This is a genomic window from Streptomyces sp. NPDC058683 (assembly GCF_042716195.1).
Taxonomy (GTDB): Bacteria; Actinomycetota; Actinomycetes; order Streptomycetales; family Streptomycetaceae; genus Streptomyces.
On sequence record NZ_JBHXSK010000024.1, the window covers coordinates 112,134 to 168,607 of the forward strand.

The window sequence follows — 56,474 nt, forward strand, 5'->3', positions numbered from 1 at the left end:
GTTCCGGTCCCGTGCGTATCCGCCGATCAGCGTGCGCAGGGCGGTGTACGCCTCGACCGCGCCGTCGTCGGCGAGGTCGCCGGTGACGACGACCGCGTCGAAGCCGGAGAGACCGCGGAGTTCGTCGAGCATCAGCCGCAGGGACGCGGTGGCGTTGACGCCGCGTTTGTTGGGGGTGTCGGTGCGGTCCAGGTGGGTGTCCGAGAGATGGAGTATCCGCATGCTCGGACGGTACCGGCGAATTCCCGGGTGAGCACCGGGCCGCGTGCCATGAAGGTGCCGCTCGTGCCGTACGCGGGTGCCGCTCGTGCCGTACGGGTATGCGTTCGCCCCCGGGCCGGCCGGCTGGTCGCGGGCCGGCCCGAGGGCGGACGGGGTGGTTCGGCTCAGGCTCTCGGCTCAGGCGCTCAGCTGAGGCTCTTGAGCGCCGCCGCGTCGTACGACTTCAGCTCCTGCGTGCGGCCGGCCAGCACCTTCGCCGCCCACTCCGGGTCCTGGAGGATGGCGCGGCCGACGGCGACCATGTCGTACTCCTCGCGCTCCAGGCTGTCGAGGAGGTCCTCGATGCCCCGGACCGGGGAGCCCTCGCCCGCGAAGCCCTTGATGAAGTCGCCGTCGAGGCCGACCGAGCCGACGGTGATGGTCGGCTTCCCGGTGAGCTTCTTGGTCCAGCCGGCCAGGTTCAGGTCGGAGCCCTCGAACTCGGGCAGCCAGTAGCGCCGGGTGGAGGCGTGGAAGACGTCGACACCGGCCGCCGCCAGCGGGGTGAGGATCGCCTCCAGCTCCTCCGGGGTCTCGGCGAGGCGGGCGTCGTAGTTGTCCGACTTCCACTGCGAGTAGCGGAAGATCACCGGGAACTCCGGGGAGACCGCCGCGCGTACGGCCGCCACGAGCTCGGCCGCGTACTGGGTACGGGCGACCGGGTCACCGCCGTAGGCGTCGGTACGGCGGTTGGTGCCCGCCCACAGGAACTGGTCGAGGAGGTAGCCGTGGGCGCCGTGCAGCTCGACCCCGTCGAAGCCGATGCGCTCGGCGTCGGCCGCGGCCTCGGCGAACGCGCGGATGACGTCGTCCAGGTCCTCGCGGCTCATCGCCTTGCCCTCGCCCTCGGTGCCGTCCAGGCGGATGCCGGAGGGGCCGACCGCGGGGGCGTCCGCGAACGGGGGCTGGCCCTGCTTGCGGACCATGCCGATGTGCCACAGCTGCGGGACGATGGTGCCGCCGGCCGCGTGCACCCCCTCGGCGACCTTCGCCCAGCCCGCCAGCTGCTCCTCGCCGTGGAACCGCGGGATGCGGCTGCTCTGCCCGGCCGAGTCGTGACCGACGTACGTGCCCTCGGTGACGATCAGACCGACACCGGCGGCGGCCCGGCGGGCGTAGTACGAGATCACGTCCTCGCCGGGGACACCGCCCGGGCTGAACTGCCGGGTCATCGGCGCCATCACGATCCGGTTGGGGACCGTGAGCCCGTTCAGGGTGATCGGACGGGAGAGGATCTCGGCCGCGCGGGAGGCGGGGGGCGTGGTGACGGTCACGTGGGGGGCTCCTCGTGGGTAGGTCGTAGACCGGACGGTATGTGCACGCGCATCGAGTGCACGCACGTGCACAACGACCTGCCCGTACGCACCCATTCCCGTCCCCGCCCGAAAGCCGTGTGACACCGGACACGGCCCCCACGGCCGCCCCGGCCGGCCGACGGGCAACTCCCGCTTCAGTGCCCGCGGTTCCCCGCCGTCGACGCCCGGGCCCCGGTCATCGAGGCAAAAACGCCCGAGGGCGGCACCCCCTGTCGAACAGGGAGTGCCGCCCTCGGTCAGGACAGGCGATCGACCAGGGGTCGATCAGAAGTCCATGTCACCGCCCGGCATGCCGCCCGGAGCGGCCGCGGCGGCCTTCTCCGGCTTGTCGGCGATGACGGCCTCGGTGGTGAGGAACAGCGCGGCGATGGAGGCGGCGTTCTGCAGGGCAGAGCGCGTCACCTTCGCCGGGTCGATGATGCCCTCGGCGATCAGGTCGACGTACTCACCGGTCGCGGCGTTCAGGCCGTGACCCGGGGTGAGGTTGCGGACCTTCTCCACCACGACGCCGCCCTCGAGGCCGGCGTTGACGGCGATCTGCTTCAGCGGGGCCTCGAGGGCGAGCTTCACGATCGCGGCGCCCGTCGCCTCGTCACCCTCCAGCTCCAGCTTCTCGAAGACCGAGGAGGCCTGCAGCAGGGCCACGCCACCACCGGCGACGATGCCCTCCTCGACGGCCGCCTTCGCGTTGCGCACGGCGTCCTCGATGCGGTGCTTGCGCTCCTTGAGCTCGACCTCGGTCGCGGCACCGGCCTTGATGACGGCGACGCCACCGGCGAGCTTGGCCAGGCGCTCCTGGAGCTTCTCGCGGTCGTAGTCCGAGTCGGACTGCTCGATCTCGGCGCGGATCTGGTTGACCCGGCCGGCGACCTGGTCGGACGAGCCGGCACCGTCGACGATGGTGGTCTCGTCCTTGGTGATGACCACCTTGCGGGCCTTGCCCAGCAGGTCGAGGGTCGTGTTCTCGAGCTTGAGACCGACCTCCTCGGAGATGACCTCGCCACCGGTGAGGATGGCGATGTCGTTCAGCATCGCCTTGCGGCGGTCGCCGAAGCCCGGGGCCTTGACCGCGACGGACTTGAAGGTGCCGCGGATCTTGTTGACGACCAGGGTCGACAGGGCCTCGCCCTCGACGTCCTCGGCGATGATCAGCAGCGGCTTGCCCGACTGCATGACCTTCTCCAGGAGCGGGAGCAGGTCCTTGACGGAGCCGATCTTCGAGTTGGCGATCAGGATGTACGGGTCGTCGAGGGACGCCTCCATACGCTCCATGTCGGTGGCGAAGTACGCCGAGATGTAGCCCTTGTCGAAGCGCATACCCTCGGTGAGCTCCAGCTCCAGACCGAAGGTCTGGGACTCCTCGACGGTGATGACGCCTTCCTTGCCGACCTTGTCCATGGCCTCGGCGATGAGCTCGCCGATCTGGGTGTCGGCGGCGGAGATGGAGGCCGTGGAGGCGATCTGCTCCTTGGTCTCGACATCCTTCGCCTGCTCCAGCAGGGCACCGGAGACAGCCTCGACGGCCTTCTCGATACCGCGCTTCAGAGCCATCGGGTTGGCGCCGGCCGCGACGTTGCGCAGGCCTTCCTTGACCAGGGCCTGGGCGAGCACGGTCGCGGTGGTCGTACCGTCACCGGCGACGTCGTCCGTCTTCTTGGCGACTTCCTTGACCAGCTCGGCGCCGATCTTCTCGTACGGGTCCTCCAGCTCGATCTCCTTGGCGATGGACACACCATCGTTGGTGATCGTGGGGGCGCCCCACTTCTTCTCAAGGACGACGTTGCGGCCCTTGGGGCCGAGGGTGACCTTGACGGCGTCGGCGAGCTGGTTCATACCGCGCTCAAGGCCGCGCCGCGCCTCCTCGTCGAACGCGATGATCTTGGCCATGTGAAGTGGTCCCTCCAGGACTGGGGGTGAGTCTTCGGACCGCGCCCGCGCCCGCGACGGACGGCTCGCCGACCCGTGGGTTCCTTGCCCCACCCGGCCTGCGGGCCTCACCGACCCGGTCCATTTTTGTCACTCTCACCTTCAGAGTGCTAACGCCAATGATTAGCACTCGCCCATGCCGAGTGCAAGCGCCTCCGGGAGACTGGGCCGCGCCCCGGCCCCGTACCGGGCCGCCCCCGCGGGGCGCACCGGCCCGCTCGTCCCGGGCATGCCAAAGGGCTCGTAACCCATGACTCCCCATGGGATACGAGCCCTCCGACAAAGAAAGAAGAACGACGCTGTCAGTCGGCGCGTGCTTCAGCTGGTCGCGAGCCGGACCATGTCCGCCTGCGGCCCCTTCTGGCCCTGCGAGATCTCGAAATCGACCCGCTGACCTTCCTCCAGGGTGCGGTAGCCGTCCATCTGAATCGCACTGTAGTGGACGAAAACATCCGCACCACCGTCGACCGCGATGAAGCCGTACCCCTTCTCCGCGTTGAACCACTTGACGGTGCCCTGAGCCATGCCTAACTCCCCTATTACTGGCCCTTGCACAGATCCACACTTCGCGGATCCGGGTCAGACCTCACCCCCCACAGGTTTGGGGGCGTGCGCCGGAACGCGTCGACCGCGGCTGAATGTATCTGTCCAACTGCCGTCTGCAACAGGTCAATCGGACGAGAATTCTGGACGGGAAGGGTCCGGAATGTAGCAAGAATTCGGCCGAATTCAGGGCAAGTCGGGCCCCATAAAGGCCGCAAAAGCCGCATATAACCCGCGCACTTTGGCTACTTCTTATCGGGTCAGCGGTATCGAATACGGGGCCCCCGACCTGGAGATCGGGACCGCGTTCCCCAACTCTACCGCGCTCAACCACACAGAATTGCCCCCTCCGCTTCTCTCACGGAGGGGGCAATCAAATGAACACTCGGTGATGGCTGTTACCGAAGGTAATGTTCGGTCATACGGCCATCACGACAGCCAGGTCAGCGGGCTCGCCGGGCGGTCGCCGGGGTCAGCCGCCGGCGACGGCCGGGATGATGGAGACGCCGGCGCCGTCCGGAGTGGCCGTCGCCAGGCCCTGCTCGAAGCGCACGTCGTCATCATTGACGTACACATTCACGAACCGGCGCAGCTTGCCCTCGTCGTCGAGAACGCGGCCGGCGATCCCGGTGTGGTTCTTGTCCAGATCGGAGATGACCTCGCCGAGGGTGGCCCCTTCGGCACTGACTTCGGCCTGACCACCGGTGTAGGTGCGCAGGATGGTGGGGATGCGAACGGTGACGCTCACGTTTAAACCTCCGGTTAGAGCAACGCCCTGGTTTTCTGCGGCTGACTTAGGCGAGCCCGGCCTCACGGAACGAATCGAGAGTGGGCCGAATAGTCGCCGTAAGCCCGGTCCCCGCCACGGCGTCCAGTGTCTTCAGTCCATCACCCGTGTTGAGCACGACAACCGACTTCGCCGGGTCGATCAGCCCATTCTCAATGAGCTTCTTGGTGACTCCGACCGTCACCCCGCCGGCGGTCTCCGCGAAGATTCCCTCGGTCCGCGCGAGCAGCTTGATCGCGTCGACGACCTGCTCGTCGGTCACGTCCTCCACCGCACCGCCGGTACGGCGCGCGATGTCCAGGACGTACGGCCCGTCGGCCGGGTTGCCGATGGCGAGGGACTTGGCGATGGTGTTCGGCTTCTGCGGCCGCACCACGTCGTGGCCCGCCTTGTAGGCCACCGACACCGGCGAGCACCCCTCGGCCTGCGCACCGAAGATCTTGTACGGCTTGTCCTCGACGAGCCCGAGCTTGATCAGCTCCTGCAGCCCCTTGTCGATCTTCGTGAGCTGCGAGCCGGAGGCGATCGGGACGACCAGCTGGTCGGGGATCCGCCAGCCGAGCTGCTCGCAGATCTCGTACGCCAGGGTCTTGGAGCCCTCCGCGTAGTACGGCCGCAGGTTGACGTTGACGAAGCCCCAGCCCTCGCCGGCCGAGTCACCGATCAGTTCGGAGCAGAAACGGTTCACGTCGTCGTAGTTGCCCTCGATGCCGACGAGCTCGCCGCCGTAGATCGCGGCCATGACGATCTTGCCCTGCTCCAGGTCGTGCGGGATGAACACGCAGGAGCGGAAACCGGCCCGGGCGGCGGCGGCACCGACCGCGCCGGCGAGGTTGCCGGTGGAGGAGCAGGAGAGCGTGGTGTAGCCGAAGGCGCGCGCGGCCTCGACGGCCTGGGCGACGACCCGGTCCTTGAAGGAGTGCGTCGGGTTGCCGGAGTCGTCCTTGACGTACAGGCCGCCGGTGACGCCCAGCTCCTTCGCCAGGTTGTCGGCCTGGACGAGCTTGGTCCAGCCCGGGTTGATGTTCGGCTTGGTCGCCACGTCCGCGGGGACGGGCAGCAGCGGCGCGTAGCGCCAGATGTTCGCGGGACCCGCTTCGATCCGCCTCCGCAGCTCCTCGGTGTCGTAGGCCGAGAAGTCATACGCGATCTCGAGCGGGCCGAAACACTCCTCGCAGGCGAACACCGGGCCGAGCGGCACACGGTGGCCGCACTCGCGGCAGCTCAGGGCGGTGGCCGGACCGAGGTCGACGGTCGTGGAGTCGGTGGTGGTCGCAGCAGTCTGCACAGCCATGTGAGGCGAGGCCCTTTCTCCTCATCTTCCCCACGACGCATTTCGCCGTGAGACGGATTTGGCACCTTCCCTAGCCGGGAGCCTCGCGAGTGATCGACATTGATCAGCGATCCACGAGTAACCGACTGGAGGGTTGCCGGGGCTTCATCGGGCCGTTTCCCTCTGCCCCTCTGGATGAGCGGTATGCGGTTGTCAACGCTCGGTGACCTCAGGACATGCGATGGTCATCGGCGTTGTTCAAGACTGTAACCGAAGGCCAGGACAGTTGAGATAGTCGTCCGAACCGCGAGATGGATCACACCTCGCAGTGTGACCGTGACAGTGAGGAGCCGCTGACTGTGCTGGAAGAAGTCGAGCGCTGGCTGGCCACCCGCTCCTGGTCCATGAACGACCGTCCGCTGCACCGGATACTCGCCGCCAAGCAGCGCACCGGTCAGTCCGTCTCCGTCGTGCTGCCCGCGCTCAACGAGGAGGAGACGGTCGGCGACATCGTCGCGATCATCCGTCACGACCTCATGCGGCAGGTGCCGCTCGTCGACGAGATCGTGGTCGTCGACTCCGGTTCCACCGACCGTACGGCGGCGGTGGCCGCGGCGGCCGGCGCCCGGGTCGTCCACCGCGACACGATCCTGCCGCGCATCCCCGCCGTCCCCGGCAAGGGCGAGGTCCTCTGGCGCTCCCTCCTGGTCACCACCGGCGACATCGTCTGCTTCATCGACGCCGACCTGCGTGACTTCTCCTCCGACTTCGTCACCGGGATCGTCGGCCCGCTGCTGACCGACCCGGACGTCGACCTGGTCAAGGCGATGTACGACCGCCCGCTCGCCGGCTCGGCCGGACAGGGCGGCCGGGTCACCGAACTGATGGCCCGCCCGCTGCTCAACATGCACTGGCCGCAGCTGGCCGGGTTCGTCCAGCCGCTCGGCGGCGAGTACGCCGCCCGCCGCTCCCTCCTCGAACAGCTCCCCTTCCCGGTCGGCTACGGCGTGGAGCTGGGCATGCTGGTCGACGCCCTGCACCTGGTGGGGCTCAACGCGTTGGCGCAGGTCGACGTGGGGGTCCGCAAACACCGCCACCAGGACGGCCAGGCCCTCGGCCGGATGTCCGCCGCGATCTACCGCACCGCGCAGCTGCGGCTGGCCCGCGGGCACCTGATCCGCCCTTCCCTCACCCAGTTCGAACGGGGCGAGGACGGCTTCGAGCCGCGCACCTACTCCGTGGACACCGAGGAACGGCCGCCGATGGCGGAGATCGCCGAGTACGCCGAGCGCCGGGTGGCGTGACTTCTACGTACGGCCGTATACGGCGGCGCGTCGGGCACGGCCGTACGTTTGAGCGTTTCCGGGCCGGGCTAGGTTGTGGCGTATGGCTTCCACCAGCGGTGCTGAGGTGCTGGTCGCGTCCAACCGCGGCCCGGTTTCGTATGAAGTGGGCGACGGCGGTGCCCTGCACGCCAAGCGGGGTGGCGGCGGGCTGGTCTCGGGGCTGTCGGCCATCGGGCCGGACGCGAACGCGGTGTGGGTGTGCGCGGCGCTGAGCGACGGCGACCGGGAGGCGGTACGGCGGGCCGAGGGCGGCCGGCTGCCGGCCGGGGACACCGGCGGGCAGCAGGTCCGGATGCTCGACATCGACCCGGACGTGTTCTCGGACGCGTACAACGGCATCGCGAACTCGGTGCTCTGGTTCGTCCACCACATGCTCTACCAGACCCCGCTGGAACCGGTCTTCGACGCGGAGTTCCGGCGGCGGTGGGCCTCGTACCAGGCCTACAACCAGGCGTTCGCCGAGGCGCTGGCGCAGGAGGCGGGCGAGGGTGCGGTGGTCGTCATCCAGGACTACCACCTGGCGCTGGCCCCGCGGATGCTGCGCCGGCTGCGGCCGGATCTCCGTATCGGCCATTTCTCCCACACCCCGTGGGCGCCGCCGGACTACTTCCGGCTGCTCCCCGACGACATCGCGGCGGAGCTGCTCGGCGGGATCCTGGGCGCCGATCACGCGGCGTTCCTGACCCGGCGGTGGGCGGACGCGTTCGTGGCCTGCTGTCATGCGGTGCTGGGCCCGGGGATCCCGGCGGCCGGGGAGACCCGGATCGGGGTGCACGGGCTGGGGGCCGACGCGGACTTCCTGCGGAAGCGGTCGCACGAGCCGGACGTGGACGAGCGGATGCGGGCGCTGCGGGAGGAGATCGGCGAGGGCCGCAGGACGATCGTCCGGGTGGACCGGACCGAGCTGTCGAAGAACATCGTGCGGGGGCTGCTCGCGTACCGGCAGCTGCTCGACGACCACCCCGAGTGGCGGGAGCGGGTGGTGCATGTCGCGTTCGCGTATCCGTCGCGGCAGGACCTCGCGGTGTACCGCGACTACACGGCCGAGGTGCAGCGGGTCGCGGACGAGATCAACTCGGCGTACGGGACGGCGGGTTGGACGCCGGTGGTGCTGCATGTGAAGGACGACTTCGCGAGGTCGCTTGCGGCCTACCGGCTGGCCGACGTGGCGTTGGTGAACCCGATCCGGGACGGCATGAACCTGGTCGCCAAGGAGATGCCGGTGGTGTCGGACGAGGGGTGCGTGCTGGTGCTCTCGCGGGAGGCGGGGGCGTACGAGGAACTGGGCGAGGATGCGGTGGTCGTGAACCCGTACGACATCGGGGGGACGGCCGTGGCTTTGCAGCAGGCGTTGACCATGGGGGTGGAGGAACGGGCGGAGCGGACGAAGCGGCTCGCTGCGGCGGCTACGGCGTTGCCGCCTGCGGCTTGGTTTCTTGAGCAGTTGCAGGCGTTGGAGGGGTAGCGCCGTTCGGGGTAGCGCCGTTCGATGTCGGGTGCGGGTGCGTGGGGGCTGGTCGCGCCCACGCGGCGGAGCCGCATATCGAACACAGCCCCGCGCCCCTTACGGGGCGCTTGCTTACGGGGCGCTTTGATCAGCCACGTCTTTCAGCAGCCGTACTACTCCCTCCGGGCCGTCCACCACCAGGTCGGCTCGGTCTGCCAGGTCTGTTACTTCTGTGCTGCCGCTGCATACGAGGAGGCCGGGGGTGCCTTCCGCCCGTAGTTTCTCCACGGCTGCGAAGGCCGGGATGTCGCCCAGGTCGTCGCCGGCGTAGAGGATCGCGCCCGCGCCGATCTCCCTCGCGTACTCGCGCAGTGCCACGCCCTTGTCCATGCCCGGGGGGCGCAGTTCCAGGACCAGGCGGCCCGGTTCGACGATCAGGGCGTGGCGGGTGGCCAGGTCGGTCAGGGGGGCGCGGAGGGTCTCGAAGGTGGCCTGGGGGTCGTCGGCCCGGCGGGTGTGGACGGCCACGGCATGGCCCTTGTCCTCGATCCAGGTACCCCGCACCCCTGCGCCGTCGATGACGGCCGGGAGTTCGGCGCGGACGGCGGCGATCCCGGGGTGCGGCGGGGGCGCGGTGATCTCGCCCGTCGCCGCGTCCCAGCGCTCGGCGCCGTAGTGGCCGAGGACGACGAGGTGGTCCAGGCCGGGGACGCCGGCGAAACCGCCGTAGCGGACGGCGATCTCGGCGGGGCGGCCGGTGATGACGGCGACGGCGGCCACCTTCGGGGCGAGGGCGGCCAGGGCCGGTACGGCGTCCGGGTGAGCCCGGGCCTGCTCGGGGTCGGCGACGATCGGCGCGAGGGTCCCGTCGAAGTCGAGACCGATCAGCGCGGAGCGTGGCCGCGAGAGAAGAGCAGCGAGGCCGTCGCGACCGGCGGGGGTGCGAGGCGGAGGCAGAGGGTTGTCCGTCGGATGCGTACCCATACGGCGACCCTATCCGCGACGCCCAGGACAGCGCGCCCCAAAGGGGCGCGGGGAACTGCGCGACCAGCCCCCACCGGCCCGCAGATCCCCCCGGCCTACAGCCCCGTCAGCGGTCCCCCCGCCGCGCGTCCCGCACCCTCCGCAGCCTGTTCACCGTCACCGGGTCATGGGCCAGTGCCCGCTCGTCGTCGAGGAGGGCGTTGAGGAGCTGGTAGTAGCGGACCGGCGCCAGGTCCAGTTCCTCGCGGATCGCCCGTTCCTTCGCGCCGGGGCTCGGGAAGCCCCGGCGTTCCAGGGCGAGGATCGCCTGCTCGCGTGCGCCCAGTTCTTGCCGGTCCATGCCGAGAACCGTAACGCTCAGCCCGTCGTCGTACGGCTGTCCGCCGCCGCGGCCTTGGACTGGATCCGGCTGAGCACCGCGGTCGGGTCGCCCGTCGCCGTGACCGCGGTCCCTATCTGCTCCTTGACGTCGGCGCTGATCGCGGCCCAGGAGGTCTTGCCGGCCGGGTACAGCTCGGAGGTCGGCAGCTGCTCCAGGAAGGGGAGGAGCTGCTTGTCCTCGGCCTGCGGGGAGTCGGTCATCGTCTGGGACGCGGACGTGGTGACCGGCAGCAGACCGTACTCGCGGGAGAAGTCGAGGACGTTCTTCTCGCTGTAGACGTAGTCGAGGAAGTCGCCGACCTGGTCCGCGTGGCCGTTCTGCCTGAACGCCGCCATCCAGTCGGTGACGCCCATGGAGGCGGTGGTGGTGCTCTGGCCGGCGCGGGCCGGCATCGGAACCGTGCCGAACTTCACGCCCTTCTTCTCGGCCTGCTTGATGAGCGTGGGGTGGCCGTTGAGCATGCCGACCTGGCCGTCGGCGAACGCGGCGAACGCCGTCGCGCGGTTCAGCTTGCCGGGCGCCGTCGGTCCGGTCAGGCCCTTGCCCACCAGGTCGTCCTTGAGCCAGGTGAAGGTGTCGATGTTCTGCGAGGAGTCGATCGTGTACGTGCCGATGTCGTCGGTGTAGCCACTGCCGCCGCTGAGCAGCCACTGCATGGTCTCCGCCTGCGCCTCCTCGGGGCCGAGCGGCAGCGCGTACGGGTACTTCACCCCGTGCTCCTTGAGCGCCTGCGCGTCGGCCGCCAGCTCCTTCCACGTGGTGGGCGGGGTGATGCCGGCTTCGGTGAAGAGGGTCTTGTTGTAGAAGAGGACGCGCGTAGACGCGGCGAAAGGCATGCCGTACTGCGCGTGGTTCCACTGGCCCGCCTCGGCGAGCTGGGAGGGGAAGTCGGCCTGGACCGGGATGGAGAGCAGGTCCCCGGCCTCGTACAGCTTGCCGGCGGCCGCGTAGTCGGCGTACGAGCCGATCTGTGCGAGGTCGGGCGCCTTGCCGGCGGCCACCATGTCCTTGACCTTGCGGTCGACGTCGTTCCACGAGTAGACGGTGACGTCGACCTTCACGTCGGCGTGCTTGGCCTCGTACGCCCTGGCCAGCTTGTCCCAGTACTTCTGGGAACTGTTGGCGGCGGAGTCTCCGTAGTCGGCTGCGACGAGTCTGATGGTGACGTCCGAGGATCCGGTCGTCCCACAGCCACCGAGAACCGCCGTCATGCCCGTTGCGGACACCACCGCGATCATTCCTGCCCTACGCCGCCGCACGTGAACTACCCCTGTCCAACTGTCTCGCCGTTCAATATCTCGAACCACAAGGTCTACACCACGCAAGTGGACTAGACCTCTTACGGGTCGGCGGGCCACACTGTTCCCGTGAGACATGTCATCGCCCTGGACGTGGGCGGCACCGGAATGAAGGCCGCGCTGGTCGGGCCGGACGGCGAGCTGCTCCACCGGGACCGCCGGTCGACCGGCCGCGACCGCGGCCCCGAAGCCGTCGTCGCCGCCATCCTCGACTTCGCCGCCGACCTGTACGCGTACGGCGAGAAGCACTTCGGCGAGGGCGCGGCCGCGGCCGGCCTCGCCGTCCCCGGCATAGTCGACGAGCCGAACGGCATCGCCGTCTTCGCGGCCAACCTCGGCTGGCGCGACGTACCCCTGCGCGCCCTCCTCGCCGAGCGCCTCGGCATCCCGGTCGCCCTCGGCCACGACGTGCGCACCGGCGGCCTGGCGGAGGGCCGGCTCGGTGCGGGCCAGGGCGCGGACCGCTTCTTCTTCGTGGCGCTCGGCACCGGTATCGCGGGCGGCTTCGGCCTGGACGGCCGGGTGGAGTCGGGCGCGCACGGCTTCGCGGGCGAGATCGGCCACATCGTCGTACGACCGCAGGGCGCGCCGTGTCCGTGCGGGCAGCGCGGCTGTCTGGAGCGGTACGCGTCGGCGGCCGCGGTGAGCGAGGCGTGGGCGAGGGCCACCGGTGACCCGGACGCGGACGCGGCGGACTGCGCGAAGTCCGTCACGTCCGGCGACCCGAACGCCGTCCGGGTCTGGCAGGAGGCGGTGGCCGCCCTGGCCGACGGCCTCGTCACGGCCCTGACCCTGCTGGACCCCCGCGTCCTGATCATCGGCGGCGGCCTGGCGGAGGCCGGGGACGTGCTGTTCGAGCCGCTGCGGGAGGCCGTACAGAGCCGGGTGACCTTCCAGAAGCTGCCGGCGATCGTCCCGGCGGCACTGGGAGACACGGCCGGTTGTTTGGGGGCGGGCCTGCTCGCCCAGGACCTACTAGCGACGACAACTCCGGAGGTAACCCCCTGATGGCCGCCAACGAGCCGCACTACAGCGCCCCTTCAGGGGCGCGGGGCAGCGCTGAATCTGCGGCTACCGCCGCGTGGGCGCGACCAGCCCCCACGCACCCGCAGCCGGGGTCGAACGGCCTGGTCCTCGACGGCGCCCGGGTAGTCCTCCCCACAGGAGTCGTCGACAAGGGCCAAGTGGTCGTCGACGGCACGAAAATCGCCGCCACCGCCCCGGAAAACGCCCAGGTCATCGACGTCACCGGCCACTGGCTCCTGCCCGGCTTCGTAGACATCCACAACCACGGCGGCGGCGGAGCCTCCTTCACCTCGGGCACCGCGGAGGAGATCCTCACCGGCGTCCACACGCACCGCGCGCACGGCACCACCACCCTCGTCGCCTCCACCGTCACCGACGACATGGACATCCTCGCCCGTCAGGCCGGCCTGCTCTCGGAGCTGGCCGAGCAGGGGGAGATCGCCGGTATCCACTTCGAGGGCCCGTTCATCTCCCCGTGCCGCAAGGGCGCGCACTCCGAGGCGCTGCTGCGCGACCCGGACCCGGCGGCGGTCCGCAAGCTGGTCGACGCGGCGCGCGGCCACGCCAGCATGGTCACGCTCGCCACCGAACTCCCCGGCGGCATCGAGTCCGTACGGCTGCTCGCCGAGCACGGCGTGATCGCCGCCGTCGGCCACACGGACGCGTCGTACGAGCAGACGATGGAGGCGATCGACGCGGGCGCCACGGTCGCCACCCACCTCTTCAACGCGATGCCGCCGCTCGGCCACCGCGCCCCCGGCCCGATCGCCGCCCTCCTGGAGGACGAGCGGGTGACCGTCGAGCTGATCAACGACGGCACCCATCTCCACCCGGCCGCGCTCCAGTTGGCGTTCCACCACGCGGGCCCGGAGCGGGTGGCCTTCATCACGGACGCCATGGACGCGGCGGGCAGCGGTGACGGCCGCTACCTCCTCGGCCCGCTGGAGGTCGAGGTCACCGACGGGGTCGCCCGGCTGGTGGAGGGCGGTTCCATCGCCGGCTCCACGCTGACCCTGGACCGCGCGCTGCGGCGGGCGGTGACCGTCGACCGGCTGCCCGTCGAGCACGCCGTCGCCGCCCTGTCCGCCAACCCGGCCCGGCTGCTGGGCCGTTACGACCGCGTCGGCTCCCTGGAGCCCGGCAAGGACGCCGACCTGCTCGTCCTGGACGCCGACTTCACGCTGAAGGGCGTGATGCGGCAGGGCGCGTGGGTGGTCGTACCCGAACTTCCGGCGGCCGCCCTTCGCTGAACCGGCTCGGCCCCACCACCCTGTCGAGGTGGTGGGGCCGAGCTGTTGGCCGGGTCAGAGGCTGCGGGCGGTGATGTCGCCGCGGGAGGTGGTGGCGCGGATGTCGAGTTCGGCGGTGCCGTCGTTCTTGAGGGCGTTGCTGACGCGGCCGTAGTCGGTCCCGGCGTCCAGGGCGGCCGAGACGCCGGCGGCGGCGCCGACCGAGATGTCGCCGTCCTGGGTACGGAGCACGACCGCGCCGCGCACGGCCTCGGCGATCCGGATGTCGCCCCGCGCGGTGCTGATCTCCGCGGGACCGCCCAGCCGGCCGACCTCGACGTCACCGTCGAGTGCGGTGAGGCGGACGGCCGCGGCCTCGTCGATCTTGATCTGCCGGTACGCGCCCTCGAACACGACGTCACCGAGGCGTCCGACCCCGCGGAGCTCGGCACCGGCGGTTTTGGCCTCGACGCGGGAGCCGGCGGGCAGCTGGACGGTGACCTCCACCGACCCGGACGGGCCGAAGAGCTGGTTGCCGGAGGCCGCGGCGGTGATCCGCAGGACTCCGTCGGCGTAGGCGACGGCGGTCTGCTCGGCGGCCTTGACGTCCCGGCTCCGGGCGGGGTCGGCGGGCAGGACCTCGACGGTGGTGTCGGCGCGGTCCGCGGCGATGAACTGGATGCGTCCGGCGGGGATCTCCAGGACGGCCGAGATCGGGGCGGAGGTGGCGAACTTCTGCATCATGCTCTCCTGTGACTCGTCGTTTCCGATGAACGAAAAGCTACGTTGCATTTACTGATCCAGCAACAGACTCGTTGCGCGAGATTGCCATCACCGCAGGCCAGAACCGTAAAAATGTTGCATTGGCTTTCGAGATGAATGCAACGATGACCACGCGCTCGTTGCAATGGATTGGAAGTGAACGCTATGCTGGAGGCCGCAGGGACCGTCGAGGGGCACGAAGGAGACCGCGATGCCGGGAGGCAGGCTCACCCAGCAGGAACGCCAGCAGATCGCGCTGGGACTGGCCGACGGCCTCGCCTACGCCGAGATCGCCCGGCGCCTGGACCGTCCGACCTCGACGGTCACGCGTGAGGTGCTGCGCAACGGCGGCCCCACCGACTACCGCGCCGACCTGGCCCACCGCGCCACCGAGCGCCGCGCCCACCGACGCGGGCAGGCCGCGCCCCGAGGCACCGCGGCGCCGTTGCCGGCGCACGGACGCGACCCCGAGGCCGTGCGCGCGTACGAGGAGACTCTCACCACCGTCATGATGGCCTCGGGCATGACCACGATGCCCGCCCGCGTCATGGCCTCCATCACCCTCACCGACACCGGCAGCCTCACCGCGTCCGAACTCGTCGAGCGCCTGAAGGTCAGCCCGGCGTCCGTCTCCAAGGCGATCGCGTTCCTCGAGAGCCAGGGCCTCGCCCGCCGGGAGCAGGGCGAGGGCCGCCGCGAGCGCTACATCGTCGACGACGACATCTGGTACCAGTCGATGATGGCCAGCGCCCGCTCCACCGCCCAGATGGTGGAGATCGCACGGCAGGGCGTCGGCGTCCTCGTCCCCGGCACCCCGGCCGCCACCCGCCTGGAGAACGTCGCCCGCTTCCTCGACTTCGTCAGCGAGAGCATCGCCCGCGCCGCGGAGCAGGCCCGCGAGGTCCTCCACACCAGACCCGAGGCGGCCTCCCCCGAGGCAACCTCTCTCGAAGGACGGCAACTCTAGGCCGGTCGCCGTCTCTTTGGCATGATCGAGACCCCTGACGGACGGCACGGGCATGCGCGAGGGAGGTCGCCCGGTGATCCTCACGGTCACGCTGAACACCGCTCTCGACATCACCTACCGGGTCGGCGCACTGCGCCCGCACACCTCGCACCGCGTCTCGGACGTCACCGAACGGCCGGGCGGCAAGGGGGTGAACGTGGCCCGGGTGCTCGCCGCGCTCGGGCACGAGACGACGGTGACCGGTTTCGCGGGCGGTGCGACCGGGCGCACGGTACGGGAGCGGCTCGCCGGGGTGCCGGGGGTGCGGGACGCGCTGCTGGCGGTCAGCGGGCCGACCCGCCGCACGATCGCCGTCGTGGACGAACTGACCGGTGACACGACCCAGTTGAACGAGCCGGGTCCGCAGATAACTCCCGCCGAGTGGGGCGCCTTCCTCGGCCACTACGAGGAACTGCTGTCCGGCGCCGCGGCGGTGGCGCTGTGCGGGAGCCTGCCGCCGGGAGTGCCCGTGGGTGCGTATGCCGGGCTGATAAAGAGCGCGCGCTCCACGGGTGTCCCCGTCCTCCTCGACACCAGCGGGGAGCCGCTGCGGCGCGGGGTGGCCGCCCGCCCGGACCTGGTCAAACCGAACGCCGCCGAACTGGCCGAACTGACCGGCTCCCACGACCCGTTGCGCGCCACCCAGGACGCCCGGCGCCGCGGCGCCCGCACGGTGGTCGCCTCCCTGGGCCCGCAGGGCCTGCTGGCCCGCACCCCGCAGGGCCACTGGCGCGCCGCCCCACCCACCCAAGAACACGGCAACCCCACCGGCGCCGGCGACTCAGCAGCCGCCGGTTTGCTGTCCGGCCTGGTGGAACAACTCCCTTGGCCGGATTGCCTCACCCGCGCGGTCGCCCTGTCGGCTGCCACCGTACGGTCTCCGACAGCGGGCGACTTCGACCGCGCGGCCTACGAGAAGCTTCTGGCGCAAGTGTCGGTGACGGCGGCGTGACGGCTGTGCAACCCCCCGCAGGACATGCCCGCCTGGCAGTTTGGCCGAGAATCACCCTTCCCCCCATACGGGTTGGATGATCAGATGATCATCCATTCGCTACATGACCAGTAGCGAAAGATGCAGGGGGAACCTCACATGAGCATGCTCAAGAAAAGCCTGACAACGATCGCCGTGACCGGCGCATTGCTGGGCGGCGCCTTTGCCACACCGGCCGCGGCGGCCGATCCCAACACCTGCCCGAAGGGCAAGTTCTGCGGATGGTCGGGGACGAACAGGACCGGGACCAGGACGGTCTACTCCGACTCGCCCGGCTGTATCCCTCTCGACCACATCGCCCGGTCCGTCTCGAACCAGACTTCTTACACTCTGGTTTTCTGGAAGGCCACCACTGGCTGCGCCACCGGCACCAAGCTGGTCACTCTGAAGCCGGGCACCTACTCGGACAACCCCGGCAGCGCCAACTCGGTTGAGATTTACGGCTGAGGTTCGCCAAAAGCGCTTGACCTGAAGTTCACAATGTTCGACAGCCGCCGGAAATCAACACCTCCGGCGGCTGCGGCGCTTGACGGACCGTATCGGCCTCTACTTGGTGATGTAGAGCTGGTCCAGGACGGCGTTGCACTGGTTGCCGTCGTTGCAGGCGACCGCGATCGTGTTGCTGCCCTGGTTCAGGGTGACGTTGGCCCACGTGGTCTTCCAGCCCTTCTCCCAGTCGCCTGCGGGAGTGTTGCCGAAGTTCTTCATGTTCAGCGGCTGGGAATTGGCCTCGCCGTTGACCAGCAGAGCGGCGTTGGCGTCCGCGCCGGGAACGCCATAGCGCACGTACAGCCGGTAGGTGCCGGCCTTCTGGATACCGTCGACGGTCCAGGTGACCTTGGCCCCGACCTGGTTGAAGCCCGTCACGTAGATGCCGCCGTCGGCCTTGGCACCCTTGAACTCGGACGCCGTGGTGGTCCCACCCTCCAGCCGCAGCGCCTTCGCGTCGATCTTCGGCAGTTCACCCGCAGCCGAGACCGAGCTGGTGCTCGACGGCGTCGGAGAGGCGCTCTGGGACTGGGTCGGGGTGGTGGAAGCGTCGCCGTTCGCCTTGTCGTCGTCCGAGTTGCCGTTCATCATCGCGAGGCTGATGCCTATGACGACCGCGGCGACGACCGCGACCGCGCCGATGAGGAGGCCCTTGGTGTTCGGGCCCCGGCCGCGGCCGGAGGACGGCATCTGCTGGCGGGTGGTCGGCGCGCCGCCCGGGAAGGTCTCCGGCGCCTGGTAGGCCGCGGACGGCGGCTGGCCGTAGCCGCCGCCACCGGGCTGCTGCTGCGGGATGGTCTGGCCGCCGTACTGCGGCGCCTGCGCCTGGCCGCCATACGTGCGCTCACCGACCGAGCGCACCCTGCTGACCGCGTTCGGGTAGCCATAGCCACCGGAGCCGGACGGCGGCTGGGCCCCTCTGGCCTGGCCGTCGGCGTACAGGTAGCCGAACGGGTCGTCGTCCTCGGGCGTGCTCGCGCCGTTGTCGCCGGGCGTCATCCCTTGGTACTCCTCAACAGGTGCGGGCGGATGCGGTACAGGTATTGAGAGTCGAGCCTACCCGGTCTGACTGAGCCAAACGGGTGACTCGGACCGCATTAACGCGATGACCTGGGAATCATCCGGCACGACGATGTTGTTTGGGACGAGATCGTTTCTCTACGTACATCCGCTCGTCGGCGGATTTCAGGACTTCGTCCGCCGTCATGCCGCAGTGCGCCCATCCGATGCCGAAACTGGCGCCCACCCGGACGGCCCGGTCCTCGGCGCGGATCGGCTGGATGATCTCGTTGCGCAGGCGTACCGCGAGGTCCTGGGCGTCGGCCTTGCCGAGCCCGTCGGCGAGGATCACGAACTCGTCGCCGCCGAGACGCGCCACCGTGTCCCCGTCGCGCACCCCCCGGCTGAGCCGCCGGGCGACCTCGATGAGGACCGCGTCGCCCGCGTTGTGCCCGAACCGGTCGTTGATCGACTTGAAGCCGTCGAGGTCGCAGAAGAGCACCGCGAGCCCCTTGGCGCCGTCGTCGCGGCCCTCCTCGGGGGCGACGGTGTGCACATGGTGGTCGTAGCCGTCGTACGACGCCGAGCCGATCGCCGAGCCCGTGGCGCCCGCGAAGTCGAAGCCGTGGCCGTTGGCGTCGTAGGCGGGGTGGCCGTAGGCCGCGTCCAGGGACTCCAGGCCGTCGGTGTCGGCGCGCCGGCAGAGCCGGGAGGCGAGGCGGGAGCGGAGCTCGGCGGAGTTCGGCAGTCCGGTGAGGGAGTCGTGGGAGGCGCGGTGGGCGAGCTGGAGCTCGCGGCGCTTGCGCTCCTCTATGTCCTCGACGTGGGTGAGGAGGAAGCGGGGGCCGTCGGCCGCGTCGGCGACGACGGAGTTGCGGAGCGAGACCCAGACGTAGGTGCCGTCGCGGCGGCCGAGGCGGAGTTCCGCGCGGCCGCCCTCTGCCGACGTACGCAGCAGGGTGCCGATGTCCTCGGGGTGGACCAGATCGGAGAAGGAGTAGCGGCGCATCGCGGAGGCGGGGCGGCCCAGCAGGCGGCACAGGGCGTCGTTGGTGCGGAGTATTCGGCCGTGCTGGTCGCCGCCCATCTCGGCGATCGCCATGCCGGAGGGGGCGTACTCGAAGGCCTGCCGGAAGGACTCCTCGCTGGCGCGCAGGGCCTGCTGCTCGCGCTCCAGCCGGACCAGCGCCCGCTGCATGTTCGCACGTAGACGCGCGTTGCTGATCGCGATCGCGGCCTGGAAGGCGTACATCTGCAGGGCCTCGCGGCCCCAGGCGCCGGGGTGCCGGCCGTTGCGCGGGCGGTCCACGGAGATCACGCCGAGCAGTTCGCCGCAGGAGCTGCCCGAGATACCGGGCGTGTACATGGGGGCGAAGAGCCGGTCGGAGGGGTGCCACTCGTCCTCGAAGCGGGGCGCCGGGCCGTCGGTGTACCACTGCGGGACGTCGTCGTCGTCGAGGACCCAGCCCTCGGTGTGCGGTATGAAGACGAGGTCGCCCCACTTCTCGCCCATGTTCAGCCGCCGGTCCCAGGAGTCGCGGGAGCCGACCCGGCCGGTGATCAGGGCCTCGGCGGCGGAGTTGCCGGCGAGGGCCGCGACCACGAGATCGCCGTCGGGACGTACGAGGTTCACGGCGGCCATCTCGAACCCGAGGGCGGTGATCACGCCGTCGGCGACGGTCTGCAGGGTGTCCGCCAGACTGCGGGCCGTGTTCATGTCGGCCATGACCTGGTGCAGTTGTCGCAGGGACGCAAGACGGACGTAGGGTTCCGACTCGGTCTCCATGTTCGCCCTCCCCCCGAGGCCTCGCAGCGAATCAAGGGTCTGCTTCGGCGCTACTTTTCCCTGCCACTGAATCACAGCGCGCTGCCCACTCGGTACACAGGGTCAACAATAAATGCCCCTTGTGACTCAAGTCACAGGAGAACGTGAGCAATTGCGTGGAGTTTCTGCGTTTTCCCTGTGCGTTTACTGAACACAGCCTTTGTAGGTGTGTGCACATGATGCACGTTACGGCCTTTCACCCCGCCCTTGGTCCTAGGACCCGGCTCGGGCCGATGGCCGATGCGGGCGAACAGCGGCCGACATTAGCGTTTCCGGCGTGCTGAAGACTCCCTCCCTCACCGCCGCAGAAGCCACCGGGCATGCTGTGGGGGTGAGCAACGAAGCGTTCAAGGCCGCCCTGACCCGGCTGGCCGCCGGCGTGGTCCTGGTGACCGCGCAGGAGCCGTCGCTGGACCCGGACGACCCGCTGGCGCCGACCGGCGAGGACGTCGGCATGACCGCCACGGCGTTCATGTCGGTGTCGCTCGACCCGCCGTTGGTGCTGGTCAGCCTGCGTGAAGGCTCCCGGATGGACGACCTGCTCGACGAACAGCCGCGGTGGGCGGTCTCCGTGCTCACCGAGAGCCAGCGCCACATCGCCGGCCGCTTCGCGATGAAGGGCCGCATCAGCGACCGCCTGCTCTTCGAGGACATTCCGTACGTGCGCGGCGAGGCCTCGGGCGCGCCCCTGGTCGGCGGCGCCCTCGCGACCCTGGAGTGCCGCACCGAGCAGCGGGTGACGGCCGGGGACCACACCCTCGTGATCGGCCGCGTCCTCACCGCCGAACTGCCGAGCGCGGAAGGCGGACCGCTGATGTATTTCCGGGGCCGATACCGGCAGCTGGAATGAAACCGCACGGTCTGTTTTTCAATTTCCGCGGGCACGTGCCGAAAGGCCGATCCGGGACGCGGTGCGATGTGATGCGATGCGATGCCGGCGATGCGACACGATGCGGTGCGGTGCGATCGCGAACGAATGTGAAAGACGTGACCCGTGCCGGGCGACGGCCGACTGGTCGCGACCGAGAATCCCGGTGAGCTCACCGCAGGGGGAAGATCCAGCCGCAGGAAAGATCCAGCCGCGGGAAAGATCCAGCCGCGGGAAAGATCCAAAGGCGGCCGTTAAGACCAGTCGCGGCCCGAGCGGCCCCGCTTGGTGTCCGAGCGCTGCTTCTTCTGGCGCAGCCGGCGTTCGTTGATGCCGCGCGGGATGCGGGTCGGTGTGCGGGGCTTGGGCGGGGGCGCGCTGGCCTCGGCGAGGAGAGCCGCGAGGCGCACCGCGGCGGTCTCACGGTTGCGCCACTGGGAACGGTGCTCGGACGCCCGTACGACGACCACGCCGTCGACGAGCCGCCCGGCCAGCCGCGCCAGCGCCCGCTCCTTCCACACCGGCGGCAGCGCCTCGGTGTTCGCGAGGTCGAAGCGCAGCTCCACCTGCGAGTCACTGGTGTTGACGTGCTGCCCGCCCGGCCCGGAGGACCGCGAGAAACGCCAGTTGAGCTCGGCCTCGGGGAGCGAGACGGAGCCACGGATGACATACGGACCGGACATGCCCCCATGGTCGCGCGCCTGACCGGCACACGTCACGCGAATATCGCCCATCACCCGTTTGGCAAAGAAAGTAAAGCGACCTGGAACCTTCGGTACCCCTCGTCGCGTTCATACGGGTAGCTGTAGCTTCAAGCCCGTACGCCGCACGGCCGTACGCAAACCAGGGAAAGGACTCCCGACCATGGCTGTAAGCCTGTCCAAGGGTGGCAACGTCTCGCTCACCAAGGAGGCTCCGGGCCTGACCGCCGTCACCGTGGGCCTCGGCTGGGACGTCCGCACGACCACCGGCACGGACTTCGACCTCGACGCCTCGGCGATCGCGGTCAACCCGCAGGGCAAGGTCTACTCCGACGCGCACTTCGTCTTCTTCAACAACAAGCAGACCCCGGACAACACGATCGTCCACACGGGCGACAACCGCACGGGTGAAGGTGCCGGCGACGACGAGGCGATCAACGTCAACCTGGCGGGGCTCCCGGCCGACATCGAGAAGATCGTCTTCCCGGTCTCGATCTACGACGCGGAGACCCGCTCGCAGAACTTCGGCCAGGTCCGCAACGCCTACATCCGCATCCTCAACCAGGCCGGCGGCGCCGAGATCGCCCGCTACGACCTCTCCGAGGACGCCGCCACCGAGACCGCGATGGTCTTCGGCGAGCTGTACCGCAACGGCGCGGAGTGGAAGTTCCGCGCGGTGGGCCAGGGCTACGCGTCCGGCCTGGTCGGCATCGCCCAGGACTTCGGCGTCAACGTCTGACGGTCGCTGCGCTGTACGGGAGCCCCGGTGCAGCCGGGGCTCCTTTGTCGCTTCCACTACGCGACTGGACAGGCCAGTTCAGCGTTCACCCAGTTCGGGGAACAGGTCACTACTGCCAGAGACAGATACGAGGGACGTTCAAGATAGAAGCCGTACGACACATCGGCGCCCGAGCGCAGTTGTTCGGCAGTGGCGTTCACCAGTCGGGCGAGCCGGGTGGTGTCCTGGTCCCGGTCTGCTGCGAACCGGGGTGCATACTCGGCCAGCTGCTCGCCGAGCCATGACGCGGCCTCCTTCGCCTCCTCCCATGTGCCACGAACCACGGAGCGCGGCTTGATCAGCCAGTACGCCGTTTCCAGTGGCGGCAGATCCGAAACAGGGAACTCTGCGGCCACTTCGCGGTACCGCTGAATCAGTTCCGGCCTGCTTCCGGCAGGGGGCGGCTCAGGATGCGGGGGCCGTCGTAGCGCTTCCTGGTCGAAGCGGTCTTTCGGGCCGGTCCACAGGTAGCCGTGGTGGTGCACGCGTCGTACCCGTTCCGAGAGGTGCCAGCCGGGCATGGGCCCTGCACGGGGGATGGGCAGCCCGGCCGGCGGAGGGGGAGGATCAGACGTTGAGGCCGAAGCGCGCCGGGTCGATCCCGGCCGCATCCAGTTCCTCCGTGGTGAACCGCAGCGGCTGAGCGTCCGGCCGCTTGCTGTCACCGAGGGCCCAGGCGTCGTCACCGATCCGCGCCAGGGTCACGCACCCCTCGGTGCAGGGGCCGCCGCACGCCTTCACAAACGACGCCCCGTTGATGTCGAGCGCATACAGATCACTTCCGTCCAGCATCACTACACCTTCCTGCTCAACTGATCGCGGCCATGACCGACCGCCGCCGCCCATAGCGGGCGGGGGTTCAGGGATTCCACCGCCGGAGTGGATCTCTACTCGGCGCGAACCACCATCGCGAACGAGGTCCTGATGCGCCGGAAACCGGCGTGACCGGAACGGCCCGTGTGGCTCATGCACTCCACGTCGACGGGCGCCGGAGCATCGGCCGACTCGGCTTTCCAACCGCAGTGCAGACACTGGGCCTCGAACGTCACGCCGATATCGGGATGCTCGGTGATCCTGTGCATCACGTACCGCATGGCCGCTCTGACGCTCACAGCCCACCCCTACGGCTCCGCGCGTTGGCCTCAGCCACTCTGGCACTCAGCCCCTCTGACGGGCTGTTCGACGGGTGCTTGTGGTCAGGGCACTTCGGGCTCCCGCACTCGCACCGAGGCCAGTGCAAAGCCGAACTCGGCGCCAAGTCTGCGCCCTCGGGGCCAGGATCACTCTTCTGCACCATGCGCACACCGCCGACGCCGAATACTCCGGAGAGACGCGAGAGGGACCGTCGGGCCCCACTGCTGCCCGGGTGATCAGGCGCTCCGGCCCCATGTGCCCTGCTGTCGCTCACCATGGCCCGCCCTCCCCGATGACTCCGCTACGTCAAAGACGTTAGAGAGGGCCGAAGGCGTGGGACCACGAAGTTGCACGGGATTGCACGGCAGTCACCCGAGTGAGTGCATAGCCGCTGTGATCAGGGCGCGGGCGTTCGCGCCGTAAACGGCAAGGTCGGCCAACTCGGCGAACGTGTCCGCGTACATGGCTACCTCGCTGGGCTGTGTGAGCGTGAGGTATCCCGAGACCAACTCGACGTTGACTTGTGCCGCGTCGAAGATCCAGAACCCCTCTACCGGCATCCGCGAACGGTTCGCGCGCATGGGCACCACGCCCAAGCTGACGTTGGGCAGCGTGCCGACCTCAAGCAGGTGACCAAGCTGACCAATCAGCACATCGGTCCCTCCGATGCCGTTCCGTAGAACCGATTCCTCAACTAGGAAGGCGAAGCGTCGGTCTCCGTCATAAAGCACGCGCTGCCGTTCCATACGGGCCGCTACCGCTTCCGCCACGTCGTCGACTTCGACCCTGCGGCGCTGAACGGCCCGCAACACGGCCTCCGTATAGCCGTATGTCTGGATCAGCCCAGGCACCAACCACGAGGAATAGGACCGGAATCGGTGCGTGCGTTCGAACAGCGGCGAGCGCGCTTCTTGTGCCTGCTTGAGCCCAGCCCGCTCCATTCGCCGCCAGCCAACCCACATACCTTCAGCGGTCCGTAGGGAGGCGATCAGATCGGCAGTCTGATCCTCCGCACCACATGCCTGGCACCAGGCCCGGATGTCTTCTGCCGATGGGGGCGTGCGGGCGTTCATGATCCGGGATGACTTGGACGGATGCCAGCCGCAGCGCGCAGCAATGTCACGCCCGGACAAGCCGGCGTCCCGACACAACTCCGTAAGACGATCCGCTAGAACCTGCCGGGCTTGCTGGGCACTTGAAGATGAGGAAACAGCCATGGATGCGAGGGATCAGCGAGGCCGGTACTCCTCGTGAGGTATCGCGCGTTGCCACGCTGCCTCAAAGGCGTCGGTGCAGAGCTTCACCCGTGCCGGATCGTCCGTGTACTCCCGCCCGTCCTCATCCAACTGCCCGTCACCGGTGAAGTGGTGAAAGAGAGCCTGCGCGTCGTCAAACACCCAGAAATCCGTACCGGGCAACGCAAGATCGGTTGTCTTCCGCCTTGGCAGCCATCTGACTGATTCACCGGCTGCAATATTGGTGAACGTACAGTCGTACTCATACCGCACGTAATCGCTGATCGGCTCGGAGACGATACGCACACGCCGGACGGCGACGCCACGAGCGCCCGCGTCACGCACCGCGTCGTGCCAGCCGCCCCACCATGCCGACCGGTTGCCGGGGTCGAGGCGCTTCCCCTGTTGCCACGCGATGAACTCGGGGTCATCCAGCATGTAGCCATCGCGCAACTCAAGGTGCACCGCTGACCGCTGAGCATTTGCCAGGGCGTTACGCGCTGGTGGTTGCACTTGCTGTCTCTCCGTTTTCGCCGTCCGGACGGGGGACGTACTGAAGCATGACCGCAGGGAGCCTGATAATCGTCTCGTGGTCCGGGACGTCAGTGGAGTGGCCGGGGATCGAGCCAATCTCCTGGCACTCCTTCACTTCTTCCTCAGTCGCCTTGTACGACTGGATCAGGAGGTCTCCCGTCTCCTCGTGAAGCCAGATCGTCGGAGACTCATCGGTCGGCGTGTTAGGGATGATGCCGAGGAACTTTAAGGTCACGGTCACTCCCGCTGTCGAGTCGGTTGCACCAGCGTGCACGAGCCTCACGCGTCCGACTGATCAGCGCAAGACGGCGCATGGGGCAGAGCTGGTGCACGCAGTTGCTGACGCGACGGTGTGGGCCGAGATCGGTGTGTCGCCGTAGCCCGGAAACGCGGGCGTCGGTCGCGAGGGACGTCACCACCTAAGGAACGACGGGGAGAAAGAACCCCCACCAAGCCCCACCCCTCCCGCCCGTCGCGCAGAGTCACTCCCGCGAGTGAATATGCCCAACTGGGCTGGATTTGAGGCGGGTTGCGTGCCCTACGCTCAGCGCAGCAACCGCAGAAAAACTTCGGCCCTCGCCGGGACGGGCAATCCCAGTGCGAGGGCCTGACCACCTAGGAAGACGAACCCTTCCCGATGGATACGGAAAACCCTAGCGCGCCCTCGTGCGCCGAGTCCCGTGTTGCCGCCAAGAAGCACCCGAACCGGGGGTCCGGCGGCGGGCTCATTCACGAGAACACCCGCCACACCTCGCACTTCGTGGTGATCGGCAACGACCTCGCCCAGCACCCGGATCTGTCGGGGCTCGCGGTCGGGATCGGCGTGCACATCCAGTCGCTTCCGGCCGGTTCCCGGGTCGACATCAAGACGCTGGCGGAGCGCCTGAAGGAGGGCAGAACTCGTATCGCGGCCGCGCTGCGGGAGCTTGAGGCGGTCGGGTACCTGCGCCGCGAACGCGTACGCCTGCCCGACGGCCGCATCATCACCCGCACGGTCTCCTGCAACCGGCCCGGCCACAGCAGCCGCGCCCATCGGCCGGAAGCCGCAGCACGACCGAAGGCACCGCAGAAGCCCGCCCGCAAGGCCCTCCCACCCGTGCCACGCCCGGCCTGCCCCTCCCCCGCGCTGCTCCAGCAGGCCCTGGACCTGCTCGCACGCCTGCGCCGCCACGACTCCCGGCTGCTGCTGTCGGCCGCCGACACCGAGCATCTGGCCCCCGGAGTCGCCGCCTGGCTGGAACGCGACGCCGCCCCCAGCGCCGTACGGCACGCCCTGACCGCAGACCTGCCGGCCGAACCGCTCCACAGGCCCGCCGCCCTCCTGGCCCATCGCCTGACGGACCGGCTGCCCGCGCCACCGCCCTTCCGCGCACCGGCTCCGCCACCAGCCGTGCCCACCCGGATCCACAACTGCGACAGCTGCGACCGAGGGTTCCGCTCCCCGGCACCTGGACTCTGCCGTGACTGCCGAACCGATCTCCCGGAGGAGACCTAGCATGAAAGCGACGATCCTTGCCCCTGGGCACAGACGAGGAGCGAGCGCCATGACCATCGCACCGGACAACGCGCGGCAAGGCGCCTCCCACCTCTACCGGGCCATGCGGGACTTCGTGCACTCCACGGACGACACCCTTCCTGGCAAGTTCGAGATCACCAAGGAAGGGATCGTCCTCGACATGATGTCGCCCTCGAAGCCGCACGAGCTCACCGTGCTGCGCGTCCGGCAGCGCCTGGAGAAGGTGATGCCGGATGCTCTGGTGGCTCATACGGGGGAACCCGACGTCGAGGACGAACCCGAGGGGGTCATGCGCCGCCCCGATGTGATGGTGATCAGCGATGCGGAGATGGAGGGAGACGGTTCCTTCGATCCCCGCTCGCTCGTCGCCGCCGTCGAAATCGTCTCGCGCTCCAATCCGGACAACGACTGGATCTCCAAGATGCGCGACTACCCCCTGATCGGCATCCCCGTCTACGCGGTCTTCGATCCCCGCACCGGCACGGGCGCCGTCCTCACCGACATCCACCCCACCCCTGAAGGCCCCCGTTACGCCACCCGCAAGGACTTCGTCTACGGCGAGGACGTCACCATCGGCGACTGGACCATCCCGACCGATAACCTGCCGCGCTATAAGGACACGACTGGCGAGCAGCGCTGAGCGGGTGCGACTGTGACCGGCGACAGCTGGCGTGAGCGCAGGCGCGCGCTCCTTGGAGGCGACCAGGCCGCGTCCCAACGCGCTGCCCGTCTCCTGGACGCATGGGGAACCGAGGAACGGGACGACGAGGAGATCGAGGCGGAACACCGGGCGAGCCGACTGGCGGCAGCACGCGAGTACGCACCGAACGCTCTGCTCGAAGAGGAACTCCAACTGCGGCTGACCGGGCCGGACGCAGACGGCGGCGCTCTCCACTTCCGGGTCCGGTTCCGGCAGCAGCTGGACTCCATGGGTATCGCGCGGTCCACCGAGTACACCTATTTGGGACCGGCCGCGGAACAGCCCGCACTTCCGCTTGAGCCCTGATCAGAGCGTCCGGAAGGCACGATGAACGCCGAGGTCGGCCCCGGAGGCGAGCTGATCCCCCGGCCCGAGCTGACGCCGGATGCCCTGCGTGCGGCCCTTGCCGTCGTCGCGCCGGGACGTCTGGATGAGATGCAGGCCACGAAGGACGAGGCCTTCGCCAAGGCCGTCGAGTGGCAGTCCCTGAGCCCGGTGCAGAGCTGGGTGCTGATCTGGGCCAAGGAGATCGAGATCGCTCGCCGGCGAGACCTGTCCGCTCGCTACGCCCAGGCGGAGCACGATCTGGAACACGACGATCCGGTCATCGCCCGAGAGGCCCTTCGCGAACTGCGCGCGATCACTGAAGAGGCGCTGAGGGCAGTACGTACGTGAGCGGCCTGCCCCGCTACCCGCCTGCGGGCCAGTAGGGCCGGATAGGTTGCCGACATGATCCTCGCCCCTCTCCCCCTCACCCCCGACCGCGACATCCCGGCCCCGGTCCTCACCGAGCTCACCGCGCTGTACGCCTCCGACCGGGAGTTCCAGGCGCTCAGCGGTGACTTTCCGGATCCGGACGACATCCGGCCGGAGCAGGTGGCCGGCGCGCTGGCCGACGAGCTGGCGAACCCGGATGTGGAGGTGCTGCTGGCGCGTGCCGAGGGGCGGCTGGTCGGGGTGGTCGTCACGCTGGCCCGGCATCCCGACCCCGCCGACCCGGATCCGTGGATCGGGCTGCTGATGGTGGACGCGGCGGCACGGGCCAGGGGGTACGGGCGGCGGATCGCGGAGGGCGTCGAGGAGAGGTTCCGGGCGGCGGGACGGGACGCCCTCCGGCTCGCCGTGCTGGAGAACAACCCGAAGGGGCTCGCCTTCTGGACGGCCCTCGGGTACGAGGTGATCGGGCATCGCCCGGATCGTCAGCTCGGGCGTCCGTGCGCGGTGCTGCGCAAGGAGCTGGGTACGGCTCAGGGGTGACCGGGCCTACGGCCGGGGCGGCTTGCCGTCGCCGTACAGCCAGTCCTTCCAGATGAGGGAGAAGTCCTTGCCGGGGGCCTTCTTCTCGACGTACGCGGTGAACTCGGCCGTGTCCGCGTTGCCGTGGCGGTGGGTGGCGGCCCAGCCCTGGATGATGTCGTAGAACGTGTCGTCGCCGACCTTCTGGCGGATCTTCTGGAGGACCATCGCGCCCCGGTCGTACACCGGCGGTTCCGAGATGTACGCGGCGCTCGGCGGCTTGGCGGGCGGGAACCCCCAGAGGGTGGCGTCGTCCTTGGGGGTGGCGTAGGTCTTGTCGAAGGTCTGCTGGGCGCTCGGGCCGCCGTGGTCCTCGGCCCAGAGCCACTCGGCGTAGGTCGCGAAGCCCTCGTTGAGCCACATGTCCCGCCAGGTCCTCGGGGTGACGGAGTCGCCGTACCACTGGTGGGCGAGTTCGTGGACGAGGGTCTCGGTGTCCGGGGCGCCGGGGAAGACGGGCCGGGTCTGGGTCTCCAGGGCGTACCCGGCGTCGGCCGGGCGGTCGACGATCGCGCCGGTGGAGGAGAAGGGGTAGGGGCCGAAGTTGTACGCCTCCCACTCGATGATCTCGGGGAGCTTCGCCAGCACCGCCCGGCTCGCCTGCACCTGCGTCGGGTCGACGGCCGTGTACACCGGCAGGCCGTCGGAGAGGGTGGAGCGGGTGACCGTGTAGTGGCCGACGGCGACCGTGGCGACGTAGCTCGCCATCGGCTCGGCGGTGTGCCAGACGAAGGCCGTACGGCCGTTCTTCGTCGTCTCGCTCTTCAACTCCCCGTTGGAGACGGCCTGGAGGCCCTTCGGCACGGTGACCGTGATGTCGTACGACGCCTTGTCGGAGGGGTGGTGGTTGCCGGGGAACCAGGCCATGGCGCCGACCGGCTCGCCGAGGCCGAGCGCGCCGTCCGCGGTGCGCAGCCAGCCCTCCTTGGAGCCGTCGGGGTCGGTGATCGTCTCCGGGCGGCCCGAGTAGCGCACGGTCGTGGCGAAGGTCTCGCCCTTGTCCAGGTCGTCGTGCGGGCGGACGGTCAGCTCCTGGCCGGCCCGGTTCCAGCGGGCCTCCTTGCCCTCGACGGTGACCGAGTCGACGTGCAGTCCTCGGAGGTCGAGGTCGAAGGCGGACAGGTCCTGGCCGGCCCGGGCGGTGATCACGGCGGTGCCGGTGAGGCGGCGGGTGGCGGGGTCGTAGCCGATGTCCAGGGCGTAGTGGCTCACGTCGTAGCCGCCGTTGCCCGCCTTGGGGAAGTACGGGTCGCGCAGGCCCGCGCCGCCCGGGGTGCCGTGGACCCCGCCGTCGCACGCGGCCAGCGCCAGTGTTAGGCAGAGCAGGGCGGACGGGAGAACGAGCACGGATCGGGGCACGCACGTGATCGTAGGACGCCATGACACCATCGACGACGTGCTCGACATCGGCTACGCCCTCTCCAACCGGTTCCCGGACCCGCCCCAGACCGACTACCGGCGGGTGGACGTCCACGCGCTGCGCCACGACCTGTTCTGCGGGGACGTCTACCTCGCGGACACCAAGGCGGACCGGGAATTGTCCACAGCCTGGGGATGGGTGCCGGTGCTCGACTTCGCGTGGGCGCTGTGCGACATCGTGGAACGGCTCGACCGCGACCCGGCGGGGTCCCGGGCCGCCCGGCCCCAGCACGCGGAACTCGACTTCACCGAGTCCACCGACCGCATGCTCTTCGAGCGCCGCTTCGGCTGGGTGGACGTCGAGGCCGACTGGATGCCCGCCGAGGAGCCTCCGCTCACCTTCTCCCACCGCGAACTGCGCCGGGAGGCACGGGACTTCCTGCACGACCTGCTCGCCGACCTGACCGACATGCACGAGGGCCTGGCCGACAACCCGGCGATCTGGACGCTCCAGGCCCGTTTCCCGAGAGTCTCCTGACCTCCCGGGCCGCCGAACGACGCCCGGATGTACGGACGTTGACCGCCCGAAGAGCCGGGAGTGACAAGTGGGGCGGGAGTCGACGGAAGGCGTCCCGCCTGACCCGGCCGCCTTTACGTTGACTCCGTGCGGACGCAGCGACAGGCAGGCGACAGCGGAAAAGACGCCTCTCCCCCGGTACCGGTCACCGCCAAGCCCATCGGGGCCAGCACGCCCGTCGGCTCCACCGTGCCCGTCGGGCCCACCACGTCTGTCGGGCCCACGGAACAGGCGATGCTCGCCCTCATGGGGACCGCGGGGAACGCGGCCACCACGCAGGCGCTGCGGGACGCGAAGGGGAAGGGCGTCTCCCGGCCGTCGGCGGTACGCAGCCGGCCGGTGGCGGCCGTGGCCCCCGTCGAGGAGGAGCGCACCGAGCCGGGGCTCGTGCTGCCGCCGTACCTGATGGACTTCCAGGCCGCCGGGCTGTCCACGGCGTACGGGCTGACCGGGCACGAGTTCGTGACGAACGCGGTGGCCGCCGTCGTCGGGCACGGCGACGGCACGGTCGCCGACATCGGCGCCGAGCTCGCCGGGCGCCCCGAGTCGTTCTACGGGCAGGGCCGTGCCTTCGCCGTCCAGGGCAAGACCGGCAAGGAGTGGTTCGACGTCACCGTCACCGTCTCCCGCGCCCCCGACGACCGGCCGCCCGTCTTCCACCCGAAGGACCTGCTCGCGAACACCGTGCCGGACCCGGACGGAGCACCGCTCGCCGCGGTGGACGAGGCCGAGGGCAAGGACACCAAGGTCGACGTCCAGCACAACACCGCCACCACCGTCGCGACCACCGCGAGCGGCGGGTCCAGCAAGGGCCTGGGCGGCATGGCCTTCGGGCTCGCGCCCGTCGTACCGGGGCTGTGGCTGGGCGGCGCCGGCCTGGCCAACGCGCAACCCTGGCAGTCCTCGCGGGAGTCCCGCAGCCAGCGCAACGTGGCCGAACCGCGGGTGCTGCGCAGCGAGAAGGGCTCGGTCGAGGCGCCGCGCAAGGTGCGGTACGGGGTACGGATCAAGAAGCACGGCGCCCCGGCCGAGCAGGTCTTCCACGGCTCGGGCGCCCTCACCCAGCGGGTGCCCACCGAGCACCTCGTCCCGGCCGGGACCGCGGCGCCCGCCGCTCCGCAGCCCCTCCAGGCCGACACCGCCCGGCGCGTCTCGCTCGCCGACTCCATGGCCCCGGTCGCGGTGACCGACAGCGCGGCCCCGCACCAGGGCGGCGGCGGGCTCTTCGACGCGGTGGCCGCCGTCCTGCACCCCTCGCTCACCGCGGCCGGGGCCCCCGGCCGCGCCCGGCTCTACGAGGCGACCTCCACGGCGACCGTCCTGGAGGACATGCCCCGGCTGCTGCGCGACGGCGTCACCGGCGAGGACCTGGCGTCCAAGGACGGCAGCAGCGTCGGCAGCTACCGCCTGCACGCCGAGATCACCGGCATGTCGCCCGCCTGGGGCACCGGCGGAACCCAGCTGCGCACCCATCAGCAGACCCAGCACACGGTCACCGAGAGCGCGGGCAAGGGGCGCGCCGTCACCGGCGGCCTGGGCCCGGCCATCGGCGTCGGAGCGGTCGGGAACGCCGCCGTCGTACGGGCCACGGCCATGCCGGTCGCGGCGGCCCGCAAGGCGCGGTTCACGGTGGCCGAGCAGACCGTGTCGAGCCGCCAGGGTGCGGAGGTGCGCGGCGACAAGGTGCTCTACCTCGCGACCGTCCAGTTCACCGCGGAGGGCACGGGGCCGCGCTCGGCCCAGATGATCCTGCGCCCCGGGACCCGGGTCGCCCGGCACGCGATGCGGGTGTGGATGAGCCTGCGGGCCGACGAGGCACAGTCGCTCGGGCTGCCGCTGCCGCCCGGCGTGGAGGCCAAGGAATTCATCGAGAAGCCCAAGCGGACCGACGAGAACGGCAACGAGGTCGACGTCGAACGGCACCTCCCCTTCGGCGCCATGGGCTCCAGCGTCGCCCTCAGCCGGCTCGACACCGGCCCCATGGTCCGGGCCGTACAGGAGCTGTTCGCGACCGATCCCCGGCTGGCCGGCTACCTGCCCTCCTTCGGTACGGACGCGGTGGCTTCCGCGCCGGGCAAGGAGGAGGCCGCGCTCCAGCGGCGCAACCACCGCGAGCTGATGGCCGCCCTGTCCGAGACCAACCTGCGGGTCAACAAGGACCAGCTGACCTCGACCGGCATCCGGGTCAGGCTGCGCCGCAAGACCACCCTGCACGCGCACGACGTGCAGCTCCGCGTCAAAGGGCAGCTCCGCGAGACCGGCTACCTCGGCGACACCGACGACTGGCTGGTCCGCAGCCACTCCGGTGTCACCGGCAACGCGCAGAGCGGACGCAGCAGTTCACGCTCGATCGGCGGTCTCGTGCTCGGGCAGGCCAGGATCGTCCCCGGCATCCTGACCGGCTCGGCCCGCTACGAGAGGCACCGCACCGGCACCCGCCGCAACCAGGCCGGCCCCACCACCCGCACCGACGTCCTCACCAACGGCTCCGAGAAGGCCAGCACCTTCGGGGCGGCCCTGCGCCTCGACGTCGACGTCACCATGACCTCCCGGCAGCGCAAGCTCGGCCGCGCCCTCACCCCCGGCTCCCCGGGCCAGGACGCGCCAGAAGCCCGGCCGATGGCGGGGCTGCACCTGGAGGAGCAGGACGTACGGCTGGTCACCCCCACCGAGTTCACCCTCGACGAGGAGGGCAAGCGGCGGCAGGACGCGGTGGGCGACCGGCGGCGGGCGCAGACCCCGCGGCCCGACCACGCCGTCACCGCCGAGGGCATCGGCGACCTGGCCACGCTCGTGCCCCGGCCGTCCGCCGGGCAGGCGCTGCGGGACTGGCAGCTGGTGGAGACGGTCGGCGACGGACAGGCCGTCCGGGACCTCGCCTTCCAGCTGCTGTCCCGGGCCGCCGCCCGCAACAAGGGCGTACGCGAGGATCCCGCGCTCCAGGCGGAGGGGCTCGCGCCGCGGCTGGCCATCGAGGAGCGGTTCGGCCCGCAGGCCGTCACGGCGGCGCTGCGGCAGGCCGCGTCCTCCGGGTGGGTGGTGAAGAACCTGCGCTATCCGCGGCGGCTCGCCGCGCTGAACGGGGCCGTGGGCACCCGGCTCACGCTGGCCAACCCGAAGTTCCTGCACCGGGGCGCGGGTCCCGGCACGGAGACCTTCGTGCTCGGCGGCCACCAGGCCGCCGGCCAGGAGGGGCAGGGCACCACCAGCACCTGGCAGGTCGGCGCCACCGGCTCGGAGAACGGCCCCGAGTGGCGGCTGGGCCAGGGCCTGTCCGGGAGCCGCACCACAAGCGAGGGCGACGCCCGGTCCGCGGCGCTGTCCGGCACGGTCGAGCGCAACGCCCACACCCCGAAGAAGGCGCCGCTCTATCTGGTCCAGTGCGACCTGCTCGTCAGCATGGTCGCCGAGGTCAAGGTCACCGGCGGCGGCCCCTACGTGGCGACGGCCGGCCGCACCCTGCCGGCCGAGGCGGCGGTGTGGCTGACGGAGGCGCAGCTGCCGGCATCGATCCGCAGGCAGCTGAAACTCGACCCCGAACCGGCGCCGACGACGATGCCGTCGTCGTCCCGGCAGGGGCGACGACCGGCCGAGAGCTCCCGCGCGGGCGCCGAACGCGAGGCCCGGGAAGGGGCCCGGGGAGAGACCCGGGGAGGGGCCCGGGAAGAGACCCGCGCCACGGGTACGACGGACACGGCCGGATCCACCACCGCCGGATCCACCACCGCCGGGACCACCGCCGCCGGCTCCACCACGTCCGCGGCGCCGCGTGCCACCGGCCCGTCCTTCGCCCGCACGCTGCCCCTCGGCTTCGGCATGATCGAGAACCTGCCGAACTTCGTGCCGCTGCTGGCCCGGCTGCGTACCCGCCTCGCGGAGAACGGGCAGCAGAGCCTGGCCGACGACCTGCTGCCCCGGCGGCAACTGGCCGACCGCAACGACAACGTGCAACGGCTGCTGCGCGTCCTGGACCGCGACGGCAGCGCCGGACTGCTCTCCGGCGCCATGGACGGCGGGGTGACCGTCGAGCTGTTCGACGGCCGCAAGACCCCGTACTGGGCGGTGTTCAAGGTCAACCGGCTCGCCGACGGCGCCTACGACGGTGCGGCGGACGACGGCCGGGACCTGGAGTACATCACCGCGGCCGTCGCCCAGCAGGCCACCTCCCACGACGAGGGCGTGGCGACCGGCGCGGAGGGGATCTTCGCCGGCTCCGGCAAACCGGAGGGCGGCGCCGGGCAGCTGAAGAGCATGGGCGGGGCGGCGGGGCTCGGCGTCGGCTCCGGCCGCTCGCGGCGCTCCGGCACGGCCGGCCGCGGCCAGCTCGGCATGAAGACGGTCGCGGAGGCGAAGACCGCCAAGTCGTCGAAGATGCGGGTGCCCATCGAGGCGACCCTCGAACTGCACCGCGGCGACCGCCGGCTGGCGCTGGTCTCCCTGGGCCGCCAGGCACTGACCCACCGCGTGCTGGAGAAGGACCTGGCCGCCCTCGGCCGGCTGACGGCACCGCGCCACCAGCCGGTGGCACCCGCTCCCGGCCCGCAGGGCGACCGCCCGGCCGCGCTGGGCGCCTGGCGCTCCGGGGGTGTGCGGCTGCCGATGGAGGCGCAGGTGAACGGCTTCCAGGGCGCCCCGCAGATACGGGAGCTGGTCAGCTCCGCGGTCGGGGAGGCGGGCGGCGGCGACCGCTTCCGGACCAAGGGCCAGGCCGCCGCGTACACCCTGACCGAGGCCGTCTCCACCGAGTGGCTGATCGCGGCGCTGCCGCTGCTGACCTCCGCCGGGGCGGAGCTGCCGCCGGTGCACGCCACGGGAGCGGCGGGCCAGGACCTGCGGGCGTCCCTGCACGCGCGGCTGCGGGACGGGCGGGTGCTGGGCGTCGGCGACAAGATGACCTTCGAGACGGTGGGGCAGAGCCACCTGGACGCGCCCCGGCCCACCCAGACGGACGGCCAGAGCTCCGCCGAGCACGGCAGGTCGGCGCGCGGCCTGGCGGGCGCGGGGCTGCTCAACGCCGACGAGTTCCGCCTCAACCAGCTGATGGGCAACGCCGGTGGGTCCGGCGGCGCGGCCGACGCGGCGGTGAACGCGTCGGGTTCGATGCCGTTGCACAAGCCCAAGTCCGCGTCGGTCCTCGTGCAGTTCACGCTGGACGTGCGGGTGGTGGCGAGGGTGAGCAACCGGGTGCGCCCCGGCCGTACCGGCACCGCCGTGCGGGAGCTGACCCTGCCCCGGCCGGTGGTGGTCCGCATGCCGGAACCGGTGGTCCGCCGCATGCTGGCCGCCCAGCGGGACCGGCTCCAGGACCCGGACGACCACCTGGGCCTGCGGAAGGCGGCCGCGGCCACGCCCTCGGACTGAGCACCGCGGCCGGCCGGGCTCACCCCTCCACGCGGATCCCCAGCTGCACGGCCAGCACCGGTGCCAGGTCGAGCAGTTGGGACATGCTGATCACCGCCCCGGCCAGTCGCTCCACCCCTCTGGTGATCTCCAGGGACGCGGCGCCCCGCAGATCGACGTCCTTCATCGTCACCCCAGTGAAGTCGGCCCCCTTCAGGGTGCAGTCGATGAACTCCACCCGCTCCAGGACGGCGTCGCCGAAGTCCGGTTCCACCAGGACGCAGCCCTCGAAGACCACGTCTCTGAGCCTGGCCGTGCGCAGGTTGAGGTAGTCGATCTTGCCGCCGCGGATCACCACGCGCTCCAGCACGGAACCGTGCAGCTGGGTGCCGCCCAGGCGGGCGTCGACCAGCTCGACGTCGCGCAGGGTCGCGTCGGAGAGGTTGGTGCCGACGCCTCTCGCCCCGGTGACGACCGTGTCCAGCAGACGGGCGTGGCGCAGTCCCGTCTCGTCGAAGGCGCAGCCCGTCAGCGCGCAGTCCATGAACCGGGCGCCCGCGCCGTCCTGCCCGACGAAGTCCGCCTCCCGGAACTCCAGCCCGTCGTAGTCCCCGTCCGGCTCCAGCTCGCCGCCGCTCCAGGGTTCCAGCCCGGGCAGCCGCACCTCCGGCCGCCGCGCGCCCTTCACCTTGCCACCGCCGGACCCACCGGCCGCTGTCCTCGCCATGCCCCCATCTTGCAGCCCACCACTGACAACGGAAGGCGGGCCCGGGGGCGGCCGGCCCTTGACCTCAAGCGTGCTTGAGGTCGAAGAGTCGACCCGTCGGACCATCCGGTCCCGGTCATCCGGTCCCTGCCATCCCGTCCCTGCCATCCCGTCCCTGCCATCCGGTCCCTGCCATCCCGTCCCTGCCATCCCGTCCCTGCCATCCCGTCGCTGTCAGCCGGTCCCTGCATCCCGTACCTGGGGGGAGTCCCTGTGCACGCCATCGTCCTGCACGCCTTCGGGCCTGCCGAGAACCTCGTCCACGAGAAGACCGCGGACCCGGTGCCCGGTCCGGGGCAGGTGCGGATCGCGGTCGCCGCGGCCGGTGTCCATCTGCTCGACACGTCCCTGCGCGCGGGCCACCAGGGCCCGGCGCCCCGGCCGACCGTCCTGCCGACGATCCCCGGGCGGGAGGTCGCCGGGACCGTCGAGGCGCTCGGCGACGGCGTCGACGGGCTGTGGCTCGGGCGGCGCGTGGTCGCCCACCTCGGTTTCCGGCCGGGCGGCTACGCCGAGCTGGCGGTCACCGAGGTCGAACGGCTGCACGAGATCCCGGAGAACCTCGGCTTCGCCGAGGCCGTCGCCATGATCGGGACGGGGCGTACGGCGCTGGGCATCCTGCAGTTCGTCGAGCTGGGGCCGGAGTCGGTGGTCCTCGTCCCGGCGGCGGCCGGCGGTATCGGCACGCTGCTCGTCCAGTACGCCCACCACGCGGGCGCCACCGTGATCGGCCTGGCCGGCGGCCCCGAGAAGACCGCCCGGGTCCGGGCCGCCGGCGCCGACCTGGCCCTCGACTACACCGACCCCGGCTGGCCCGCCGAGGTCCGCGCCCGTTTCGGGTCCGTCACCGTCGTCTTCGACGGGGTCGGCGGCGAGGTCGCCCGGGAGGCCGTCGCCCTGCTCGGCGAGGACGGGAGGCACCTCGTCTTCGGCTGGTCGTCGGAGGGCATCCAGGGAGGCGGCGGGGGTGCCTTCGTGGAGGGGCTGTCGGAGTCCGTGCTCGGGCCCGCGATGCTCGGCCGGGCCGGCGGCCCCGACCCGCTCCGCACCCTCGAACTCCGCGCCCTCGCCGAGGCCGCCCACGGCCGGCTGCGGCCCGCGCTGACGCGCTTCCCCCTGGCCGAGGCGGCGGCCGCACACCGGGCCCTGGAGAACCGGGCGACGATCGGAAAGGTGGTCCTGGAACCCTGACCGGCTCGCCCGGCCGATGGCCGTCCCGGACGCGCCGAGACCGAGGGGCGCGGGGAACCGCGCGACCAGCCACCACAGTGGCGCAGCCGCCGGACGACGTACCCTCACGAGCCCTTACCCGCTCGGCACGCCCGGGGAGCGAGGCGACGAAGGCGCGGCCCTCCTCCCCGCCGTACCGCTCGCGCTGCGCGATCAGGCCCTCCGGAATGTCAATCATCCATATGACGTCACGGCCGTGCGTGAATCGCCTCATGCGAATTCTCCGGGAGCTCGGCGGCAAGGCGTGGGCGTATGTCCGCAGCGCCCCCGGCACATACGTCTGGCTGGCGATTCTCTTCGTGACCACCGTCGCGCTGCACCACATGTCACCCGAGTTCGAGCAGCAGTTCCTGCGCCAGCGGTCCACCAACATCCGTGAGCTGTCGGACAACCCGGTGCGGGTGCTGGTCGCCAGCGCGATGTGGATCGCGGGCGGGCACTGGGTGCCGTACGCCTTCCTCTACACCGTCTTCCACGCACCCGCGGAACGCTGGCTCGGTACCGCCCGCTGGCTGCTGGTGTGCGTGGCCGCGCACGTGCTGGCCACCCTGATCAGCGAGGGTGCGCTGCTGAAGGGCATCCATGACGGCATCGCCCCGTACTCCGCGGTCAACACCCTGGACATCGGGGTGAGTTACGCGCTGGCCGGGGTGATGGCGGTGCTCGCGTACCGGATCGTGACGCCCTGGCGGTATCCGTACGTCGCGGTCGTGCTGCTCGTCTACGGGCTGCCGCTGACCGAGTCGCCCACCTTCACCGACCTCGGGCATTTCGTCGCCACACTGATCGGTCTCGCCTGCTATCCGCTGGTCAGGGGCCGTGGAAAAGCATGGAATCCGAAGGAGACACTGGCCGCCCTCAGGAGTTAACGTCCGGCCATGAGCAGCTCGGCAAGCAGTGTCGTCAACGGCGGCATCTCCTTCTGGTACGCGGACGACGGCCTCCCTGCGGTACGGGAGCCGCTCGACGGGGACGCCACCGCGGACGTGGTGATCGTGGGCGGCGGGTACACGGGACTGTGGACCGCGTACTACCTGAAGAAGGCCGCCCCCTTCCTGCGGATCACGGTCCTGGAGCAGAAGTTCTGCGGCTACGGCGCCTCCGGCCGCAACGGCGGCTGGCTCTACAACGGCATCGCCGGCCGCGACCGGTACGCCGCGCTGCACGGCCACGAGGCCGCCGTACGGCTGCAGAAGGCCATGAACCAGACCGTCGACGAGGTCGTGGCGGTCGCCGCGGCCGAGCGGATCGACGCCGATCTGCACAAGGGCGGGGTGCTGGAGGTGGCCACCACCCCGGCCCAGCTGGCCCGTCTGAGGGCCTTCCACGAGCACGAGCTGTCGTACGGCGAGCAGGACCGCGAGCTGTACGGCGCCGGGGAGACCCGGGAGCGGATCCGCGTCGCCGACGCGGTCGGCTCGACCTGGACCCCGCACGGGGCCCGGCTGCACCCGGTGAAGCTGGTGAAGGGGCTGGTGGCGGCCGTGGAGGCGCTGGGGGTGCGGATCCACGAGTCCACCCCGGTGACGGAGATCCGGCCGCGGCACGCCGTCACGCCCTACGGCACGGTCCGTGCCCCCTACGTCCTGCGCTGCACCGAGGGCTTCACCGCGAACCTCAAGGGGCAGCGGCGCACCTGGCTGCCGATGAACTCCTCGATGATCGCCACCGAGCCGCTCACCGAGCAGCAGTGGGAGTCGGTGGGATGGCGGGGGCTGGAGACCCTCGGCGACATGGCGCACGCCTACATGTACGCCCAGCGCACGGCCGACGGGCGGATCGCGCTCGGCGGGCGCGGGGTGCCGTACCGGTTCGGGTCGCGGACGGACAACGACGGCCGGACGCAGGAGGCGACGATCGAGGCCCTCCGGGAGATCCTCGTGCGGTTCTTCCCGGCGCTCGCGGGGGTGGGCGTCGAGCACGCCTGGTCCGGGGTGCTCGGAGTCCCGCGCGACTGGTGCGCGACCGTCACCCTCGACCGCTCCACAGGGCTCGGCTGGGCGGGCGGTTACGTCGGCTCCGGTGTCGCCACCACCAACCTCGCGGGACGCACGCTGCGGGACCTGGTCCAGCTCGACTCCGGGCAGGCCGGCCGCACCGACCTGACCGAGCTGCCCTGGGTGAACCACAAGGTCCGCAAATGGGAGCCGGAGCCGTTCCGGTGGCTCGGCGTGCAGGGCATGTACGCCACCTACCGCGCCGCCGACCAGCGCGAACGACTCCACCCGAGCGCCGAGTCGTCCCGGCTGGCGAGGGTCGCGGACCGGGTGGCGGGACGCCACTGACGCACCGTGGGGCGCGGACGCCCCTGGAAACCCGTTGAGGCTGTGTCACACCTGTGTGCGAACATCGCCCCAACATTCGTATTCCAGGGGGGAATTGACGGTGCACTCCGCGACCGGCACCACCTTCGGCACGACGGCGAGACCCGGGCGGCTCACCGCCGTGTCCGTCCTCGTCGTCGCCCTGCTCGCCTCGCTGCTCACGCTCACCGGCGCCGGGTCCGCCCGCGCCGACGACCCGGTGTGCGCGCCACTGGCCCTCGCGTCCTTCGGCGACCCCGGGGACGCCGTCGGCAAGGTGACCGTCCCGGCCCAGGAGACGGCCTGCTTCACCGTGACGGCCCCGGAGGCGGGCCTGTACATGGTGTCGCTGGAGGACAGCCACCACGAGGCGTACACCCAGCTGTCCGCCGCGGACGGCACCCCGGTGGACTGCTACGACGAGGAGTACTCCGAGCAGGGCCGCTGCCAGGTGCCCGCGGCCGGCACCTACACCCTCACGGTCGTCAACAGCGGCTGGGTGGACCCGGAGGACGCCCAGGTCACCGTCGTCCCGCTCGGCTCGGCCACGCCGGGCTGCTTCGAGGCCGCCGGCACCAACTGGGACCAGCCGCTCACCACGCGCACCAGCGTGAGCCCGATCGAGGTCGACTGCCAGGGCATCGACGCCCGGCCCGGCGAGCGCATCCGGCTCACCGCCGTCACCCGGGTCTACGGCGGCGCGACCGCGTGGCTCACCGACGCGACCGGCGCCCGGATCTGCCCGCACTTCCCGGAGGACGGCGAGACCAGCTGTGTGCTGCCCGGTAGCGGCCCCTACCGGGTGATCTCCCAGGTGGACTCCACGGACGGCGGCTTCCCGGCCGACTACACGGTCACCGCCCGCCGCCTGAACGACCCCCAGGGCTGCACCACCACCCCCGTCCGCCCCTACGGCGCCCTGGACCCGCAGGACCTCACCGTCGGCGGCTGCTACACCTTCACCAGCGACAAGGCCGGCCTGTACACCGTCCACTACGTGAACGAGGACCGCGCCACCGGCCCGGTCCCGGTCTACGGCACGGACGGCAAGACCGTGTGCAGCGGCGGCACCGACCCGTGCCGGGTGCCCGCGGCCGGCACCTACACCGCGATCCCCGAGGGCTCCGCCCGCCAGAGCGTGGTCGTCCTCGACCGCGCCTCCGACGCGGGCTGCACGGCGACCGGGTACGGCCTGCACCAGGGCGAGCTGAGCACGCCCGGCCAGTACGACTGCCTGACCCTGCCCGCCCCGCAGAACGCCCGGATCGCCGTCCTCAGGCCGCTCGTCTCCTCCGGTGTCGGGGCCCGCCTGGAGGTCCTCGACCGGGACGGCACCGCCCAGTGCACCGCGCAGGAGATCTCGGACGGCAACTGCGCGCTCACCGGCACCGCGCCCTACCGGACGCTGGTGCACACCGAGAACCAGGCCGAGGGCGCGACCGGCCCCTACGCCCTCGCCCTGTACCGCACCGACGCCGCGGGTGACTGCCCCGTCCTGCCCGCCGGCAGCTTCACCGCCGACGGCGCCGAGGCCACCTTCGCCACCGGTGACGGCGTCTTCTCCCGGTGCCTGAGCATCCCGGCGGACGCCCACACCGGCACCGAGCTGTTCCAGCTGACCGCGACCTCCGGCGCCGTACCGGCGCGGTTCTCGGTGCTGGACGCCACCGGCAAGAAGGTCTGCGACCACATCCCCGCCACCAGCGGCTGGACGGTGTGCTCGCTCACCCCGGGCATGGCCCACACCGTGCTGGTCACCGGCCGCGACCAGGCCGCCGCCTACACCCTGACCCGCCGGGACGTCACCGCCACCGCCGCCTCGGCGGGCTGCACGAGGACCGCCGCGGCCAAGGTCGGCGGGCCCTCGGTGAAGGGCACGGCCGGCGCCGCCGGCACCGTCGACTGCGTCCAGGTCACCACCCCGGCCGCCACCGACGTCGTCCACGTCAACGTGCGGGACGCGCTGGGCACGGCGAACATCGCGGTGATCGGCGGTGACGGCAAGACCGAGTGCTCCTACCGCAACAGCCCCTGCGCGGTCACCGGTTCCACCACCCACCAGGTGCTCGTCCAGACCCCGGCCGACCTGAAGGCCGCCCCCGAGTACCACCTGGACGCCCTGCGCATCGCGACCGCCGACGGCCCCGCACCCGAGTGCACCAGGGTCCCGTCCGTGTCCTACGGGTACGGCCCGGTCACCGGCACCCTCGACGAGGCGCACAGCGCCGTCTGCGCGGTCCTGCCGACCGCCGGCCTCGACCGCTTCTCGGCCGACATCAAGGACACCACCGGCGCGGCCGCCAAGGCCGTACCGGCGCTGTACAACACGACGTCCTGGCGCAACGGCTGCACCCGCTACATCGGCGAGGACGGCGAGGGCTACGACTGCGCCACGCTCGGCTCGTCCACGGCGCTCACCCCGACCGTGTTCCTGCTCGGCCTGCCCGAGACCACGTCCGGCACCGCCTACAGCGCCCGGCTGGCCTGCTCGTCCACCCTGTGCGGCACCGACAAGGTGAGCGTCACGGGGATCAGCCCGGCCACCGGGGTGAGCGGCACGAAGGTCAAGGTCACGGTCACCGGTACGGCCCTCGGCCCGAACACCGAGGTACGGCTGAGCCTCGCCGGCAAGACCGTCTCCGCGAAGGCCGACTCGGTCGCCGCCGACAACCGCTCGGTGACGGCCACCCTGGACCTGACGGGCGCGGCGGCCGGCACCTGGAACGCCGGCGTGTTCACCACGTGCTGCGAGTACCCGCGCGGCTCCTTCACGGTGACCCCGCCCCAGCTGACCGGTACGGCCGCCCCGAAGATCACCGGCACGGCCAAGGTCGCCGCCAAGGTCACGGCCACGACCGGGAGCTGGTCGGCGACCCCGGGCTCCTACACGTACCAGTGGAAGGCCGACGGCAAGGCGATCTCCGGGGCGACCGCCGCGTCGTACACCGTCCCGGCGGCCCTGCTCGGCAAGAAGCTCACGGTGACCGTGACGGCCGTCAAGAGCGGCTGGCTGAGCGGGGCGGCGACCTCCGCCGCGGTGACGGTCGCGAAGGGGGACGCGCCGAAGGCGACCAAGGCGCCGACGGTCGGCGGCACCGCCAAGGTCGGCAAGAAGCTGACGGCGGCGCACGGCACCTGGAGCCCGGCGGCGACCTCGTACGCGTACCAGTGGTACGCGAACGGCAAGGCGATCAGCGGGGCCACCAAGTCCACGCTGACCCTGAAGTCGGCCCAGAAGGGCAAGAAGATCACCGTGAAGGTCACGGCCCACCGCACGGGCCACAAGGACGGCACGGCGACCAGCAAGGCGACGAAGACGGTCACCGCCTGACTGACGGGTCACACCGTCCGGGCCTGGAGATGCGCCCCACCACCCCACCGCACACGATGGGAGAGGGACCGCCCAGGCCCGGACGGTCAGGAGAGACCAGGTGAACGCTGAACGACTCCCGCCGACGTGGCTCTTCACCGAGACCACGGACACTGCGCCGGCGATGACACCGGAATCCCACGTCGACGGCGTGGGCAGGCCCTGTGAGTACGGCCTTCTGCGGCAGATCGTCGAAGGCACCTCCGCCCCGGTCGTCATCGTCGACGAGCATCTGCGGTACACCTACGTCAACCCGGCCTGGACCGCCGTCACCGGGGTCCCCGCCGACGGCTACCTCGGCAAGAAGTTCGGCTCGGTGCTGCCCGACGTCCAGACACCCGACGACGTCCTCATCGAGGTACTGGCGGACGGAAAGCCGCGTGAGGTGACCGTGACCGGGAACACGCTGGTCCCCTCACCCGTGGGTCGCAGGATCTGGCGCTCGGTCTTCCACCGGCTGGAGTCCCACGGCCGGGTCATCGGCGTGTGCGGCATCGGCGTCGAGGTCAGCAACCTGCGCCAGTACCTCGACGACCTGGAGACCGCACACCAGCGGCTCGCCCTGCTGGACGCCGCGGGGACCCGGGTGGGCACGACCCTCGACGTCGAGACCACCTGCGCCGAACTGGCCGACTTCCTCTCCCCGTCGCTGGCCGACGTGGCCGCGGTGGGGATCGTCGAGGAGGAGTTCCTGGGAGCACCCCCGCCGCCGCCCGGAGTGCTGCGGCTGCGCAAGATGAAGCTCACGGCGGCGCCGGAGGTGCAGCTGCACCTGCACGGACTCGACGGCCCGAAGCCGTACGTCGACCTTCCCCGGGGCGGGGTCACCCGCAACTGCATGGACAGCGGACGGCCGTGGCTGAGCAACATGGCCTCCGAGGAACTCCTGGAGAAGGTGAACCCGGATCCCGAATACGTGAAGATCTTCCGCACGGCCGGCATGCACTCGGTCCTGATCGTGCCGCTGCCCACGGCCGGCCGCAGTGTCGGCACCGTGATGCTGCTGCGCGGCGGCGACTCCGCCCCCTTCAGCGAGGACGACGTCCTCACCGCCCAGGGCGTCGCCGCCCGCGCGGCCACCTCCATCGACAGCGCCCGCCGCTACACCGGGGAGCACACCATGACCCTGGAGCTCCAGCGTGCCCTGCTCTCCGAGCCGGACCGCCCGCACCCCAGCGTCGAGGTGGCCACCCGTTATCTGCCCTCCGGCCGCAGCGCGCTGGTCGGCGGCGACTGGTACGACTCGGTCGCCCTGCCGGGCGGCCGGACCCTGCTGGTCATGGGCGACGTGATGGGGCACGGCTTCCAGGCGGCGGTGGCGATGAGCCAGTACCGCTCCGTGCTGCGCACCGTGGCCGCCTCCGGCCTGCCCGTCGACGAGATGCTGGGCGAAGCGGACCGCCGGGCCGCCCGGATCGGCCTCGACCGGGTCGCCACCTGCCTGCTCGTCCTCGTCGACCCCGAGAACGGCACCTGTACCGCGTCCACGGCCGGCCATCTGCCACCCGTCGTCCTCCGCCCGGACGGCAGCGCCGAGGTCCTGGACCTCACCGCCGGACCGCCCCTCGGCACGGAGCTCGGCGACTACGAGATGACAACGTTCTCCCTGGAGCCGGACGCGGTCCTGCTGCTCTACACCGACGGCCTGGTGGAACAGCGCGGCACGGACATCGACGACGCGATCCGCGGCCTCACGGAGCTGAGCCTGCCGGCGGACGGCTCCCTGGAGCGCCTGGTCGACACCCTGCTGACCCAGCTGACCAGCGGAATCTGCGAGGACGACATCGCACTCCTCGCGGCACGGCAGCGCTGCGAGAACGCGTAGGGAGGCCCCTGGGGGGATCAAGCGAGGGAAGGCGTACCGGTACTCGGCGACCACCGCGACGGGTCAGGAGGCCGGCGGCTCGGAGAGGTAAGGGAAGTGATCGAGGAGCGGCCCGTGCACGAGTCCCGAGGAGAAGTCCTGGTTCACGATCATCTTGATGACGTTGGACGCGATGTCCTCCCGCACGCCCTTGCCGTTGTGAAGGCCGCACCAGGGATCCCAGTCGGCGACGGTGCCGGGTGTGAACGAGAGGACGTTCGGGAGCAGATGGTCCGCCGCCCACGCGCCGTAGGCCCGGGCGGTGGGGAACCTGTGGGGACGGTGGCCGTACGTTCCGCCGGCCTCGACGACCGCTGCGATGTTGTCGCGCACCTGACCCCAGATTCCCGAGGCGGGATCGGTTGCGGGGTGGGCGGGCCTGCCTTTGAGGTCGTCCGTGGGGATGCCGGCGTTGTAGTCGACGTGCGCCGAGCCATGGGCGAAGTCGAAGAAGGTGGTCATGTTGGGCTCAGCGGCGCGCTGGAGCTGGGCCCAGGCGTTGTGACCCTCGTCGAAGTACGCGGTGGTCGCCCAGAAGTGCACCCGGCCGCGGCCCGTGATCCAGACGGGCACCTCGAGCACGAAGGACCTGACGCTGGTGTTCGCGAAGTCGTCGTGGGCGGGGCGCAGTGCGTCGAAGTCGGGGAAGGTGCCGGTCGCCAGTGCCTTCGTCGTCGCGACGGGGAAGGGGATGAAGTTGTAGAACGGGTCACGGCGTTGCCCGGCGAAGAGCTTGATGCCGTCACGGCATTCGACGACCTCTCCGACGGGGGCGTCGGGGGGCGTGATGATCGTGCCTGAGGCACTGCGGTCAGTGGCCGCCGTACCGGTGAGCTGCTCCACCTGAACGTACTGCGTGCCGTCGGAGCCGATCGGGAAGGTGGCCCGGTACGTGATGTCCTCGACGTAGTCGCCGTTGGTGTCGATCTTGAGCTCGTAGTAGCCCGCGGGGTTCCAGGGCTTGCCGTACGTCGGCGAGGTGTTCATCCCGAACACCGTGCGGGGGCCATGACGGTCGCCGGCCCCGGAAAAGCAGTAGGCGTCGCTGATGTCCAGCGTTTCGTCTTCCGGGTAGTCGAAGTGGTGGGACATGGTGCTCCTAGCGGATCCGGGCGTTGCGGGAGTACGGGTTACGGGAAAACGGCTGCAGCGCGAGCGTGTAGAACCAGTTGCGGTACGGAGCCTCGTTCGTGCCGCCGAACTCGCCGTAGAACCAAAGGAACGGGAGCTCGCGGGCATCCCACGTCACGCGGTCGGTCCTCCCGCTCGTGTGGTGGACCTCGTACCAGCCCTCGGCGAACCCGCTCAGGACGCCGATACGGGTGGGGGCACGGCGTTCGGGGACGATCGACGCGTCGACCGTCGTGCCGTCGGTGGCCGTCAGGTACGGCCACGCGGACTGGGCCGACGCGAGGTACGGACCGCTGTAGAAGTCCTGGACGGGCACGGCCTTGACGCCTGCGGGCAGCACCAGACGGGTTCCCGGAGTGAGCAGCGGAGCGTGGTACCGCCGCTCCTGACCGTGCATCAGTTCACCGGCGGCCGTCGGGACGCCGCCCCGCCGCACCGCCGTAGCGGCCGACGCAGGGGAGGCCTCCGCGCCGAGTCCGTACAGAACGGGAATGGCCGCGAGGCCTCCGAGGATGCCGCGCCGACCCAGCGTTACGCCGCCCGCGCTGTCCGCGCGCTTTCGGTTGCCTGTGGTGATGTTTACTCACGTTCCTCTCCTGCCGCGGTCGGAGACCATCGACGCTGTGCGCCACCCGGTCCGGCCATCTGTGCTGTCGGACCGCCGGCTGCTCGGCGCACGACGAACTTACGGTGACCGCCCGTGACCGCATCAGCGGCAGAAGCGACAAGGGAGATAGCGTTCCCGTCATCCGCTTGATCTCGCAGAAGCCGGGTGTGGAGGCGACGGCGAGGGTGCCGCCCCTCGTTGAGGACGGCCAGGGCACTCGGTTACTAGTCGACCGGTCGCCTAATTGACGGTAAGCGGCCGGGTGTACCCACGTCAAAGGGTCGTTCCCTCCGGTGCGGAGCCGTCCACCGCCACTACCTGCGGTGCAAGCCGGCGCCTATCAGAAGGGAGAAAGGCCGTCCTGGCGAGCGCAGTGCGGCGGGGCGCATGGTCATCGGGGAAGCACCACACCCGGGCGCCCTGCGCAGTGGCGGAGACGGACCATGAAGGAATTCCTGGTCGAGATCACCACCGCGATCCCTGAGGGAGTACGCGCGTCGCCTGGCCGGACCGTGAGCGGATGAGTTCCTTGGACGGCGCCTCGCCCCATGACCGACGACACCCCCACCCGCGCGACGGGAACCCTATCAACCGTGTCGTTTCTGCCGCTGATGTGGTGACGGGCCGTCACCGTACGTTCGTTGTGCGCCGGGAGCCCGGCAGTTCGTGAGCGAGGAGTGGACACATGAAGGTCGGTCTGTTGGTACGCATCGAGGCGAAGCCGGAGTACGCCGACGAGGTGGAGGCCCTGCTGCGCGGCGCGCAGGAGCTGGCCGAGCAGGAGCAGGGCACCGTGACGTGGTTCTCGTTCCGGGAGAACGCCACCACCTTCGGAGTGTTCGACACCTTCGAGGACGAGCAGGGACGCCAGGCGCACCTGACGGGCCGGATCGCCGCCGCACTGGGCGAGGCCGCACAGACGAAGCTCAGCGCGCCCCCGGTGGTCGCCCCGGTCGACCTGCTGGGGACCAAGGTCTCCTGACCGACGCGGAGCCAAGTCGGGACCTGGGAACAGCAGTTGGACCGTCAGAGGAAGCAGCAGGAACCATGAACGCTGTCTCGACGGCAACGGCCAGGGCACCAATCCCGAACAGCTCCTCGCCGCCGGCTACGCGGCCTGCTTCACCAGCACCCTCACCGGACCCGCTTCCGGCTCGCAGGCCACCGGGCCCGGCACGAACCGACTGTGCTGGGCTCCAGTTCGCGACGGCGTCATGCCGTCGCCCAGTAGAGGAGATTGATTTGACCAGCGCACAACCGTCGCCGGCCCGCTCGGCGGAGGCTCAGGACTATGAGCGCATGATGGGCATGGTCACGGGCTTCTGGGTCACCCAGACGGTTCGGGCTGCCGCCTTGTACAACCTCGCGGACCACCTCGCGGCCGGAGCCGACACCGCCGAAGCGATCGCCGAGGCGGAGTCCACCGATCCCGACGCGACCCGCCGCCTGCTGCGCACCTGCGCTTCCCTGGGCCTGATGACCTCCGAGGACGGGCGTCACTTCACCGGCACGTCCCTGCTGAGCACGCTGCGGCACGACGACCCCCACTCGCTGCGGCATTTCGCCATCTCCCAGTCCGCACCGGGCCATTGGCTGCCGTGGGGCAGGTTCCCCGATGCCGTCCGCACGGGCCGGCACCAGGTGACCGCGGCCCATGGGGAGGAGAACATCTTCGACTACTTCGCCAAGCACCTCGACGAAGCGTCTTCCTTCACCGAGTCGATGAGCAACCTGTCACACGCCTCCGCCCTCGACATCGCCGCCGTGCTGGACACCAAGGACGTCACCCTCGCCCTGGACATCGGCGGAGCCGGCGGTGACGTCATCCGGGCCATGATGAAGGCCAACCCCGAACTCGACGGCGGGGTCTTCGACCTGCCCCACATCGTCCCCGCCGCCGCGGAAGCGGCCGAGGCCGAGGGACTGGAGGGGCGTTTCACCGCCCTCGGCGGAGACTTCTTCGATTCGGTTCCGGCCGCGGACCTCTACGTACTCAAATACATCCTCCACGACTGGGACGATGCGAGCTGCGTCCGCATACTTCAGAACTGCCGGGCATCGCTGACCGACGGCGGCCGTATCGCCGTGGTCGACCACCTGGTCGGCGAGGCCGGAGTGCCTGGGCTCGCCCCTCTGATGGATATGAACATGCTCGGCATGACAGGCGGCCGGGAACGCCAGATCGCCGAATTCGACGCCCTGTTCACCGCAGCCGGCCTGCAGCGGGTCAAAGTGAGTACCGCCGGGGCGTTCGCCGTCATCGAAGCCCAGCCCACAACCTGACTTCAGCCATCCACCGCGGGAAAACCGAATCGACCCGGTGATTCACGGTTGTTCCCCGTCCCCGTCCGGGAGGCGGCCCCCGGCAGTATCCGGCGGCCCCTCCCGGACGGTGCGGGGGCGGTCGTGGAATGTGCAGTTCAGGAACATCACAAAGGATGGGGTTCCCGCCGTGCAAGTAGCAGTCGTCGTCTATGACGGGGTCTTCGACTCCGGGCTCGCGGCGGTCCTCGACGTGCTGAACAACGCCAACGCGCTGGGCGGGCAGATCCACCAGCCGCCGACCTGGAACGTGACCATGGTCGGCGCCGCCCCGTCCGTGCACACCGGGGCCGGGCTCCTCGTGACGCCCAGACCGCTCGCGCACGCGGACACGGCGGACCTGCTGGTCGTACCGGCGCCGGCGGAGAGCGATCCTTCGGCGCTGCTCGACCATGTCGGCGGCGACGAGTCCCTGCCCGTCCGCGACCTGATCGCCCGGACCCGTGCCCGTGGAACGACCATCGCCTCCGCATGCGCGGGCACCTTCCTCCTGGCCGAGGCGGGAGTGCTGGACGGGCTGCGCGCGACGACCACCTGGTGGCTGTCGCCGGCATTCCGCGACAGGTATCCCAAGGTCCACCTGGATCACAGCCAGATGGTCATCGGCAGCGAGGGCATCACCACCGCCGGCGCGGCCTTCGGTCACGTCGACCTCGCACTGGCGATCGTCCGGGCCGGCAGCCCCGCCCTCGCCGACATCGTCGCCCGCTACCTCGTCATCGACGAACGCCCGTCACAGGCGGCGTACACCATTCCCAGCGCTCTGGCACAGTGCGATCCCACCGTCGCCGCCTTCGAACTCTGGACCCGCGAGCGTCTGACCGACCCCATCAGCATCCCTGCGGCGGCCAAAGCCATCGGCGTCAGCGAACGGACCCTGCAGCGCGCCGTGCAGCGCAGTGTCGGGACCTCTCCCATCCGGTTCGTCCAGGATCTGAGAATCGAGCGCGCCTGTCACCTGCTGCGCTCCACCGACATGTCCCTGGAGGCCATCTCCCGGAAAGTCGGCTACGAACACCCCAACACCCTGCGGGTACTCCTCCGCGAACGCACCGGCAAGACGACATCGGCCCTGCGCGGCAAGTGATCCCCTTCTGACCGGGGCGAATCGCCCCACGTACGCTATTTGCCGAGGAACGGCAGCAGGTGTTCGAGCAGGATCTCAGGAGCCTCTTCCGGGATCCAGTGTCCGCTCGCAACCACAGCGCCAGTCAGGTCGTCGGCGTACTTCTGAGCCTGCTCAGGGACGAGTTCACCGAGCGCGCCGTCGGCGCCGATGGCCAACACCGGCATCGTCAGCGTCGTGCCGCGGTTGCGGATCGTGTCCTGGACGTCCCGAGGGAACGTCCTGAAGTACTCGTAGGACGCTCGCAGATATCCCGGACGTCGCAGAGCCTGCGCGTACTCGGCGAGTGCCTGAGCGTCCACTCCGCCCTTCACCTTTTCCATCCAGCCGATGAATCCTTCGATCCAGATGTCCTCGCGTCCGGCGACGATCTTCTCCTGCAGCCCATTGTCGAGCGTGAAGAAACCGAAGTTCCACAAGCCGGGTCCGGCCTCGGTCCACGCGGGCAACTCGTACGCGATCTCGTCGACCTGAGGGGCCTCCAGCAGCGTCAGGGTCCGAGTCGAGCTTCGATGAGCGGCCGCGTAAGCGTACGCAACCATGGTCCCGATGTCGTGTCCGACGACATTGACCTGTTCATCCAGCCCGAGCGCAACCAGCAACTGGTGTACGTCCTCCGCGAGGGTGGCCTTGTCGTATCCGCTCTCGGGAGCGTCCGAGCCGCCGGAACCGCGGAGGTCGGGCGCGATCACTGTGTACCGCTCCGCGAGCGCCGGCATGATCTTCCGCCACGAGTACCAGGTCTGCGGATATCCGTGCAGCAGAACAACCGTGGGACCGGTGCCGCCTACGGCATAGTTGACGGTGATTCCATTGACTTGACTCGTCTTCTCAACGAACCCGTCAGGAACCTTCGACGCGGTGAGCAGCGGCATCAATTTCTCCTTGAATGACCGTTCGGTGTGAGAAAAAATCTAAACCGTCAGGCCCTGTCGGATCAGTGGCGAATCCGACAGGAAGAATAGCGATCCCGACGCCAGACCATTGCGGGCAACACCCACAGGGGTAAAACTCAATGGTCGACCGGCACGCGAGGCGTGACGCCCGTCTACAGACAGGTACGGGTGAGCCAGTCGTCGGAGTTGTACGTATCCCTGGCCGGATCCGGCACCGTGGCAGGCCGTACCTCCACCAGTTGCTCCGGGCGAATGCGCTCCGGCAACTTACCGAACCAGGGACGCTGCCCGGTATCGGCGGCATCCGAGAATCCTGTCTTTTCAGGTGTCATTTCGTCCTCCTCAGTTGTGAAACACCGCGGCTCGGCGCCGGGCAGCCCGGTGGGCTTCGCCTTCCTTGCCGAACGGCTCGGGCCGCAGCAGAAGCGACACCGCTGGTCAGAATCGGTCGGCATCGAGGACGGCTCGGGCGAACGCTTCGGGCGCTTCCTGCGGCACGTTGTGGCCGATCCCCTTGAGTGTCCGGTGGTCATAGGGGCCCGTGAACTTGCCCCGGTACGCCGCGCCGTCGCCGGCCGGGGTGAAGGGATCCAGCTCCCCGTCGAGAGTGACGGTGGGCACCGCGATGTCGGGCGCGGCCGCGAGACGTGCCTCGATACCGTCGTAGCGGGGGTCGCCCTGGGCCAGGCCCAGCCGCCAGCGGTAGTTGTGAATGACGATGGGGACGTAGTCCTCGTTGTCGAATGCCGCCGCCGTGCGGTCGAAGGTGGCGTCGTCGAAGTTCCACGACGGGGAGACGTTGTGCCAGATGAGCTTCGCGAAATCATGCCGGTACTTCTCGAAGCCCAGCGCGCCACGTTCGGTCGCGAAGTAGTACTGGTACCACCATGCCCACTCGGCCGCAGGCGGCAGCGGCAGCTTGTTCTTCTCCCGATTGGTGATCAGGTAACCGGTCACGGAGACCAGAGCCCTGCACCGCTTCGGCCAGAGGGCGGCAATGATGTCGGCGGTCCGCGATCCCCAGTCGAAGCCCCCGAACACGGCCTTCTTGATCCGCAGAGCGTCCATCAGGGCGATGATGTCGTAGGCGATCACCGACTGTTGCGCGTTGCGGAACGTGGTCGACGAGAGGAAGGTCGTGGTGCCGTGTCCGCGCAGGTAGGGAACGATGACTCGGTAGCCCTGGGCCGCGAGCAGGGGCGCGACATCCACGTAGCTGTGGATGTCGTACGGCCACCCGTGCAGGAGGATGACGGCTGGTCCGTCGGCCGGGCCGGCCTCGGCGTAGCCGACGATGAGCTCGCCCGCCCTGACCTGCTTCAGCATCGGGAAGGACCTGTCGCCCGAGTCCGGTGTCAGCGCCGTCGCCGCCTTTTCCGCGCCGGGCCCGGACGACGAGGACGCCGCTGCCGCGGGGCCGCCCAGGCCGACCAGTGATGCCGCAGCCGTTCCCGCTGCGCCCGCGCCGATGACCCTGCCGAAGGTACGCCTGTCGATCATCTGTGCACCGTTCTGTCCGTGTCGGCCGGCCGGCGCTTCGCGCCCGACCGAGGTCCCTGCCCAGCCATCGTGGTGCTCCGACACCCTTGGGGGCCTCGGTGTCCGTCCGCAGTCGTCCTTCGGGTTTCCCGCACCCGCCGCCTCGGCACCCGGCGCCTCGGCACCCGGCGCCTCGGCATCCGCCGCTTCGGCACCCCCACCTTCAGGGGTTCACCCGATCGCTGCGCCCCTCCCCGGAGCCCGGGCCGACCGGCCTCACGCAGTACCTTTGCCCCCATGAATGCCGACCGCGCTGAGCCGGGGGTGGAGGCTGTGTCACGTCTCAGCGTGGTGATCGCCGATGATCACCCCGTGGTCCGTGCGGGCATGCGCGCGCTGTTGTCCCGGGACGAGTCCTTCGAGATCGTCGCCGAGAGCTCGACGGTCCCGGAGACCGTGCAGGCCGTGACGGTGGAGCAACCGTCCGTGCTGGTCCTGGACCTCACCATGGCAGGCCAATCCAGCCTGCCCTCGATCCCCGACCTGCTCACGGCGTCACCCGGTACCCGCATTCTGATCCTGACGATGCAGGAGGATCCCGCGTTCGCCCGCGCGGCCCTGCGGATCGGAGCGGCCGGATACCTGCTCAAGGAGGCGGCGGCGGAGGAACTGGTCGGTGCGGCTCGCCAGGTCGCGGGGGGAGCCGTATACCTCCAACCCGCCATGGGCGCCCGACTGGCCATCGCGGACGCCGGCGCTCCCGGTGCCGTAGGGGATGTCTCTCTGACAGCGCGCGAGCTTCGGGTTCTCTCACTGCTCGCCCTGGGCCACACCAACCAGGAGGTCGCGCGACGTCTCTACGTTTCCGTTCGGACGGTGGAGACCCACCGCGCCAGGATTCGGGACAAGCTCGGGACCGAGACGCGGGCGGAACTCATCGCCGCCGCTCGCGAGCGCGGGCTGCTGGGATGAACAGCACGCCGCGAGCCAAGGCCGGCCCGATCATGGAGGCCACCGGCGCCGCGCTGCTCGTCATCGCCTTCGCGGTCGAGGTCCTCCAGCAGCAGCCTCGCTGGGTGATGCGCTTCTCCCTCGGCGCCGCCGTCGCCCTCATCGTCGCAGCGGCACTGAGCAACGCCGTCCGGAGGGCATGGCTGGCGGCCCTGTGCGGGCTCGCACTCATCCTCGCCGTGTCACAGCTGGTTCGCATGACGAAGGAGCCGCTTTTCAACGGCCTGAACATCGTGCCTCTCCTGCTGATCGGCTGCGCCGTCATGCTCGGCCGCAGTGCGGTGGCGCGCCGCCACAGTCTCGCGCGGGAGCGGGCCCACGCCCGTAGCGACGGCGAAGAACGAGAACGCCGGCGCTGGGCCCGTGAGTTGCACGACGGCACCCTTCAGGAACTGGCCGCTGTTCAGATGGTTCTGTCCGCCGCCGCCGGCACGGCCCAGTCCGCCGCCATGAACGAGGCCATCGACCAGGCGCGGAGCTTGATCGCGAACCAGATCACGTCCCTGCGGCACCTGATCGTGGAAATGCGGCCTCTCGCCCTCGATCAGCTGGGACTCGCGCCCGCTCTCGAGACGCTGTGCCGGCGCACCGAGGACACCTTCGGGCTGAACGTCGAACTGCGCGTCGGAGCGGAGTGGCGCGGGCTTGGGGACGAGCTGTCGCCGGAGGCCCAGGCCCACGTCTACCGCATCGTGCAGGAAGCGGTGAACAACGCGGTCAAACACGCTCGGGCGAGCCGCCTTCTCGTGGAACTCGACAGCGACGCCCACGCGATCAGTGTGGCGGTCAGGGACAACGGCCGCGGGATGGAAGGGCAGCCTTCCGCACCGGACGACCCGTCCGCGCTCCGCACGGTGGTCTCCACAGGAACCGGGCTGTCGGCCATGCACGAGCGCGGCCACCTGTTGAACGGACACCTCCGCGTCGGTTCCGCCCCAGGTGAGGGAACCTGCGTCACCCTGCTGATACCCCGCCGCGCCAAGCGAGGTTCCAGGCAGTAGGAGTGTCGGCGGGACCGGGAAACGCTACGGACCCGAAGTACCGCTCCTGGCTCTGCGGCGGCTGGAGACGGCCACGACCCGCGTTTCGAGCGGTACTGGCAGCTCCTCGGCGTGATCAACGGCCGGCAGCAGCCCGCCGCGGGACCTCGTCATCCATGCTGTCGGAGCCCCCTGTCGGATTCGAACCGACGACCTTCGCTTTACAAGAGCGGCGCTCTGACCAGCTGAGCTAAGGAGGCGTGCAGGCATCCTGGGATGCGTGCCAGTGCAGTGTACCCAGCTCCCGAGCCGGCCCTGTCGAAAATTTCCGCGAAGTTCACAGGGGTCCAGGTACTGACATACGGGGTGAACGCCGGGTACCGTCCAGATCCAGTTCACTCGCGTGGACTACACCAACCACCTTCCTACAACGGATCGTCCGGCACGTTCCTGCCGGTAGAAGGGGGCCTCTGAGCCATGGCCACTGTTACGTTCGACAAGGCGACCCGGATCTACCCGGGTTCCACCAAGCCCGCCGTCGACGGCCTCGAGATCGCGATCGAGGACGGGGAGTTCCTCGTCCTGGTCGGCCCGTCGGGTTGCGGCAAGTCCACCTCGCTGCGGATGCTCGCGGGCCTGGAGGACGTCAACGCCGGCGCCATCCGCATCGGTGACCGCGACGTCACGCACCTGCCGCCCAAGGACCGGGACATCGCCATGGTGTTCCAGAACTACGCCCTGTACCCGCACATGACGGTCGCCGACAACATGGGCTTCGCGCTCAAGATCGCCGGCCGGAACAAGGCGGAGATCCGGCAGAAGGTCGAGGAGGCCGCGAAGATCCTCGACCTCACCGAGTACCTGGACCGCAAGCCGAAGGCCCTCTCCGGCGGTCAGCGCCAGCGTGTCGCGATGGGCCGCGCCATCGTGCGTGAGCCCCAGGTCTTCCTCATGGACGAGCCGCTGTCCAACCTGGACGCCAAGCTCCGTGTCTCGACCCGTACGCAGATCGCGTCCCTCCAGCGCCGGCTGGGCATCACCACCGTCTACGTCACCCACGACCAGGTCGAGGCCATGACGATGGGCGACCGGGTGGCCGTCCTCAAGGACGGTCTGCTCCAGCAGGTCGACTCGCCGCGCAACATGTACGACCGTCCGGCCAACCTCTTCGTCGCCGGCTTCATCGGCTCCCCCGCCATGAACCTGGTCGAGGTCCCGATCACCGACGGCGGCGTGAAGTTCGGCAACAGCGTGGTCCCGGTCAACCGTGAGGCGCTCCAGGCCGCCACCGACAAGGGTGACCGTACGGTGACCGTCGGTGTCCGTCCCGAGCACTTCGACATCGTCGAGCACAACGGCGAGGCCACGGCCTCCCTCACCAAGGACACCGAGGACGCCCCGGCCGGCCTCGCGGTCTCCGTGAACGTCGTCGAGGAGCTGGGCGCCGACGGCTACGTCTAC

Annotated in this window: 53 protein-coding genes, 1 tRNA gene, 1 pseudogene and 1 riboswitch (2 of these 56 cut by a window edge); of the genes and pseudogenes, 28 read left to right on the forward strand and 27 right to left on the reverse strand. The window is 70.2% G+C overall.

Annotated elements, in window-relative coordinates; genetic code table 11:
- The 6 genes from ACFWXC_RS26495 to thrC all read right to left on the reverse strand — a co-directional run.
- On the reverse strand, positions 1–222 hold the 5' end (the start) of the coding sequence (locus ACFWXC_RS26495) for a metallophosphoesterase family protein (protein ID WP_384482575.1). The gene continues 648 nt to the left of window position 1, outside the view; the window shows 222 of its 870 coding nt (coding positions 1–222); it begins with the start codon at positions 220–222; the stop codon falls past the left edge of the window.
- Between the two features lie 185 nt (positions 223–407).
- On the reverse strand, positions 408–1,535 hold the full coding sequence (locus ACFWXC_RS26500) for an NADH:flavin oxidoreductase (RefSeq protein ID WP_384482577.1): 1,128 nt from the start codon (positions 1,533–1,535) through the stop codon (positions 408–410).
- Between the two features lie 306 nt (positions 1,536–1,841).
- On the reverse strand, positions 1,842–3,464 hold the full coding sequence (groL, locus tag ACFWXC_RS26505) for a chaperonin GroEL (RefSeq protein ID WP_384482579.1): 1,623 nt from the start codon (positions 3,462–3,464) through the stop codon (positions 1,842–1,844).
- Positions 3,465–3,821: 357 nt separating this feature from the next.
- A complete protein-coding gene (locus tag ACFWXC_RS26510; protein WP_019057200.1) occupies positions 3,822–4,028 on the reverse strand; it encodes a cold-shock protein in 207 nt (68 codons plus the stop codon).
- A gap of 490 nt (positions 4,029–4,518) precedes the next feature.
- Positions 4,519–4,794: a MoaD/ThiS family protein gene (locus ACFWXC_RS26515; RefSeq protein ID WP_384482581.1), complete on the reverse strand. Its 276-nt coding sequence runs from the start codon at positions 4,792–4,794 to the stop codon at positions 4,519–4,521.
- Positions 4,795–4,840: 46 nt separating this feature from the next.
- Complete coding sequence (thrC, locus tag ACFWXC_RS26520; protein ID WP_384482583.1) at positions 4,841–6,127, reverse strand: threonine synthase; 1,287 nt, start codon at positions 6,125–6,127, stop codon at positions 4,841–4,843.
- An 18-nt stretch (positions 6,128–6,145) separates the two neighbouring features.
- Positions 6,146–6,308: riboswitch (SAM riboswitch) on the reverse strand.
- 157 nt (positions 6,309–6,465) lie between these two features.
- Between thrC and ACFWXC_RS26525 the strand changes: the two genes are divergently transcribed.
- Together ACFWXC_RS26525 and ACFWXC_RS26530 are read left to right on the forward strand one after the other, a co-directional pair.
- Positions 6,466–7,410, forward strand: a complete 945-nt coding sequence (locus tag ACFWXC_RS26525; protein WP_384482585.1) for a glucosyl-3-phosphoglycerate synthase — start codon at positions 6,466–6,468, stop codon at positions 7,408–7,410.
- A gap of 82 nt (positions 7,411–7,492) precedes the next feature.
- A complete protein-coding gene (locus ACFWXC_RS26530) occupies positions 7,493–8,917 on the forward strand; it encodes a trehalose-6-phosphate synthase (RefSeq protein WP_384482587.1) in 1,425 nt (474 codons plus the stop codon).
- Positions 8,918–9,031: 114 nt separating this feature from the next.
- Here the strand turns inward: ACFWXC_RS26530 and otsB are convergent, their stop codons facing one another.
- From otsB to ACFWXC_RS26545, 3 genes are all read right to left on the reverse strand, one after another.
- Entirely contained in the window at positions 9,032–9,883 is an 852-nt protein-coding gene (gene otsB / locus ACFWXC_RS26535) for a trehalose-phosphatase (protein WP_384482589.1), read from the reverse strand.
- Between the two features lie 106 nt (positions 9,884–9,989).
- Positions 9,990–10,223, reverse strand: a complete 234-nt coding sequence (locus ACFWXC_RS26540) for a DUF3263 domain-containing protein (RefSeq protein ID WP_384482591.1) — start codon at positions 10,221–10,223, stop codon at positions 9,990–9,992.
- A gap of 17 nt (positions 10,224–10,240) precedes the next feature.
- On the reverse strand, positions 10,241–11,503 hold the full coding sequence (locus tag ACFWXC_RS26545; RefSeq protein ID WP_384482676.1) for an extracellular solute-binding protein: 1,263 nt from the start codon (positions 11,501–11,503) through the stop codon (positions 10,241–10,243).
- 129 nt (positions 11,504–11,632) lie between these two features.
- Between ACFWXC_RS26545 and ACFWXC_RS26550 the strand changes: the two genes are divergently transcribed.
- Both ACFWXC_RS26550 and nagA read left to right on the forward strand, forming a co-directional pair.
- Positions 11,633–12,571, forward strand: a complete 939-nt coding sequence (locus ACFWXC_RS26550; protein WP_384482592.1) for an ROK family protein — start codon at positions 11,633–11,635, stop codon at positions 12,569–12,571.
- Positions 12,571–13,839 (forward strand): N-acetylglucosamine-6-phosphate deacetylase, encoded by a 1,269-nt coding sequence (nagA, locus tag ACFWXC_RS26555; protein WP_384482594.1) that lies wholly within the window; start codon positions 12,571–12,573, stop codon positions 13,837–13,839. The genes ACFWXC_RS26550 and nagA overlap by 1 nt, the downstream gene beginning before the upstream one ends.
- Before the next feature lie 54 nt (positions 13,840–13,893).
- On the opposite strand, the gene ACFWXC_RS26560 is transcribed toward nagA, so the two are convergent.
- Positions 13,894–14,559 carry a DUF4097 family beta strand repeat-containing protein gene (locus tag ACFWXC_RS26560; RefSeq protein ID WP_384482678.1) on the reverse strand — a complete coding sequence of 222 codons (666 nt, stop codon included), beginning with the start codon at positions 14,557–14,559 and terminating at the stop codon, positions 13,894–13,896.
- 232 nt (positions 14,560–14,791) lie between these two features.
- On the opposite strand from ACFWXC_RS26560, the gene ACFWXC_RS26565 reads away from it, so the two are divergent.
- The 3 genes from ACFWXC_RS26565 (at position 14,792) to ACFWXC_RS26575 (ending at position 17,024) form a co-directional block, all read left to right on the forward strand.
- Positions 14,792–15,547, forward strand: coding sequence for a helix-turn-helix domain-containing protein (locus ACFWXC_RS26565; RefSeq protein WP_384482596.1), 756 nt, complete (start codon positions 14,792–14,794; stop codon positions 15,545–15,547).
- A gap of 73 nt (positions 15,548–15,620) precedes the next feature.
- Positions 15,621–16,538: a 1-phosphofructokinase family hexose kinase gene (locus tag ACFWXC_RS26570; protein WP_384482598.1), complete on the forward strand. Its 918-nt coding sequence runs from the start codon at positions 15,621–15,623 to the stop codon at positions 16,536–16,538.
- A gap of 138 nt (positions 16,539–16,676) precedes the next feature.
- Complete coding sequence (locus ACFWXC_RS26575; protein ID WP_384482599.1) at positions 16,677–17,024, forward strand: peptidase inhibitor family I36 protein; 348 nt, start codon at positions 16,677–16,679, stop codon at positions 17,022–17,024.
- A gap of 99 nt (positions 17,025–17,123) precedes the next feature.
- On the opposite strand, the gene ACFWXC_RS26580 is transcribed toward ACFWXC_RS26575, so the two are convergent.
- Together ACFWXC_RS26580 and cdgB are read right to left on the reverse strand one after the other, a co-directional pair.
- Positions 17,124–18,065: a CBM35 domain-containing protein gene (locus ACFWXC_RS26580; protein WP_384482601.1), complete on the reverse strand. Its 942-nt coding sequence runs from the start codon at positions 18,063–18,065 to the stop codon at positions 17,124–17,126.
- A gap of 118 nt (positions 18,066–18,183) precedes the next feature.
- Positions 18,184–19,851, reverse strand: coding sequence for a diguanylate cyclase CdgB (gene cdgB / locus ACFWXC_RS26585; protein ID WP_384482603.1), 1,668 nt, complete (start codon positions 19,849–19,851; stop codon positions 18,184–18,186).
- Between the two features lie 316 nt (positions 19,852–20,167).
- Between cdgB and ACFWXC_RS26590 the strand changes: the two genes are divergently transcribed.
- The gene (locus ACFWXC_RS26590; protein ID WP_384482605.1) at positions 20,168–20,740 is read left to right on the forward strand and encodes a flavin reductase family protein; all 573 of its coding nucleotides are present in this window, start codon (positions 20,168–20,170) and stop codon (positions 20,738–20,740) included.
- Positions 20,741–21,012: 272 nt separating this feature from the next.
- Here ACFWXC_RS26590 and arfB read toward each other — a convergent pair whose 3' ends face one another.
- On the reverse strand, positions 21,013–21,441 hold the full coding sequence (gene arfB / locus ACFWXC_RS26595; RefSeq protein WP_384482607.1) for an alternative ribosome rescue aminoacyl-tRNA hydrolase ArfB: 429 nt from the start codon (positions 21,439–21,441) through the stop codon (positions 21,013–21,015).
- A 181-nt stretch (positions 21,442–21,622) separates the two neighbouring features.
- Here arfB and ACFWXC_RS26600 point away from each other — a divergent pair, with 181 nt between their 5' ends.
- Complete coding sequence (locus ACFWXC_RS26600) at positions 21,623–22,198, forward strand: TerD family protein (RefSeq protein WP_384482609.1); 576 nt, start codon at positions 21,623–21,625, stop codon at positions 22,196–22,198.
- A gap of 56 nt (positions 22,199–22,254) precedes the next feature.
- Here ACFWXC_RS26600 and ACFWXC_RS26605 read toward each other — a convergent pair whose 3' ends face one another.
- From ACFWXC_RS26605 to ACFWXC_RS26630, 6 genes are all read right to left on the reverse strand, one after another.
- Positions 22,255–22,722: a hypothetical protein gene (locus ACFWXC_RS26605; RefSeq protein WP_384482611.1), complete on the reverse strand. Its 468-nt coding sequence runs from the start codon at positions 22,720–22,722 to the stop codon at positions 22,255–22,257.
- A gap of 82 nt (positions 22,723–22,804) precedes the next feature.
- Positions 22,805–23,029 carry a DUF397 domain-containing protein gene (locus tag ACFWXC_RS26610; RefSeq protein ID WP_046427928.1) on the reverse strand — a complete coding sequence of 75 codons (225 nt, stop codon included), beginning with the start codon at positions 23,027–23,029 and terminating at the stop codon, positions 22,805–22,807.
- A gap of 95 nt (positions 23,030–23,124) precedes the next feature.
- Entirely contained in the window at positions 23,125–23,319 is a 195-nt protein-coding gene (locus ACFWXC_RS26615; RefSeq protein WP_384482680.1) for a hypothetical protein, read from the reverse strand.
- A 420-nt stretch (positions 23,320–23,739) separates the two neighbouring features.
- Complete coding sequence (locus ACFWXC_RS26620) at positions 23,740–24,588, reverse strand: helix-turn-helix domain-containing protein (RefSeq protein WP_384482613.1); 849 nt, start codon at positions 24,586–24,588, stop codon at positions 23,740–23,742.
- Between the two features lie 12 nt (positions 24,589–24,600).
- On the reverse strand, positions 24,601–25,119 hold the full coding sequence (locus ACFWXC_RS26625) for a DUF6879 family protein (RefSeq protein ID WP_384482615.1): 519 nt from the start codon (positions 25,117–25,119) through the stop codon (positions 24,601–24,603).
- Positions 25,100–25,375 (reverse strand): hypothetical protein, encoded by a 276-nt coding sequence (locus ACFWXC_RS26630; protein WP_384482617.1) that lies wholly within the window; start codon positions 25,373–25,375, stop codon positions 25,100–25,102. The genes ACFWXC_RS26625 and ACFWXC_RS26630 overlap by 20 nt, the downstream gene beginning before the upstream one ends.
- 402 nt (positions 25,376–25,777) lie before the next feature.
- Between ACFWXC_RS26630 and ACFWXC_RS26635 the strand changes: the two genes are divergently transcribed.
- The 5 genes from ACFWXC_RS26635 to ACFWXC_RS26655 are packed head-to-tail and all read left to right on the forward strand — an operon-like array spanning position 25,778 to position 28,613.
- Positions 25,778–26,635, forward strand: coding sequence for a helix-turn-helix domain-containing protein (locus ACFWXC_RS26635; protein WP_384482619.1), 858 nt, complete (start codon positions 25,778–25,780; stop codon positions 26,633–26,635).
- A gap of 49 nt (positions 26,636–26,684) precedes the next feature.
- On the forward strand, positions 26,685–27,296 hold the full coding sequence (locus ACFWXC_RS26640; protein WP_384482621.1) for a Uma2 family endonuclease: 612 nt from the start codon (positions 26,685–26,687) through the stop codon (positions 27,294–27,296).
- A gap of 12 nt (positions 27,297–27,308) precedes the next feature.
- A complete protein-coding gene (locus ACFWXC_RS26645) occupies positions 27,309–27,662 on the forward strand; it encodes a hypothetical protein (protein WP_384482623.1) in 354 nt (117 codons plus the stop codon).
- A 21-nt stretch (positions 27,663–27,683) separates the two neighbouring features.
- Complete coding sequence (locus tag ACFWXC_RS26650; RefSeq protein WP_384482625.1) at positions 27,684–28,031, forward strand: hypothetical protein; 348 nt, start codon at positions 27,684–27,686, stop codon at positions 28,029–28,031.
- A 54-nt stretch (positions 28,032–28,085) separates the two neighbouring features.
- Entirely contained in the window at positions 28,086–28,613 is a 528-nt protein-coding gene (locus tag ACFWXC_RS26655; protein ID WP_384482627.1) for a GNAT family N-acetyltransferase, read from the forward strand.
- 6 nt (positions 28,614–28,619) lie between these two features.
- On the opposite strand, the gene ACFWXC_RS26660 is transcribed toward ACFWXC_RS26655, so the two are convergent.
- Positions 28,620–30,059 (reverse strand): M1 family metallopeptidase, encoded by a 1,440-nt coding sequence (locus tag ACFWXC_RS26660; RefSeq protein ID WP_384482629.1) that lies wholly within the window; start codon positions 30,057–30,059, stop codon positions 28,620–28,622.
- Between ACFWXC_RS26660 and ACFWXC_RS26665 the strand changes: the two genes are divergently transcribed.
- Together ACFWXC_RS26665 and ACFWXC_RS26670 are read left to right on the forward strand one after the other, a co-directional pair.
- Positions 30,049–30,549, forward strand: coding sequence for a hypothetical protein (locus ACFWXC_RS26665; protein WP_384482631.1), 501 nt, complete (start codon positions 30,049–30,051; stop codon positions 30,547–30,549). The genes ACFWXC_RS26660 and ACFWXC_RS26665 overlap by 11 nt on opposite strands.
- 126 nt (positions 30,550–30,675) lie before the next feature.
- On the forward strand, positions 30,676–35,949 hold the full coding sequence (locus ACFWXC_RS26670; protein WP_384482633.1) for a hypothetical protein: 5,274 nt from the start codon (positions 30,676–30,678) through the stop codon (positions 35,947–35,949).
- 19 nt (positions 35,950–35,968) lie between these two features.
- Here the strand turns inward: ACFWXC_RS26670 and ACFWXC_RS26675 are convergent, their stop codons facing one another.
- On the reverse strand, positions 35,969–36,655 hold the full coding sequence (locus ACFWXC_RS26675; RefSeq protein WP_384482635.1) for a pentapeptide repeat-containing protein: 687 nt from the start codon (positions 36,653–36,655) through the stop codon (positions 35,969–35,971).
- Positions 36,656–36,907: 252 nt separating this feature from the next.
- Here ACFWXC_RS26675 and ACFWXC_RS26680 point away from each other — a divergent pair, with 252 nt between their 5' ends.
- The 5 genes from ACFWXC_RS26680 to ACFWXC_RS26700 all read left to right on the forward strand — a co-directional run bounded on the left by ACFWXC_RS26680 (position 36,908) and on the right by ACFWXC_RS26700 (position 45,422).
- On the forward strand, positions 36,908–37,885 hold the full coding sequence (locus ACFWXC_RS26680) for a zinc-binding dehydrogenase (RefSeq protein ID WP_384482637.1): 978 nt from the start codon (positions 36,908–36,910) through the stop codon (positions 37,883–37,885).
- Between the two features lie 251 nt (positions 37,886–38,136).
- Entirely contained in the window at positions 38,137–38,793 is a 657-nt protein-coding gene (locus tag ACFWXC_RS26685; RefSeq protein WP_384482639.1) for a rhomboid-like protein, read from the forward strand.
- A 9-nt stretch (positions 38,794–38,802) separates the two neighbouring features.
- Positions 38,803–40,209: an NAD(P)/FAD-dependent oxidoreductase gene (locus ACFWXC_RS26690; protein WP_384482641.1), complete on the forward strand. Its 1,407-nt coding sequence runs from the start codon at positions 38,803–38,805 to the stop codon at positions 40,207–40,209.
- A gap of 100 nt (positions 40,210–40,309) precedes the next feature.
- Positions 40,310–43,558: a Tat pathway signal protein gene (locus tag ACFWXC_RS26695; RefSeq protein ID WP_384482643.1), complete on the forward strand. Its 3,249-nt coding sequence runs from the start codon at positions 40,310–40,312 to the stop codon at positions 43,556–43,558.
- Positions 43,559–43,658: 100 nt separating this feature from the next.
- Positions 43,659–45,422: a SpoIIE family protein phosphatase gene (locus ACFWXC_RS26700; RefSeq protein WP_384482644.1), complete on the forward strand. Its 1,764-nt coding sequence runs from the start codon at positions 43,659–43,661 to the stop codon at positions 45,420–45,422.
- Positions 45,423–45,485: 63 nt separating this feature from the next.
- Here the strand turns inward: ACFWXC_RS26700 and ACFWXC_RS26705 are convergent, their stop codons facing one another.
- Together ACFWXC_RS26705 and ACFWXC_RS26710 are read right to left on the reverse strand one after the other, a co-directional pair.
- Positions 45,486–46,553, reverse strand: coding sequence for a hypothetical protein (locus tag ACFWXC_RS26705; RefSeq protein ID WP_384482646.1), 1,068 nt, complete (start codon positions 46,551–46,553; stop codon positions 45,486–45,488).
- Positions 46,554–46,560: 7 nt separating this feature from the next.
- Positions 46,561–46,989 (reverse strand): hypothetical protein, encoded by a 429-nt coding sequence (locus ACFWXC_RS26710; protein WP_384482648.1) that lies wholly within the window; start codon positions 46,987–46,989, stop codon positions 46,561–46,563.
- 895 nt (positions 46,990–47,884) lie between these two features.
- On the opposite strand from ACFWXC_RS26710, the gene ACFWXC_RS26715 reads away from it, so the two are divergent.
- From ACFWXC_RS26715 to ACFWXC_RS26730, 4 genes and pseudogenes are all read left to right on the forward strand, one after another.
- Positions 47,885–48,181 carry an antibiotic biosynthesis monooxygenase gene (locus tag ACFWXC_RS26715; protein ID WP_351737011.1) on the forward strand — a complete coding sequence of 99 codons (297 nt, stop codon included), beginning with the start codon at positions 47,885–47,887 and terminating at the stop codon, positions 48,179–48,181.
- A gap of 76 nt (positions 48,182–48,257) precedes the next feature.
- Positions 48,258–48,335, forward strand: a pseudogene (locus tag ACFWXC_RS26720) (OsmC family protein); the annotation flags it as partial.
- 106 nt (positions 48,336–48,441) lie between these two features.
- The gene (locus tag ACFWXC_RS26725) at positions 48,442–49,482 is read left to right on the forward strand and encodes a methyltransferase (RefSeq protein WP_384482650.1); all 1,041 of its coding nucleotides are present in this window, start codon (positions 48,442–48,444) and stop codon (positions 49,480–49,482) included.
- A gap of 169 nt (positions 49,483–49,651) precedes the next feature.
- Entirely contained in the window at positions 49,652–50,608 is a 957-nt protein-coding gene (locus ACFWXC_RS26730) for a GlxA family transcriptional regulator (RefSeq protein WP_384482652.1), read from the forward strand.
- 35 nt (positions 50,609–50,643) lie between these two features.
- Here the strand turns inward: ACFWXC_RS26730 and ACFWXC_RS26735 are convergent, their stop codons facing one another.
- From ACFWXC_RS26735 to ACFWXC_RS26745, 3 genes are all read right to left on the reverse strand, one after another.
- A complete protein-coding gene (locus tag ACFWXC_RS26735; RefSeq protein ID WP_384482653.1) occupies positions 50,644–51,522 on the reverse strand; it encodes an alpha/beta fold hydrolase in 879 nt (292 codons plus the stop codon).
- 173 nt (positions 51,523–51,695) lie between these two features.
- Positions 51,696–51,875, reverse strand: coding sequence for a hypothetical protein (locus ACFWXC_RS26740; RefSeq protein ID WP_384482655.1), 180 nt, complete (start codon positions 51,873–51,875; stop codon positions 51,696–51,698).
- Positions 51,876–51,981: 106 nt separating this feature from the next.
- Positions 51,982–53,043 (reverse strand): alpha/beta fold hydrolase, encoded by a 1,062-nt coding sequence (locus tag ACFWXC_RS26745; protein WP_384482657.1) that lies wholly within the window; start codon positions 53,041–53,043, stop codon positions 51,982–51,984.
- Between the two features lie 312 nt (positions 53,044–53,355).
- On the opposite strand from ACFWXC_RS26745, the gene ACFWXC_RS26750 reads away from it, so the two are divergent.
- Both ACFWXC_RS26750 and ACFWXC_RS26755 read left to right on the forward strand, forming a co-directional pair.
- A complete protein-coding gene (locus ACFWXC_RS26750; RefSeq protein ID WP_384482659.1) occupies positions 53,356–53,994 on the forward strand; it encodes a response regulator in 639 nt (212 codons plus the stop codon).
- The gene (locus ACFWXC_RS26755) at positions 53,991–55,034 is read left to right on the forward strand and encodes a sensor histidine kinase (protein WP_384482660.1); all 1,044 of its coding nucleotides are present in this window, start codon (positions 53,991–53,993) and stop codon (positions 55,032–55,034) included. The genes ACFWXC_RS26750 and ACFWXC_RS26755 overlap by 4 nt, the downstream gene beginning before the upstream one ends.
- A gap of 165 nt (positions 55,035–55,199) precedes the next feature.
- Here the strand turns inward: ACFWXC_RS26755 and ACFWXC_RS26760 are convergent.
- Positions 55,200–55,273: transfer RNA gene (locus ACFWXC_RS26760), tRNA-Thr, on the reverse strand.
- A gap of 217 nt (positions 55,274–55,490) precedes the next feature.
- On the opposite strand from ACFWXC_RS26760, the gene ACFWXC_RS26765 reads away from it, so the two are divergent.
- A protein-coding gene (locus ACFWXC_RS26765; RefSeq protein WP_384482661.1) for an ABC transporter ATP-binding protein crosses the window boundary here: on the forward strand, positions 55,491–56,474 show its 5' portion. The gene runs 153 nt beyond the window's last position; 984 of the gene's 1,137 nt are visible here — the first part of the coding sequence; the start codon lies at positions 55,491–55,493; its stop codon lies beyond the right edge, outside the window.

Bases quoted from the DNA above. Each gene is read 5' to 3' on its own strand.
- ACFWXC_RS26530 (WP_384482587.1), top strand. From the start codon at position 7,493: ATGGCTTCCACCAGCGGTGCTGAGGTGCTGGTCGCGTCCAACCGCGGC.
- ACFWXC_RS26675 (WP_384482635.1), bottom strand. From the start codon at position 36,655: ATGGCGAGGACAGCGGCCGGTGGGTCCGGCGGTGGCAAGGTGAAGGGC.
- ACFWXC_RS26735 (WP_384482653.1), bottom strand. From the start codon at position 51,522: ATGCCGCTGCTCACCGCGTCGAAGGTTCCTGACGGGTTCGTTGAGAAG.
- ACFWXC_RS26575 (WP_384482599.1), top strand. From the start codon at position 16,677: ATGAGCATGCTCAAGAAAAGCCTGACAACGATCGCCGTGACCGGCGCA.
- ACFWXC_RS26615 (WP_384482680.1), bottom strand. From the start codon at position 23,319: ATGCACAGGATCACCGAGCATCCCGATATCGGCGTGACGTTCGAGGCC.
- ACFWXC_RS26710 (WP_384482648.1), bottom strand. From the start codon at position 46,989: ATGCACGGTCAGGAGCGGCGGTACCACGCTCCGCTGCTCACTCCGGGA.
- groL (WP_384482579.1), bottom strand. From the start codon at position 3,464: ATGGCCAAGATCATCGCGTTCGACGAGGAGGCGCGGCGCGGCCTTGAG.
- ACFWXC_RS26715 (WP_351737011.1), top strand. From the start codon at position 47,885: ATGAAGGTCGGTCTGTTGGTACGCATCGAGGCGAAGCCGGAGTACGCC.
- ACFWXC_RS26740 (WP_384482655.1), bottom strand. From the start codon at position 51,875: ATGACACCTGAAAAGACAGGATTCTCGGATGCCGCCGATACCGGGCAG.
- ACFWXC_RS26540 (WP_384482591.1), bottom strand. From the start codon at position 10,223: ATGGACCGGCAAGAACTGGGCGCACGCGAGCAGGCGATCCTCGCCCTG.
- arfB (WP_384482607.1), bottom strand. From the start codon at position 21,441: ATGTCCGGTCCGTATGTCATCCGTGGCTCCGTCTCGCTCCCCGAGGCC.
- ACFWXC_RS26685 (WP_384482639.1), top strand. From the start codon at position 38,137: ATGCGAATTCTCCGGGAGCTCGGCGGCAAGGCGTGGGCGTATGTCCGC.
- otsB (WP_384482589.1), bottom strand. From the start codon at position 9,883: ATGGGTACGCATCCGACGGACAACCCTCTGCCTCCGCCTCGCACCCCC.
- ACFWXC_RS26620 (WP_384482613.1), bottom strand. From the start codon at position 24,588: ATGGCTGTTTCCTCATCTTCAAGTGCCCAGCAAGCCCGGCAGGTTCTA.
- ACFWXC_RS26565 (WP_384482596.1), top strand. From the start codon at position 14,792: ATGCCGGGAGGCAGGCTCACCCAGCAGGAACGCCAGCAGATCGCGCTG.
- ACFWXC_RS26560 (WP_384482678.1), bottom strand. From the start codon at position 14,559: ATGCAGAAGTTCGCCACCTCCGCCCCGATCTCGGCCGTCCTGGAGATC.
- cdgB (WP_384482603.1), bottom strand. From the start codon at position 19,851: ATGGAGACCGAGTCGGAACCCTACGTCCGTCTTGCGTCCCTGCGACAA.
- ACFWXC_RS26705 (WP_384482646.1), bottom strand. From the start codon at position 46,553: ATGTCCCACCACTTCGACTACCCGGAAGACGAAACGCTGGACATCAGC.
- ACFWXC_RS26545 (WP_384482676.1), bottom strand. From the start codon at position 11,503: ATGATCGCGGTGGTGTCCGCAACGGGCATGACGGCGGTTCTCGGTGGC.
- ACFWXC_RS26640 (WP_384482621.1), top strand. From the start codon at position 26,685: ATGACCATCGCACCGGACAACGCGCGGCAAGGCGCCTCCCACCTCTAC.
- ACFWXC_RS26660 (WP_384482629.1), bottom strand. From the start codon at position 30,059: ATGTCGAGCACGTCGTCGATGGTGTCATGGCGTCCTACGATCACGTGC.
- thrC (WP_384482583.1), bottom strand. From the start codon at position 6,127: ATGGCTGTGCAGACTGCTGCGACCACCACCGACTCCACGACCGTCGAC.
- nagA (WP_384482594.1), top strand. From the start codon at position 12,571: ATGGCCGCCAACGAGCCGCACTACAGCGCCCCTTCAGGGGCGCGGGGC.
- ACFWXC_RS26755 (WP_384482660.1), top strand. From the start codon at position 53,991: ATGAACAGCACGCCGCGAGCCAAGGCCGGCCCGATCATGGAGGCCACC.
- ACFWXC_RS26510 (WP_019057200.1), bottom strand. From the start codon at position 4,028: ATGGCTCAGGGCACCGTCAAGTGGTTCAACGCGGAGAAGGGGTACGGC.
- ACFWXC_RS26655 (WP_384482627.1), top strand. From the start codon at position 28,086: ATGATCCTCGCCCCTCTCCCCCTCACCCCCGACCGCGACATCCCGGCC.
- ACFWXC_RS26650 (WP_384482625.1), top strand. From the start codon at position 27,684: ATGAACGCCGAGGTCGGCCCCGGAGGCGAGCTGATCCCCCGGCCCGAG.
- ACFWXC_RS26690 (WP_384482641.1), top strand. From the start codon at position 38,803: ATGAGCAGCTCGGCAAGCAGTGTCGTCAACGGCGGCATCTCCTTCTGG.
- ACFWXC_RS26745 (WP_384482657.1), bottom strand. From the start codon at position 53,043: ATGATCGACAGGCGTACCTTCGGCAGGGTCATCGGCGCGGGCGCAGCG.
- ACFWXC_RS26610 (WP_046427928.1), bottom strand. From the start codon at position 23,029: ATGCTGGACGGAAGTGATCTGTATGCGCTCGACATCAACGGGGCGTCG.
- ACFWXC_RS26580 (WP_384482601.1), bottom strand. From the start codon at position 18,065: ATGACGCCCGGCGACAACGGCGCGAGCACGCCCGAGGACGACGACCCG.
- ACFWXC_RS26600 (WP_384482609.1), top strand. From the start codon at position 21,623: ATGGCTGTAAGCCTGTCCAAGGGTGGCAACGTCTCGCTCACCAAGGAG.
- ACFWXC_RS26635 (WP_384482619.1), top strand. From the start codon at position 25,778: ATGGATACGGAAAACCCTAGCGCGCCCTCGTGCGCCGAGTCCCGTGTT.